We start from the raw sequence: 54,094 nt of genomic DNA on the forward strand, positions 1-54,094 counted from the left end.
CCGCGCTTACGCCACGTCGGCTTGCGGTGGGTCTTGCCGAAGAAGTTCGCCATGGCCTGCGCGAAGTCCTTCAGGGCTTGCTGTTGGACGGTGATCGACCCGGCTCGCAGCCATTCGTTGTCTGCTCGCGCTTCGGTCAACTGGCGGCACTGCTCCGCGAACCCGGGCGCGGACTTCAGGCCTGGACGCCAGTGGGCGTGCTGCTCGACCGCGAGGTTCCAGACAAAACGCGCATGCCCGCAATGCTCCAGCAGCACCCGCTCCTGGACAGGCGAGACGCTGGCCGAGGAGCTGCACTTCGGCCGGGCCGCGGAGCGGATGTACCTGTCCCAGTCGCGGGTGAGCCAGACCATCCGCGCCATGGAGACGCGCGTGGGCGGGCGGCTGTTCGAACGCACCTCCCGTCGCGTGCGGCTGACCCCGCTGGGTGAGCGGCTGCGCGACGGGCTGCGCCCCGGGTTCGACCAGATCCACCTGGCGCTGGCCGAGGCCAGGGAGATCGCCTCGGGGATCACCGGCGAGCTGCGGGTCAGCCTGCTCAACTTCGCCGCCGGCGGCCCGTCGTTCTCGCAGGTCGTCCGGGCCTTCACCACGGCTCACCCGGGGTGCGAGGTCGTGGTGTACGAGGCGTTCCCCGGCGAGGCGCTGCCCCGGCTGCGCCGCGGCGAGCTGGACGCCGTCGCCCACTGGCTGCCGATCCGGCAGCCCGACCTGGTCGTCGGCCCCGTCCTCATGCGCGAGGAGCGCGCGCTGGCGGTGCGGGACGGCCACCCGCTGGCCGAGCGCGGCTACGCCACCCTCGAGGACCTCGGCGGCGAGCACGTGATCGACGCCACCGGCATGCTGCCGCCCGAGACGCTGGAGGTCGTCTACCCGCTCCCGGCCAGGCGCCGCGGCGCGGAGGGGCGGATGATCGAGGTGCTGTCGCTGGTGGCGCGCGGCGAGATCGTCCACCCGACGGTGGCCTCGCTGGCCGACTACTACACTCATCCCGGCGTCCGCGTGATCCCGCTGCGTGGGCTGCCGCCGTTGGAGAGCGCGCTGATCTGGTCCGCCGAGCGCGAAACCGCCGCGGTCCGCGCGTTCGCCTCCATGGTCTGGCCGGACACCGGCTCGCCCAGCTGAAGCACCAGCCAGATCCGCGCGCGATCGCGCAGAACGCCCGGGTCGGCCAGCGGGTCGCCGTCCACCACGACCAGGTCCGCGAGCTTCCCGGGTTCGACGGTGCCGAGCCGGTCGTCCAGCCCGAGCGCGCGTGCCGCGGTCGCCGTCGCCGCGACCAGGGTCTCGGCGGGGCTCATCCCGTGACGGACCATGCGCACGATCTCCGTCGCCGCGTCGGAGAACGGCTGCCAGTCGTGGCCCAGGGCGATCGGGACGCCCGCCGTACGGGCCGCTTCGAGCGTACGGCAGGCCTCGTCGAGATTCCGTCTGGCCAGGTCGGCCAGCCGCGGCGTCCACCCGGGCTCCTCGGCGACGCCGTAGTAGCACGACAGGGTGGGCACCAGGACCTGGCCTGCGGCGGCCATCAGGTCCAGCAGCTCGGGGCGCTGGTGCAGGTACATCCCGTGCTCGATGGTGTCCGCGCCGAGCCTGACGGCCAGCTCCGTGCCCGCGAGCCCCTCCGCGTGCGCGGCCACCCGGTAGCCGAGGCGGTGCGCCTCGTCGACCACCGCGGCCACCTCCGCCTCGGTCAGCTGCGCGGGTAGCGGGTCCTCCAGCTCGACCGAGCGCGCCCCGGTGGTCATCACCTTGACGAAGTCAGCGCCGCGCCGCAGCTGCTCGCGCACCGCCTTGCGCACCTCGTCGGGGCCGTCGGCCTCGCGGTACATCCCGTCGAAGAACCGGCCGCCGGGCGCGGTCGCCGACACGATCCGGCCGCACGTCAGCAGCCGCGGCCCGCGGAAGGCCCCGTACCGCATCGCCTGCCGCGCCGCCACCACCGCGTCGCCGTACGACCCGACGTCGCGCAGCGTGGTGAACCCCATCCGCAGCGTCTCCCGCAGCCGCGCGCCCAGGAAGTGCGCGCTCGTCTCCGGCCACAGCGGCTCCGCCCCCTCCTCCGGCCGCGGCGGCTTCACGAACACGTGCGCGTGCGCGTCGATCATCCCCGGCATGACGGTACGGCCGGCCACGTCGATCACGTCCGCCCCGGGTGGCACCGCATCCGCGGCACGCCCCATCCGGGTGATCACCCCGTCCTCGATCAGGATCCCCGCACCCGCGCGGACCGGCCCGCCGGTGCCATCGAACAGCCGGGCATTCGTCAGCCAAAGGTTCATGCCCCTCATCGTCGGCGGCCGGGCCGGCCGGAACAACGGCGCTCTGCTCACGGCATCGATGCGTGAGGCTCATCGCTGGCATGACGAGAACGTCGTTGCTGCCGCTGTGTGACCCCGATCACGATGGCCCCTGACAGGCAACTTCCTGGACAAAGGAGCTCCAACGATGAGAGTCAACTACTGGGCCGTGGGGGCGGCGGCGGTGACGACGCTCGTGGCCAGCGCCGTGTACTACATCGTCTTCGGCGGGGTGTGGGCCTCGCTCCGCGGTGTTGCCCCCGCGCCGCCGCACGCCTGGGAACTCGTCGCCCAGCTCGGCAGGAACGTCCTGGAGATCGTCATCCTGGCGGTGCTGCTCAACCGGCTCCAGGCCGGCACGCGCAGGCAGGCCTTCGGGTACGCGCTACTGATCTGGCTCGGCTTCCAGGCGATGATGATCGCCGGCTCGGTGCTCCACGAGGGCTACCCGATCGGCCTCTACCTCCTGCACGTCGGCGACGCCCTCATGACCACCCTGCTGGCCACCTTCATCCTCACCCTCCGCTTCCGCCGCGCCGGAGCCGCCCCAGGCCGCGCGGCTGTCATTGACGGTTGACAGCAATTTATCCACGCGAATAAATTTATTCGCATGGATAACAAACTGCGGAACCTGTTCGTCGCGATGCTCGTCGTCTCGGTGGCGGCCCTCGGTGTCGCCGCGGTGCTCGGCGCGGAATGGCCCGTCTGGGTGCGCGGGGGAGCGGTGGCCGCCGCCTCGGCCTGGCTGATCTCGCTGACCGGTCAGGCCAGGCGCGGCAGCAGGTCGGCCTACCTGCGGATCCGGTGGATATCGATGATCGCGCCGCTGGGCATCGTGCTGATCATCGTCGCGCCCGACAGCGGGTTCCCCGTCTGGATGAAGGCCGAGCAGGGCGTGGTGGGCCTGCTGCTGATCGCCGTCGCCGTCCTGGTCAACCGCCCCGCCGTACGGCAGGCCTATGCCAGGCGTGGCAAGCTGGGGTGATGCGCGCGGCGACCAGGGAGGCGGCCACTCAGGCCCGCAAGGCCCAGATCATGGAGGCGACCATCGCCGTCCTGGCCGAGCGCGGCTACGCCGCGACCACGTTCGAGGCGATCTGCGAGCAGGCGGGGCTGAGCAGCAAGCGGCTCATCTCCTACCACTTCTCCAGCAAGGACGAGCTGATGGCGGCCATCTCCGGCCAGGTGGTCGCGGACGCGGCGGCGTTCATGCGGCCCGCGCTCGACGCCGCGGAAGGCGCCCGCGAGCAGCTGGTGGCCTTCATCCGTTCGAACGTGGCCTTCCTGGCCGCCTATCCCGGCCATGTGCGGGCGCTCCAGCAGATCGTCCTCAACGGTGTCCCCGGATGGGACTCCGAGAGCGACGCGGCCGCGGACAGGCTGGCCGCGATGTTCGACCACGGCCAGCGCAGCGGGGCGTTCCGGCGCTTCGACAGCCGGCTGATGGCCATGACCCTGCGGGCCGCCATCGACGCGGCGGCATCCCGGCTGCTCGACGAGCCGGACCCGGAGGCCTGCGCGGACGAGCTGGTCGAGACGTTCGACAGGGCGACCAGGCCCGACTAGCCGATCACCGGCTTGAGGTCGACGATGGGGGTGCCGTCCAGTGCCTCCAGGTCGTTGACCAGGAGGGTCGTGCCCGAGACCGCCAGCACCGTGACCGGGTGGAGGCCGATCGGGTTCGGGCGGTGGGGAGAGCGGGTGCTGAAGACGCCAGTGAGCGGCTTGGCGGCGTCGCCGCGCGGGCGAACGGCGAGCACGCTCCTGTCGGCGCGGTCCAGCCAGGTCAGCACGATCAGGCGGTCGCCGGGGCGGATGTCCTTCAGACCCTCGCGCACGGACTCCTCGAACTCCAGCCTGGCCTCGGGACCGCCTTCCGTGCCCTGCTTGGGGGCCGCGGACGCGTCCGTGAGCGGGGAACGGACCACCCCGATCGGGGTCAGTTCGAAGTCCATGAAAGCGATCTTTCTCCCACAAGAACGGGCTTGGCAAGTTCAGGTAGTGCTGGCACTACCCATGAACCCTCGTCCTGGCGCCAATGTGGCGGGGACGCCGCGACGGTTGGATTTCCCGCATGAACACAACTTCTGTGCCGGGGCGCTGGGTCGAGGGTGTGGGGCTGCTGCTCGGACCGCTCTTCCTGCTGGCCGGCGTGCTGACCCGGGTCGACGTGGGTGGGGACTTCTTCCCCTATCAGCTGGCCGCCTACGCCAGGGAACCTGAGCGGATGGTGGTGTCCTACAGCCTGTTCGCGGTGGGCGTGGTGCTGCTGTGGCCCGCGGCCACCGCGGTGGCCAGGCTGTGCGGGCCGGGATGGGGGAGGTGGGGGCTGACGCTGGTGGTGCTCGGGCTGTTCGGCCGGGCGTTCCACCTCGGGGTGAGCCATCTGGCCTTCCACCTGGTGGACGTGCTCGGGCTCGCCCAGGCCACGAAGGTCGTGGAGTCGACCTACGGCGCCTTCCACGTCTTCAAGGCGGTCAACGTCGCGATCATGGGCGGGTGGCTGGTGCTGGCGATCGGCGCGTTCAGGGCCAAGGCGCTGCCCGTCTGGCGGTGCGCGGCACTGGCGCTGGGGCTCGGGCTGCCGCTCGGCGTGCTGAAGGGCAGCAGCGACCCGATCTCGTTCGTGGCCGTCGCCGGCCTGATCGTGGCCATGGCACCGCTCGGGATCAGGGTGCTGCGGGAAGGGCCCGCACCGCGCTGGTGGGCCGTCGGCCTGGTGGTCGCCTTCATCCCCGCGGCGTTCTGGCTCGGCCTGCAAGGCTGAGCCGCGGCCGGTTCATCCCTGGAGGTGAGATCGGGCCTCCTCGATCTGGCGGGTGATGGCGTCGGCGCCCGAGGTCGAGGCCAGGTCCGTCGCCTCGTCGAGGATCTTGGCGGGGTCTCCACCTTCGGCGGCGGTGATGTAGGCGAGACCGACCAGGTTCGCGGCGACTCCTGGGAGGAAGCCCAGCGAGCGGCGCAGCCGTACCGACTCCTCGAGCAGTTCGCGGGCCTGCGGCAGGTTGCCCGCGTGGTGCTCGGCGATGCCGAGGTGGCGCAGCGCGTAGGAGGCGGTGAGCTCGTCGCCCGCCCGGCGGGCCAGCTCCAGCGACCGTGTCAGCTCCTCCGAGCCGGTCTCCCCGCGGACGACCTGCTGGAAGCAGCCGATCCAGAACCGGGCCTCGCCCTGGCCGCGCACGTGGCCGAGCCGCCGGTAGAGCTCAAGGGCCCGCTCGAACAGCGGCAGTTCGTCCGGGCTCTCGCCCTCCCCGGCGACGAAGCGGGCGTGCGCCACCCGCCCCCGCTTCATGCACAGGTCGGCTTCCATCGCGTCGAGCCGCCGGTCGGCCTCGTCAAGAGCCGCGGCGTCGCCGCCGAAGACGGCCCGCTCGTACAGGTGCTCCATGCCCGACACCCTAGCCAGCCGCGGCGTCGTAGGCCTCGCGGGCGGCCGCGACCTCGGCCAGGTGCTCCTCCGACCAGCCGTGCAGGGTGCGGAAGACGGGCACGAGGGTCCTGCTCAGGTCGCTGATCTCGTACTCCACCCGGGGCGGGATCTCGGCGTGGTAGGTGCGGACGACCAGCCCGTCGCGCTCCAGTTGCCGCAGCCGCTGCGTGAGCACCTTGGGCGTGATCGACGGCAGCAGCCGGTGCAACTCGTTGAAGCGCAACCGCCCGTGGTGCTCAAGCACCCAGATGATCGGCGTGGTCCACCGGCTGAACAGCAGGTCGACCACCGGGCTGATGGGGCAGGCGTCCTCGGTCACGCGAACTCCTAGGCACTATCCTCTAGGTAACTACTATACCTGGGAAAGTACCGTGGAGGCATGGAGCTTCCCGAGCGCACAGGGGACAGGCCCGAGACGGGCCCCGAAGTGCCCCACATCCAGTTCACCCAGACCAGCCCGCCCGAGATCCGCGAGAGCGTCAGGCAGTGGCTGTCCGCGCTGCCCGGCACCGTCACGGGCCGCAGCGAGATCTCCGTGCCGACCAGCTACGCGGTGTTCACGCCCGCGGCGGCCCGGGACGCCGTCCTGATGCCGCCGCGCCAGAGCGCCGAGTTCGTCCACGTGCACGCCGACGGCAGCCTCCACCTCAGCCTGGATCCGGCCGACCACGCGGCGTTCCTGGCCTCGGGGTGGGGCGAGAAGCACCCGCTGTACGACCGGGGCGTCAACGTGGTGATGTTCTACGCCCCGCGCGACGAGGCAGAGGTGGAGGTGGCCAAGACCGTGGTGGCGGCCTCCTACGCGTACGCGACGGGTCACATGTTGATCATGTGACCGGCCAGGCCGTGGATCGCCTCCTTGACCGCTTCGCCGAGGGTCGGGTGGGCGTGCACGTTGCGGGCGACCTCGTGCACCGTCAGGTCCCACTGCTGGGCCAGGGTCAGCTCGGGCAGCAGCTCGGTCACCTCGGGCCCGATCAGGTGGGCGCCGAGCAGCTCGCCGTACTGCTCGTCAGAGATGATCTTGACGAAGCCGTTGGCGTCGCCCAGGCCGTGGGCCTTGCCGTTGGCGGTGAAGGGGAACTTGGCGACCTTGACGTCGTAGCCGAGGTCACGGGCCTGGGCCTCGGTGTAGCCGAAGCTGGCGATCTGCGGCTGGCAGTAGGTGGCCCGCGGGATCATCACGAAGTCCACCTCCATGGTCTCCGCGCCGCCGATCGTCTCCGCAGCGATGATGGCCATCGCCTCGGCGGCGTGGGCCAGCATGAGCTTGGCCGTGACGTCGCCGATGGCGTAGATGTGCGGCACGTTGGTCCTGCCGCGGCCGTCGACGGCGATCGCGCCGCGGTCGGTCAGGGCGACGCCGGTCTTCTCCAGACCGTAACCGTCGACGCGCGGCGCGAAGCCGATCGCCTGCAGCACCTTGTCGGCCTCCAGGACCTGCTGCTGCCCGTCACGCGAGACGGTGACGCGCACGTTCGAGCCGGTGTCCTCGATGCCCTCCACCTTGGTGGAGGTGAGCACCTCGATGCCGAGCCGCTTGTAGCGCTTGGCCAGCTCGGCGGAGACCTCCGCGTCCTCGGTCGGCACGGCCCGGTCGAGGAACTCCACGATCGTCACCTTGACGCCGTAGTTGTGCAGAACGTAGGCGAACTCGACGCCGATCGCGCCCGCGCCGGCGATGATGATCGAGCCGGGCAGCTGGTCGCTGAGGATCTGCTCCTCGTAGGTCACCACGCGATCCGACAGCGAGGTGCCGGGGATCAGCCGGGTCGTGGCGCCGGTGGCGATGATGCAGTTGTCGAACGTGATCGTCTCGCCGTTCACCTGGAGGGTGTTGGCGTCAAGGAAGGTGCCGCGACCGTCGTACTCGGTGATGGCGTTCTTCTTCATCAGGTAGTGGACGCCCTTGACGCGGCCGTCGGCCACCTTGCGGCTGCGGTCGAAGGCGGCGCCGTAGTCGAAGCTCACCTCACCGGAGATGCCGAAGGTCTTGGCCTCCTTGGTGAAGATGTGCGCCAGCTCGGCATTGCGCAGCAGCGCCTTGGAGGGGATACATCCCACGTTGAGGCAGACGCCACCCCAGTACTTCTCCTCGATCACCGCGGCGCGGAGACCCAGCTGGGCGGCGCGGACGGCGGCCGTGTACCCGCCGGGCCCAGCGCCGAGGACGACTACGTCATAGTGAGTGCTCATACCCCGGAGATTACTGGGGTCAGACCTCTACCTTGTACGGCAGGCTCAGCTCCTCCGCGGGCACGCCGCGGATCCCCCAGTTCACCATGGGCATCTCGATGACGGTGATCTCGACGTCGTCGAACACCTCGGAGATCGCCCGCACCAGAGCGCGCTTGGCCTCGTCGCTGCGCCCGGTGAAGCAGACCACCTCGACGATCAGGTAGCGCTCGGAGCGCTGCGGGCAGACGAAGTCGTCGGGATCCATCAGGAAGAAGCGGTGGAAGCGCTTGTCCTCGGGGATGCCCCACGCGCTGACCAGGCACGCCTGCAGCGCGTCCGAGATCTCCCGCTGCCGTCCCGCCCACACCTCACGCCGGCCGTACACCTTCACCTGTGCCATGTCGGCCAATATAGAGGGCGTGATCCGACTGCTGCTGGCTGACGACGAAGCCATGATCCGCGCCGGCGTCCGGGCGATCCTGGCCGCCGACCCCGAGCTGGACGTGGTGGCCGAGGCGGCCGACGGCCGGCAGGCCGTGGATCTCACCCTGAGCCACCACCCGGACGTCGTCCTGCTCGACATCCGCATGCCCAAGCTGGACGGCCTGTCCGCGGCGGCGGAGCTGAAGCGGGTGGCCCCGCGCACCGCCGTGGTGATGTTGACCACGTTCGGCGAGGACGACTACATCGCCAAGGCGCTCGACGTGGGCGCGAGCGGCTTCCTGCTGAAGTCGGGCGACCCGCGCGAGCTGCTGGCCGGCATCCACGCCGTGGCCGACGGCGCCGCCTACCTGTCGCCGAAGGTCGCCCAGCGGGTCATCAGCCAGCTGGCCGGTGGCCGGATGGCCCGCGGCGCCCAGGCCCGCGACCGCATCGAAGGCCTCACCGAGCGGGAACGGGAGGTGCTCGCCCTGCTCGGCGCCGGGATGTCCAACGCCGAGATCGCCCGCGAGCTGCACATCGTGGAGGGCACGGTCAAGGCCTACGTGAGCGCCATCCTCACGCGGCTCGACGTGCGCAACCGGGTGCAAGCCGCGATCGTCGCCCATGAGGCGGGATTGGTAACCTGAACCCCTGATGTACCGCATGCTGTTCGCGCTGGTCCTGCGCCGTTTCGACGCCGAGACCGTGCACCACCTCACCGTACGGGCGTTCGCCGTCCTGTCCACGCTGCCGCTGGTCAAGCGGTGGCTCTACAAGGCGTTGGCGCCCCAGGACCCCGCCCTGCGCGTCAGCGCGTTCGGCGTGCACTTCCCCGGGCCGCTCGGCCTGGCCGCCGGCTTCGACAAGGACGCCGCCTGCGCCGAGGGCGTGGCCGCGGTCGGGTTCGGCCACGTCGAGGTCGGCACGATCACCGCGCACGGCCAGCCGGGCAACCCGCGCCCCCGCCTGTTCCGCGAGGTGTCGCAACGCGCGGTCATCAACCGGATGGGCTTCAACAACTACGGCGCCGCGGCCGCCGCCAGGCGCCTGCGCCGCACCCGCGGCCTGCCCGTGGTGGTCGGCGTCAACATCGGCAAGACCAAGGTGGTGCCCGAGTCCGAGGCCGCCGCCGACTACGTGACCAGCGCCAAGATCCTCGCCCCGCTGGCCGACTACCTGGTCGTCAACGTCAGCTCGCCCAACACGCCGGGCCTGCGCAACCTGCAGGCCGTCGAGCTGCTGCGCCCGCTGCTCAAGTCGGTCAAGGACGTGGCCGACGCCACGCCCCGCCGCACCCCGCTGCTGGTCAAGATCGCCCCCGACCTGGCCGACGAGGACGTGGACGCGGTCGCCGACCTGGCCATCGAGCTCGGCCTCGACGGCATCATCGCGACCAACACCACGATCAGGCACGGCGGCCAGGCGGGCGGCCTGTCGGGCCGCCCGCTGAAGGCCCGCTCGCTCGAGGTGCTGCGCCGGCTGCGCGCCCGCGTCGGCGACCGGCTCACCCTGGTGTCCGTGGGCGGCGTCGAGGACGTCGACGACGTCTGGGAGCGCCTGCTCGCCGGCGCCACCCTGGTCCAGGGCTACACCGGCTGGGTGTACGGCGGGCCGCTGTGGGCCTCCCGCATCCACCGCCAGCTGTCCCGGCGCCTGCGCCGCCACGGCCACAAGTCCGTCACCGAGGTGATCGGCAAGACCGCCTAGCCAGGGGCTACATGCTCGGCCTGGTCGACTCGGCGCTGCGGGTCATCTGCTCCAGATGGTTCATGACGTCGGAGACCCGGACCACGCCAGGGCGGTGCGGGCGCCTGCGCTGCCACGGCTTGGGGCCGTCGAGCGGGCGGTATTCGACGCCGATCGCGTCCAGGCGGCCCAGGTGCTCGGCCAGCCGTACGTCGAAGTCGTCGCCGGCCGCGCCGGACCAGGCGACCTCGGCCAGCGCGCAGGCGCGCGGCCAGGCGCGGTAGTCCAGCACCCGCGGGTCGGTGATGCGCTCGCTCCACAGCTGGGCCTGGGCGCCGACCACGCGCTCGCGCTCCTGCGCGGCCCAGCCGGCGGGAGCGGGGGAGAAGGCGGCCACGTCGGCGACCGTGATCGTGTCGCCGATGGCCATCGGTTCGTCGGGCGTGGCGGACTCGGCGTAGTCGAAGTACAGCGGGAAGACTGACGTGGCGATGACGTCGTGGCCGGCGGCGGCGGCCCTGCGGCCCACGCCCATCCCGCGCCAGGGCATCACCAGCGTGTCGGGCCGCAGCTCGCCGCTGACGAACGCCTCGTCCCACACCACGGCCCTGGTGCCGCGTTCGGCCAGCACATCGGCCAGCCGGCGCAGGAACCACGCCTGCAGCTCGGCCGCCGAGCCCAGGCCGAGCGACTCGCGGTAGGCGGTGATCTCCCGCGAGGCGGCCCAGTCGTCCAGCACCACCTCGTCGCCGCCGATGTGCACGTACGGCGTCTCGCCCAGCGCGCCGAGCAGCTCGTCGAAGATCGTGGTGAGGAACTCCACCGTGGGCGGCAGCGGCGACAGGATGCCGGGGGAGATGCCCCACCGGTCCAGCACCCGGTACTCGCCCGGCCGGGAGGCGAACGACGGGTAGGCCGCCAGGATCGCCGAGGCGTGCCCCGGCACGTCGATCTCGGGCACGATCGTGACCGCCCTGGCCCGCGCGTAGGCGGCGATCTCGGCCAGGTCCGCCAGCGTGTAGTGGCCGCCGTGCGGCACGTCGTCGTAGGTGTCGGGCTCGCGCCAGTGGTTGGTGGCCGTGCGCGGCCGGTGCGAGGCCACCTCGTGCAGCAGCGGGAAGGCCGGGCTCTCCACCCGCCAGCCCTGGTCGTCGACCAGGTGCAGGTGCAGACGGTTCAGCTTGTGCACCGCCATCAGGTCCACCATCCGGAGCACCTCCCGTTTGGGCAGGAAATGCCGGGCCACGTCCAGGTGGAGCCCCCGCCAGGAGAAGCGCGGCGCGTCCTCGATCCGCACGCCGGGAACGTGCCACGGCCCGCCGGGCACGGCACGGAACGACTCGTCGGGCAGCAACTGATGCAGCGACTGGGCCGCGTAGAAGGCGCCCGCGGGACCGCCCGCCGCGATCTCCACGCCGCGGGAGCCGGCCGTCAGCCGGTAGGCCTCGGGCCCCAGCTCCTGGTCGAGCCGCAGATCCACCGCCCCGGCGTCACCCGGGCGCAGGTCCAGGGCGGGCAGCGCCAGCCGTACGGGATCGATCAGGTCGGCGGGGCCGGAGACGATCGCGCCGGTGGACAGCTCGTAGGAACCTGACAGGTCGCTGCGCAGCCGAGGGCGAGGGATCATGCCTTCAGATAGTGCTGCAAACCATTCGCGAGCGCCATTGCGATCTTCTGCCGGAACCGCGGGTCCTGGAACTTGGCCGCGTCACCGGGGTTCTTCATGTTGCCGCACTCCACGAACACCTTCGGCACGGTCGACAGGTTGAGCCCGCCGAGGTCGTCGCGGAAGTTGAGGGCGTTCTTGCCGATGTAGGTGGAGTAAGGGATGCCGGTGCCCTGAATGAAGGCGTCGCGGACGGCCAGGCCCAAGGTGCGGGACTTGCCCACCACGGCGTCGACCGGGCCGTTGATCCTCTTCGGCATGATCACGTGGAAGCCATGGTCCTTCGGGGCGGCGCCGTCGGCGTGCACGGACAGCGCGGCGTCGGCCTTGGCCCTGTTGCCGATCGCGGCACGCTCGGTGATGCACGGGCCCACGCTGTCGTTGTCGGACCTGGTCAGCTTCACCGTCGCGCCCCGGTCCTGGAGGATCTTCTTCATCCTGTTGGAGACGTCCCAGGAGAAGGCGGCCTCGGTGTAGTGGCTGACGGTGTCGGTGCCGGTCGTGTCGCAGGGCTTCTTCTTGGTCAGCACGTCGACCAGCTGGTTGATCTGCTTGGGCGCGCGATAATTGCCCCCGTTGTGCCCGGGGTCGATGACGATGACCTTGCCCTGCAGCGGCTTGGCCGCGAGCTTGGCCACCGGCTTGGCGGCGGGCTTTCCTGCCTGCGCGGCGGGTGCCTGGAGGGGGGCTCTACCCGGCGCGGCGGCGTCACCCTCGGCGACACCACCGCACGCGGCGGCGGTCAGGGCGCAGAGAGTCAGGACGGAGGCTGGGAGTGCACGCATGCACCCCACGTTACGTCATCGTGACCGTTCACCAGACGTGTTCGCCAACCTCCTGGCGCTGGAGCAGTGCCGCCAGCTCCCGTGCGTCCTCGGCGTCGAGCCCGAGTACCACGCGCGGGCGACCCCACGGGTGGTCGAGGGAGTGGGCGACGTAGCTGGCGACGGATTCCGCGCCGACGTCCGTGCCCCTCCCTCGGCCCGCCCGATAGTGCGCCCAGGCCCGCTCGAGCTCGGCGGCGGCTCGCTGGGCGCACGACACCAATTCAGGATCACGCATGACTGTTCCCCCGGATCAGACGTAGTGACCCTGAGTAGTTAACTCCCGGGAGTCCAGGGGGCCGAGGGTGTTGACCAGGCCTTGGCGCGCTATTGGGCGGGTCCCGTGCTGCGTCGCACGATCAGATCAGGAGTCACCTGCCGCAGCCGCGCGACCTTGCCGGGATCTCCGATCCGGTCGCTGAGCAGGGCGGCAGCCGACCGGCCCATGGTGCGGCGGGGCTGGTCGACGGAGGTGAGCGAGACGTGGCGGGATGACGACAGGAGGGTGTTGTCGTAGCCGACCACTGACAAGTCTTCCGGCACTCGCAGGCCCAGTTCGCCGGCGGCCGAGAGCACGCCGAGCGCTACCACGTCATTGGCGGCGAAGATCGCCGTAGGCCTGGGTTCGCGGGTCAGCAGGGCGATGGCCGCCTGCCTGCCGCCTTCTTCGGTCGACTCCGCGTGCTCGACCATGATGTACGGAGCCAGGGCGTGCCTGCGCATCGCCACGAGGTAGCCCTCGCAGCGGGAGGAGCGCACGCCCTCGATGTGCGCGATCCGCTTGTGGCCGAGTTCGACCAGGTGGTCGATGGCCAGGCGGGCGCCGAGCTGGTCGTCGTCGACCACGACGTCGACGCCGTCGAGCTCGATGTCACGTTCCCCGACGACGACCGTCGGGGTGTAGCTGGTGGCCTCGATCAGCGTCTCGCTGGTCGGCGCGATGCCTAAGAGCACCAGCCCGTCGACCCTGAGCTCGAGGAACGCCTCCACGGCCTCGTCCTCGAACGCCGGATCCCACTGGCTGTTGCCGATCAGCATGCGCAGGCCGTCGCCGTGCAGGCTCTCCTGCAGTCCGTCGAGCAGCTCGGCGTAGAACGGGTTGTGCAGGTCGGCCACCAGCGCGCCGACGAGGTGCGTGCGGCCCTCGACGAGGCTGCGCGCCACCGCGTTCGGCCGGTAGCCGAGTTCGCGTGCGGCCTGCAGCACGGCTTGGCGCCGGTGCTCGCTCACGTGCGGCGAGCCCCGGAGCACGAGAGATACCAGCGATTTGGAGACGCCGGCACGCTCGGCGACGTTACGGATGGTGGGTCTGGGCCGAGGCAAACCGTCTACCTCTCGGAGCTCGGCGATAGTTGAAGTGTTGACGGGCGGTCCTGACATGTGTCTCCCCCGCGATGCGAAGTTGGGCACCTGTCTCACCAAACGATCGAGTCCGCCGCAGGGTACGGCCTCGGTTCGGGTAAAGCTGATATTGACCGCGCCCCCACAGGTCAGCTATCGGGTTCGGCGTCGGCTACTGTGCAGATGTGACACCAGGTACCCGGGCTCCCCGGCGGCGGCTGAGTGTTGATCGCCGGCGTGAGGAGCTCATGACGGCCGCCCTGGAGCTCTTCAGCACGCGGGATGCGGAAGACGTCTCGATCGACGACGTGGCCTCGGCGGCCGGAGCGTCCAGAGCCCTGGTCTACCACTACTTCGGTGGCAAGCAGGAGCTCTACGTGGCCGCGTTGAAGAGCGCGGCCGAGCAACTGGAGTCGCGGCTGCGGCCGCAGGAGCACGGCAGGCCGCTCGACGAACTGGCCTCCGGGCTGAGGCGGTACTTCGACTTCGTCGAGGAGCACGCCGCGGGATTCGCCGCGCTGCTGCGCGGCGGGCCCGCCAACAGGGCGGGCGAGGTCGGCGAGATCGTCGACGGGGTACGGCGGCGCCTGTTCCGCATGATCCAGAAGCAGATGCGGGTCGAGGCGCCGAGCCCGGTGCTGCGCACGACCCTGCGCTCGTGGATCGCCTCGGTCGAGACCGCGGGCCTCGACTGGCTCGAACATCGCGACATCGAGCGCCCCACGCTCGAGAAGATGCTCGTCGACCACATGATCGCGCTACTGGGTGTCGCCGCGAACTACGATGAGGACGTCCGCCGGCTGTTCGAACTGCTGGTTCAGGAGCAGCTCGGCTGAGCGGCCACCTGAGGTGAGGAAGGATGGCGCCGGGCGGGCGGCGCCAACTCCCCATTACGACACGACGTCGTTCAACCCCCCTGAGGCAGGGGGGCTCTACTCCGAGCGCTGCTGCGGAATCCCCGCGAGCAGTGCGCGAACCTCGGTCTCCCGGTAGCGCCGGTGACCGCCGAGGGTACGAATCGACGTCAACTTGCCCGCCTTCGCCCACCGCGTAACGGTCTTGGGGTCGACCCTGAACATGGTCGCGACCTCAGCGGGCGTGAGCAGTGGCTCGGCCTCGGGTGTACGAGCTGACATTTGTGCGGCCTCTCCTCCGTGTGGACCGGCTTCGCGATCCTGCGACTGCCTTTGCGCGTGTCACGGATGTCCCCCTATGGCCCGTAGCGTGCGGCTTTTCTGAGCCATATGCGGCATCACCCGAAGTGACCATACCGCCACGCAGAGCGATTGGCGAGTCCTTCTTTGACCCAACTGCCCGCCCACATGGCGATGTCACGCTCGGTGATTCTAGCGACACGTTTCGTGGTATCGCAGTGAAAACGGCAAACTACTCAGTTCGCAGAAGCCAGCAGCCGCGACGCTTGACCTACTCATGCAGGTCAGACGGTCGTAATGGGGCTCAGTTGGCAGATTCCAGAAGTTGCATTGACTTCCAACGCAAGATCACCCGTTGGTACATGGCGAAGGCAAGTTCTTCTTGACCCGTGTCCAACCCCGTCAGAGCCGCCGAAAGCTCCGCCACGGACTGATCCGCCTGCAGCGCGTCGTCGTTCATCAGGTGCACCAGCCCGCCGTAGTCGAGCTCGACCAGCGAGTGCGGGTGGAACTCCTCCAGCCAGCGCGCCACGTCCTCCACGTCGAGCGCGGCCGAGAGCTCCTCGCCCAGATGCCTGCGCAGCACCTGCAGCGCCCTGGCGGCCCGGCGCCTGGCCTGCGCCATGGAGGTGACATAGATCAGGTTGCGCCCGGTGGCCGTCGTCACGTCCTGACCCAGCGTGGCCGAGCCCAGCACCAGCCAGCGCTCGTTGCCGTCGAAGGGCACGAACCAGGACGGGGGCACGTGCCAGGCCGTGGTGCGGATGTGGGTGCGCAAGGAGGACGAGCCGCCGGTGCGCTTGAAGCGGTCGAAGTCGTCGGCCGTCTGTTCCGCGATCGCCTTGGGCACGAGACGGTCCATCAGCTTCACGGGAGTGCTGCCACGCAGCCTTGAGAAGGCCAGCCACGAACGAAGACGGGTCTGCCAAGGACAGACGTACAAGCGATCCTCAACGCGCCGTAGATAGGCGTTGGGGCTCTCCTGTGCGGGTGCGGGGTGCGGGGGCACGCCGAGCAGGCGCATGACGGACTCGCCGTGCTCGGCTTGCAGGGCGTTGGCGCGGCGGGGGCGGTCGCGCGATTCGGCGTAGTCGGCCCACATCTTGCGGTCGGTCTCGGCGAACGCGGTCAGCGGCTCGTATACGCGGAGGTACGCGGCATAGGGCAGCACGGAGGCATCGTGTCATGAAGACACCCTGCTTGCACCGTTGTGACTACGCTGAGAGGCGATCTCCGCCGCAAAGGGGCGGCGGACCGGACAGGGAGTCACAACAGTGACCGACGTCTTTGGATCGTCCCACAAGGACGTACATGAGCAGGTCGTGTTCTGTTCCGACGAGCAGAGCGGCCTACAGGCGATCATCGCCATCCACAACACCGCACTCGGGCCCGCGCTCGGGGGCACCCGGTTCTATCCCTACGACAGCGAGCAGGCGGCCCTGGCCGACGTGCTCAACCTCGCCAAGGGGATGTCCTACAAGAACGCGCTGGCCGGGCTCGACCTCGGCGGCGGCAAGGCGGTCATCATCGGCGACCCCGCCACGATGAAGTCCGAGGCGCTGCTGCGGGCCTACGGCCGCTTCGTCGAGTCGCTCGGCGGCCGCTACATCACCGCGTGCGACGTGGGCACCTACAGCGAGGACATGGACATCGTGGCCCGCGAGTCACGCTTCGTCACCGGGCGCACGCTGGCGCACGGCGGCGCGGGAGACTCCTCCATCCTGACCGCCTTCGGCGTCTTCCAGGGCATGCGCGCCTCCGCCGAGCACGCGTACGGCACGCCGTCCCTGCACGGCAGGCGCGTCGGGGTCGAGGGCGTGGGCAAGGTGGGCCACCGCCTGGTCGACCACCTGATCGAGGACGGCGCCGAGGTGGTGATCTGCGACGTCAGCCCCGAGGCCGTGGCCAGGGTCCGCCAGCGCCACCCCCAGGTGGAGGTGGTCGCCGACGCGCTCGAGCTCACCGCGGCCGACATCGACGTCTTCGCCCCCTGCGCGCTTGGCGGTGCGCTGGACGACGAGACGGTGGCCAGGCTCCGTGCGAAGGTCGTCTGCGGTGCGGCCAACAACCAACTGGCCCACCCGGGCGTGGAGAAGCAGCTCGCCGACCGCGGGATCCTCTACGCGCCCGACTACGTGGTCAACTCCGGCGGCGTCATCCAGGTCGCGGACGAGATCGAGGGCTTCAGCATGGAACGCGCCAGAGCCAAGGCGACCCAGATCTATGACACGACTCTGAAGATCTTCGGAATAGCCGCTGAAGAGGGAGTACCGCCGGCGGTCGCAGCCGATAGGCTGGCAGAGCGCAGAATGTCGGAAGTCGGGCGAATTAGGGCCATTTGGCTGGGCCGCTGACGCCCCGCGCCCATACGACGTACCGAGCTGGGCACAAAACAGGTACGGTAATAGGCGAACGATAGGCTGACGCCCGAAGTCAGGTGGCGTCAGTGTGTGGTGCGTTAGCGACGAGGGGTCGGGGACGACCCCACACGAGGGGGTCGAGCCAATGGGGCGCGGCCGAGCAAAGGCCAAGCAGGTCAAGGTTGCTCGCCAGCTGAAGTACAACAGCGGTGGCACAGATCTTGACCGTCTTCGCGATGAACTCGGGGTCGGAGACTCCAACAGCAACGACGACGCCGACGACCTCAACGACGAGCTGGCGGATCGCTACGCCGATTACGCCGACGACTACGGCGCCGAGGACGACGACGACAACCGTCGGCCCGGCCGCCGATAGCCGCTTTCAGGTTGATGTAGACCCGCACCCGGTGTGACCCGCACACCGGGTGCGAGTCTGCGCGCCCACGTTGAGGTCTCAAGCGATGTTCGCCGTTGCGGCAGGTCTTCCATTGCCGTACGGCAGGCCGCCCAGCCGCCAGTCACCGAACTGCGGCTGGGCCCTGTCCAGGGAGACGCTCCTGCGGCGATGCGGGCTGCCCGCCGTTACGACGCCCCCTACCCGGCGTAGCGGGCCTGGCCCGAGCCGGGCACGATCTCACCGAGAACCCAGGCGGGCACGTCACGCCCGGCGAGGAACCGGATCGCCGCGTCGGCCACGTCGGCGGGGACGATCGCGGCCATGCCGACACCCAGGTTGAACGTGCGGTCCATGGCCTGCTGCGCGATGTCGCCGTGCCCGGCGAGCACCTCGAAGATCGCCGGAGGAGTCCACGAGCCGCGGTCGAGAACCGCGTCCAGGTCCGACGGCAGGGAACGCGACAGGTTGCCCTCCAGGCCGCCGCCCGTGATGTGCGCGTAGGCGTGCACCTCGAGCTCGCGGGCCAGCGCCAGGCAGTCGAGCGAGTAGATCCTGGTGGGCTCGAGCAGTTCCTCGCCCAGCGGGCGGCCCAGCTCGGGCAGCACCACCTCCAGCGACAGGCCCGCCTGCTTCAGCACGTGGCGCACCAGCGAGTAGCCGTTGGAGTGGATCCCGGAGGAGGCCAGGCCGAGCACGGCGTCGCCCTCCCTGACCCGGGACGGGCCGAGCATCGCGTCGGCCTCCACCACTCCGGTGCCGGCGCCGGCCAGGTCGTACTCGTCGGGACCCATGGCCCCCGGGTGCTCGGCCGTCTCGCCGCCCACCAGCGCGGCGCCCGCCAGGCGGCAGCCCTCGGCCACGCCGCCCACGATCTCCGCGATCCGCTCGGGGACCACCTTGCCGCAGGCGACGTAGTCGGTCATGAACAGCGGCTCCGCGCCGCACACCACGAGGTCGTCCAGGACCATGCCGACCAGGTCGATGCCGATCGTGTCGTGCTTGCCGTACTGCTGGGCGAGCATGACCTTGGTGCCGACGCCGTCGGTGGAGGTCGCGAGCAGCGGGCGCCTGTAGCGCAGCAGCGCCGAGGCGTCGAACAGGCCGGCGAAGCCGCTGGCGTCGTCGACCACCTCGGGCCTGCGCGAGCGGGCCACCTTGGACTTCATCAACTCGACGGCCCGCTCACCGGCCTCGATGTCGACGCCGGCTGCTTCGTAGGTACTCACTGACTGTTCTCCAGCACGTACTTGCCCACGTTGTCCTGGTCGACGGGGATCGGGTACGAGCCGTCGAAGCAGGCCCGGCACAGGCGCTCCGCCGGGATCGTGGTCGCCGCGGTCAGGCCCTCGAGGGAGATGTAGCCGAGCGAGTCGGCGCCGAGCGAGGCGCGGATCTCCTCCACCGACAGCGACCCGGCGATGAGCTCGGCCCTGGTGGCGAAGTCGATGCCGTAGAAGCACGGCCAGGCCACCGGCGGCGAGGAGATGCGCACGTGGACCTCGCGGGCGCCGGCCTCGCGCAGCATCTTCACGATCGCGCGCTGGGTGTTGCCGCGCACGATCGAGTCGTCCACGACGACCAGGCGCTTGCCCTCGACGACCTCGCGCAGCGGGTTGAGCTTGAGGCGGATGCCGAGCTGGCGGATGGTCTGCGACGGCTGGATGAAGGTGCGGCCCACGTAGGAGTTCTTGACCAGGCCCTGCCCGTAGGGGATCCCGCTCTCCTCGGCGTAGCCGACGGCGGCGGGGGTGCCCGACTCGGGCGTGGGGATGACCAGGTCGGCCTCGACCGGGTGCTCGCGGGCCAGCACGCGGCCGACCTCGACCCTGGTGACCTGCACGCCGCGGCCCGCGATCGTGGTGTCGGGGCGGGCCAGGTAGACGTACTCGAACAGGCAGCCCTTGGGCTCGGCCAGCGCGAAGCGGCGCGAGCGCACGCCGCGCTCGTCGATGGTGAGCAGCTCGCCCGGCTCGACCTCGCGCACGAACGTGGCGCCGACGATGTCGAGCGCCGCGGTCTCGGAGGCCACCACCCAGCCGCTGGACAGGCGGCCGAGCACCAGCGGGCGGATGCCCTGCGGATCGCGGGCGGCGTAGAGCGTCTTCTCGTTCATGAAGACCAGGCAGTAGGCGCCCTTGACCTGCGGCAGCAGCTCGGCCGCCGCGTCCTCGATGGACCGTGAGCGGTCCTGGGCGAGCAGCGTGGTCAGGACCTCGGTGTCGGTGGTGGCCCTGATGACCCCCGGAGCCAGCCGCTCGGCCAGCTCGGGGGTGTTGATCAGGTTGCCGTTGTGCGCGAGCGCGAGCCCGCCGACCTCGGTGGAGCTCAGCGTGGGTTGCGCGTTCTCCCACACGCTCGAGCCGGTCGTGGAGTAGCGGCAGTGGCCGACGGCCAGGTGGCCGCGCAGGGTGCCGAGCACGGACTCGTCGAAGACCTGGGCCACCAGGCCCATGTCCTTGTAGACGAGAATCCGGCTGCCCTCACTGACCGCGATGCCCGCGGACTCCTGGCCGCGGTGCTGCAACGCGTACAGCCCGTAGTAGGTGAGTTTGGACACTTCCTCGCCTGGCGCCCACACTCCGAAGACGCCACAGGCGTCCTGCGGTGCGCGATCGTGGGGGTCCAGGTCATGGCCGAGTCGGCCGTCGCCCTTCAGCACGTGGTTCAGTCTAGGTCGGCGACCTCACTACTTGCACACCCGGGTCCGGGCTGGTCACACGTGGACGCTGCGGCCCGCGTTGGAGCCGTCCCTGACGATCTCGCCGGTCAGGTTGCGGTTCTGCTCCGAGCCGAGGAACAGCAGCAGCGCTGCCGCGTCCTCGGCCGTCGACAGCCTCCTGCTCGGCGTCTTAGCGGCGATCCCGTCGAGCACCGCCTGGGGGAGGAAGTCGCGCTCCGTGATCGTCAGCCCCGCGGCCAGCACGTTGACCAGGACACCGTCGCCTCCCGCCTGCCAGGCCAGCGTCCGTGCCAGGCCGTGCAGCGCCGCCTTGGCCGAGCCGTACGGCCCGGATCCGGGGGTGCCCTCCTCGGCGATACCCGAGGAGACCAGCACGATCCGGCCGAAACCCTTCTCCCGCATCCCCGGCAGCACGGACTGGACGAGCACGACGTTGCCCACGACGTTGGCGTGCAGCATCTCCGTCCAGTGTTCCGCGGGGACGTCCTCGAAGGCCTCCTGCGAGGGCCCCGTGCCGCCCCACAGCACCGCGTTGGCGATCAACGAGTCGAACGGCCCCGCCTCGGCGACCACCGCCCTGATGCCGTCATGGTCGGCCAGGTCCAGATGTACGGCTCGCGCCTGGCCGCCCGCCTGCTCGATCTCCTTGACCACCCGCTCGGCCCTGTCGGGACCGGTGTTGTAGGTGAGGGTGACACGGTGTCCCGCCCGGCCGAAAGCGCGAGCGGTGGCGGCCCCGATGCCCGAGGAACCGCCGGTAACCAGAACGTGCATGATGCACTCCCTTTGAATTAGCCAACTAATTAGCCAGCTAATCGCAGGGGGTCATCTTCGGCAAGCCGTGTTCGCCCTCAGCGGACGGGCAGGCCCACAGCGCACCGATGAGGCGGGTCATGGTCCGGCGGTCCTCCGGGTCGAGCTGGGCGAGCAACTCCTCGTCGGTCCTGCGCCAGATCTCCTCGACCGGACGCTGCAGCGCCTTGCCCGCCTCGGTGAGGTGCACGTGGCTCAGCCTGGGGCGCTTGGGATCGGGGGTCCTGTGCACGAAGCCGGAGCGCTCCAGCCGCTGCAGGGCCTTGGTCACCGTGGGCGGCTCGACGCCCAGGCGGGAGATCAGCTCGCTCTGCGACAGGCCGTCCTCGCGCCACAACTGGTTGAGCAGCATCTCCTGGCCCACGTGCAGGCCCAGCTCCGACAGCTCGGACGCGATCCGGTACCGGTGCACCTTGGTGATCTTGATGAGGGCGTAGGTGAGGGTCTCGTCGAGCATGCTCCCATCTTGCCTTTCGCCAGCGATTTTGGCGCATGGTGACCCAAGCCTGGACGGGGTCTTACCGTGTCGTCCGGCTTGGTCGGCGGGTCGCGCGAAAAGGTGGGGTATCCGGCTTGTAGACCCGTCCGGGAGAGCGACGTGACCACACCTGGGGACCCGAACCAGCCTCCTCCCTTCAACGGCGAGCCCACGCCGCCGCCGCGGGAGCCCGCTCCCGACGCGGGATCCGCCTCGCCGGGGTGGGCGGCGAGCGGGTGGCCGGTGGACGATCCGTCAGGCAGCGGTCCCGCGGGCTCCGACTGGACGCCCGGCGAGTGGTCGACCGCGGAGCCGCCGTCGTGGAGCGAGCCGTGGCCGTGGGACAAGCCCGCCCAGGCCTCCGCCCAGGACCGGCCCTCGGACACCCCTTCTGAAGAGCCCGAGCAGCCTCCGGCCCAGCAGCCGCCGACCACCCCCGAGTCCCAGCAGCCTCCGGCGCGGGCCCCTGAACCCGAGCAGCCGGGGTGGCAGGAGCCGGCCGGGCCTCCCGGGCAGCCCGACAGCGACGCGGAGCGGACCGCCGCGTTCCCGGCTCCCGGATCGACCCCGTCGTACCCGGGCTGGGACCGGGACGCGACCGAACCCGAGCAGCCGCCCACGACTCCCACCCCGTCGCGCTACGAGCCGCCGACGCCTCCTCCCGCGGAGCCGTACCGCTCGCCGTACGAGGGCGGGCCGAAGGAGTACGGCCCGTCGGACACCTACGGCGAGGGCCGGCCGCCGGAAGGCCAGGGCCAGCCGGGCTGGCCGGGCCAGCAGCCGGGAGGCCAAGGACAGCCCGGAGGCCAAGGACAGCCGGGAGAGCCGCAGCCGGGTGAGCAGCCCGGGGCGCCGCAGCAGCCGCAGCAGCCGCAGCAGCCCGGTCCGTCCGGCGGGACCGAGGAGGGTCGCCCGACGCCGGGAGCGCAGCCGTACGGCGGCCCCGAGCAGGCCGTCCCCGGCACCACCCCGTCGAGCCCGTACGGCGGCCCCCCGGGATACGGTCCGCCCGCCGGGGGAGCCGTCTACCAGCCGCCGCCTGGCGGCGCGGGACAGTATCCGCCGGACTGGCAGCCCGCCAAGGCGGGCAACGGCCTGGCCACGGCCGCGCTGGTGCTGGGCATCGTGAGCATCTTCCTGGTCTTCGTCTGCGGCATCGGCGTGATCACCGCGATCGTCGCGATCATCCTCGGCTGCGTCGCGCTGGCCAGGGGCGTCGGCAAGGGCAAGGCCATCACCGGCATCGTCATCAGCGTGCTCTCGCTCATCGTGGTGACCGTCGGCGCCGTGTGGTTCTTCAACATCGTCCAGGAATGCAGCCGCCTGCCCGGAGAGCTGGCCAACAGGTGCATCGAGGACCGCCTGCCCTGGATGCGCCGCTAAATCCCGCTAACGGGCAGGTGGTCGGACAGGTCGGCCCGGGCGCCGCTCGCCGAGACGGCGCCCGAGGCCACCGCCTCGTCCCAGGTGATCCGCCCGAGGGCCAGCCAGATCCACGTCCGCGCGTCGGTCTCCACCACGTTGGGCGGCGTGCCCCGCGTGTGCCGGGGACCCTCGATCGCCTGCACCGCCGCGTGCGGCGGCACCCGCACCTCCACCGTGCGCCCCGGCGCCGCCCCGGCCAGCCGCTCGAGCAGGTGCCGTACGGCCAGCCGTACAGCCGCCCGCTCGGGCTCGAGCCCGCGGTCGTAGGCCGCGACCACCGCGGCGATCAGGGCGTCGGCCAGCGCGGAAGCCGGCCCGTCGTAGGCCGGGGAGTCGAGCGCGATCAGCTGCGCGTCCAGCGCGGCCCGCAGTTTCTCCGGGTCGATCTTTCGAGGTGCCACCCGAGGATCCTAAACCCCTTGACCTGAAGTTAAGTTGAGCTTCTAGGCTTCCATGCCATGAGCATGGAAGTGACCGCGTGGCATCAGCTGTACTCGTTGAACAACCAGACCGAGCGCCGTTCCCTGTCGAAGCAGACGCTGCGGCGGATCGCGGCCTTCGCCCGGCCGCACAGGAAGCGGATCTCCGCGTTCCTGCTGTTGAGCCTGGTGATGGCGGCCCTGGCGGTGGTGGCGCCGCTGCTGGCGGGCAGGGTGGTCGACGCCATCGTGAAGGGTGAGCCGTTCGGCGTGGTGGGCTGGCTGGCCGCGCTGATCGCGGGGCTGGCGATCGCCGAGGCAGGGCTGGGGCTGCTGACCAGGTGGATGTCGGCGAGCCTCGGTGAGGGATTGATCCTAGACCTGCGCACCGCCGTGTTCGACCACGTGCAGCGGATGCCGGTCGCGTTCTTCATGCGGACCAGGACCGGCGCGCTGGTCAGCCGGTTGAACAACGACGTGATCGGCGCTCAGCGGGCCTTCACCGACACGCTGTCCGGCGTGGCGGGCAACGTGGTGACGCTGGTGCTGACGCTGATCGTGATGATCGGGATCTCGTGGCAGATCACGCTGCTCGCGCTGATCCTGTTGCCGATCTTCGTGCTGCCCGCCCGCCGGATGGGCGTCAGGATCGCCCGGCTGCGCCGCGAGGCCGCCGACCACAACGCGGCGATGGGCAACCAGATGACCGAGCGGTTCTCGGCGCCCGGCGCGACGCTGGTGAAGCTGTTCGGCAGGCCGGCGCGGGAGTCGGCCGAGTTCGAGGCCAGGGCGCGCAGGGTGCGCGACATCGGCGTGCGCACCGCCATGAACCAGTCGGTCTTCGTCACCGCGCTCACGCTGGTCTCGGCCCTCGCGCTGGCCCTGGTGTACGGCTTGGGCGGCTTCTACGCGCTCACCGGGCGGCTGGAGGCCGGCTCGGTGGTGGCTCTCGCGCTGCTGCTGACCCGGCTGTACGCGCCGCTGACCGCGCTGGCCAGCGCCCGGGTCGACGTGATGAGCGCGCTGGTCAGCTTCGAGCGCGTCTTCGAGGTGCTGGACCTGGAGCCGCTCATCAAGCAGCGGCCGGGCGCCCGCGCGGTGCCCGAGGGCCCGGTCTCGGTCGAGTTCGACGACGTGCGCTTCGCCTACCCCTCGGCCGACAAGGTCTCGCTGGCCTCGCTCGAGGAGGTCGCCACGCTCGACTCGCGCGGTGGCGAGGAGGTGCTGCACGGCATCTCCTTCACCGCCGAGCCCGGCCAGATGGTGGCGCTGGTGGGTTCCTCGGGTGCGGGCAAGTCCACGATCGCCCAGCTCCTGCCCCGTCTCTACGACGTCGACTCGGGCGCGGTACGGCTGGCCGGGGTGGACGTGCGTGACCTGACGGCCGACTCGATCCGCGACACCCTCGGCATGGTCACCCAGGACGGGCACCTGTTCCACGACACGATCAGGGCCAACCTGCTGCTGGCCAGGCCCGAGGCGGCCGAGGCCGAGCTGTGGGACGCCCTGCACAGGGCCCGCCTGGCCGGGCTGATCGAGTCGCTGCCCGACGGGCTCGACACCGTGGTGGGCGAGCGCGGCTACCGCCTGTCGGGCGGGGAGCGGCAGCGGCTGACGATCGCCCGGCTGCTGCTGGCCAGGCCGCGCGTGGTGATCCTGGACGAGGCCACCGCCGCGCTCGACTCCACCAACGAGGCGGCGGTCCAGGCGGCGCTGGCCGAGGCCCTCGACGGACGGACCGCGGTGGTCATCGCCCACCGCCTGTCCACGATCCGCGCCGCCGACGCCATCCTCGTGATCGAGGACGGCCGCGTGGTCGAGCGCGGGACGCACGCGGAGCTCCTCGCCGCGGGTGGCCGCTACGAGGAGCTCTACCGCACCCAGTTCGACGACCCCGCGGAAGCCGCTGTCGCCTGACCCCTGCCGGGGGTCAGGCGACGGGGGCGGGGGCGGGCAGCTCTTCCTCGGCGCTTCGCGCGGGCGTACGGCTCGCGCGGAGCGTGACGATGGCCACCGGGATGCCGAGCAGCACGATCACCGCCGCGATCACCAGCGTGAACTGGTAGGCGTCGAGGAAGGCGATGAGCGGCGGCTGGTGGCTCGCGCTCTGCCGCCCGCTCAGGATCGCGCCCAGGACCGTGATCCCGAGGAGCCCGAACACCTCGCGGGAGACGTTGAGCACCCCGGAGGCGATCCCGGAGCGGCCGGCGGGCATGCCGTTCAACGTGACCGCCGTCAGCGAGACCAGCATCCCGCCGCCGACCCCGTAGAGCAGGAACCAGGGCAGCACGTCACCGTAGGTTCCTGAAGCCCCGACACCGGACAGCATGTAGATCGCCACGCCCATCAGCGCCAGCCCGAGCGCCACGGACCGCCCGACGCCGAAGGTCGCCGAGATCCGCTGCGAGAGCATCGCCATCACGGCCATGACCAGCGCCATCGCACGAACGACGCGCCCGCCTCGGTGGGAGAGAACCCGAGCACGTTCTGCAGCCAGAGCGCGCTGAAGAAGTAGATCCCGAACACCCCGAACGACCAGACGCCCATCGTGGCCAGTCCGCCGGAGAACACCCGGGCACGGAAGAGCGACAGGTCGATCATCGGCTCCGCCGCCCGCGACTCGATCAGCAGGAACGAGGCCGCGCCCAGCCCGGCGATCCCGAAGGCGGCGAGGATCTCGGGCGAGGTCCACCCGGCCGACGACCCCTCGATGAGGGCATAGGTCAGGGCGAACAGGGCCACCGCCGAAGCCACCAGCCCGGGCACGTCGAGGCTGTGCCGTACCCGGGCGAAAGTCGGACGGACCGCCCAGAACGCCAGCCCGAAGGTGGCGACGCCGATCGGGACGTTGATCAGGTAGATCCAGCCCCAGTGCAGGTTCTCACTGATGAATCCGCCGGTCACCGGGCCCAGCGCCATCGACAGCGCGCCTGCGGAGCTCCAGATGCCCACGGCCCTGCCGCGTTCTGCGGGATCGGGGAAGATCTGCGCGAGCAGCGACAGCGCGGTCGGGGTCAGCAGTGCGGCGCCGACTCCCTGTGCCGCCCTGGCGGCGATGAGCACCCCGGCGCCCGTGGAAAGCCCGGCGGCCAGCGACGAGATCGTGAAGACGGCGAGGCCTGACAGGAGCAGGCGGCGCGCACCGAACAGGTCCGCCAGCCGGCCGCCGACCAGCATGAGACCGGCGAAAACCAGGATGTAGCTGGAAGTGATCCACTCCAAGCCCGAGATCGTCAGCCCGAGATCCCGCTGGATCGTCGGGAGGGCCACATTGGCCACGTTGTTGTCCAGGTAAGTCATGAACGTGCCGAGGGTCACCGCGGCCAGCGCCCACCATCTCATCAGTCACTCCTATACGTCGTACTTGTACGTCGTATAGTTCAACTTGTACGGCGTATAGTTGTCAACCGTGATGGGAAAACTGACCGCGGAGGCCATCGTCGAGCGGGCACTGGAGATCGGTGACGCCGAGGGGCTCGACGCGGTGACGATCCGGCGCCTGGCCACCGAGCTCGGCGTGACCCCGATGGCTCTCTACTGGCATTTCAAGAACAAGGAACAACTGCTCGTCGGCATGGCCGACCACCTGGTCGACGGCTTCGCCGCCAAGCCCGCCGACGAGCGATCGTGGCAGGAGCAACTGCGCGACCTGGTCGAGGGCCTGATCAGGACGCTGCGCAGCTACCCCTGCGCCAAGAACGTGCTCGAGCAGGTCGACCAGACCGAGGTGCCCAGCTTCCTCAAGGTCTGGGACCAGGCGCTCGGCCTGGCCAGGACGGCCGGGTTCTCGACGGAGGAGAGCTGCCTGATCTCCAAGTACCTGCTGCAGAGCGCGATCGCGATCGCCGACGCGCCGGTGCACCTGCGCCCGGGCCGTACTCCCGACGAGGTCCAGGAGATCGTGCGGGTCAAGCGGCTCGGGCTCCAGTCGCTGCCGGTGGACAGGTACCCACACCTTGTGGAAATGGCGGGGCCTATGGTCGAAGGCATGGATCCTGATTTCTACGACTCGTTCGGAGTCGATCTGGTCCTCAGTGGCATCGAGGCGCTGGCGAGGTCCCGGGCATGAGCTTCGAAGTGGTGTGCGAGATCGAGCCGCCGACCACGCCGGACCTGAAGCACGTCAGGCACCAGATCGGCACGCTGAGCAAGGTCGCCGACGCCTTCCTCATCCCCGACAACCACATCGGGCGCGCCACGGTGTCGAGCGTGGCCGTCGCGCACGAGGTGGAGGCGATGGGCGGGCGCAGCATCGCCTGCCTGAACTCGCGCGACCGCAACCTGCTCGGCTTCCGCCGGGACCTGCTGACGGCCGCCGCCTACGGGGTGGACCAGTTCTTGTTCGTCTACGGCGACAAGCCCTCGGTCGGCAACAGGACCAGCGACCTGACCGTGCGCTCGATGATCGACGAGGCCAAGCCGGACTTCCGCGTGGGCGCCGCCGCCGGGCTGCGGCCGCTGCCGTCGTGGAAGCGGGCGGCCGACTTCCTGTTCGTCCAGGTGAGCTTCTCGCTGGAGGCGCTGCTGCGCTGGCGGGAGGCCAATCAGGTCGAGGTGCCGGTCTACGCCGGGGTGATGGTGCTGGCCAGCGAGGGCCACGCGCGCCGCCTGGCCGCCGCCATCCCCGACATCGCCATTCCCGAGGACCTGGTCGAGCGCGTCGCCGCCGACCGCATGGCCGGCGTCGAGGCGGCCTGCGCCCAGGTGCTGGCGATCCGCGACTCAGGCGCCTTCGACGGCGTCCACCTCATCCCGGTGACGCGCTACCGCGACGTGGAGCCCCGGCTGGCCGCGCTGCTCTGACGATCCCTGGCCAGCGCCGCCAGCACGGCGCCCGCCAGGGCCACCGCGAAGAGCATGCCGTACGTCCGCTGGAAGCCGCCCATCAGCTGGTCCACCGCGACGGGGGAGAGCTTGGCCAGCGTGGCCGCGTACACCTGGTCGCGCAGCTGCGGCCCCACCGACGAGGTCAGCACGCTGAGCGACAGGCCGACGCTGATCACGATGCCCACGTTCATCACCATGAGCCGGAACCCGTTCACCACGCCCAGGCTCCCGCTCGGCAGCGCCCGCATGACCTGCGTGGTGTTCCCGGTCAGGAACGTGCCACCCCCGCACCCGGCCACGAACAGCCCCACCCCGATGATCCAGTACGGCGTGCCGGGGTCGGCCGTCAGCATCAGCGTGCCGAGCCCGGCGGCGCTCATCAGCATGCCCCCGACCGACAGCGCGTACGGCGAGACCCGCTGCCCCAGGGATCCCGCGAGCGGCGAGGCGAGCGCCATGCCGACCGGCACAGGCAGCACGCTCAGCCCGGCGGTGAAGGCGTCCACGCCCCTGGCGGCCTGGAAGTACAGCGCCACCACCAGGATGAGCGCCGAGCGGGCCAGCGCGGCGCAGAAGGAGGCCAGGTTCGCGCACGCCAGCATCCGCCCGCCGAACAGCCGCAGGTCCAGCACAGGATGCGAGGCCCGCCGCTCCACCAGCAGGATCAGCGGCACCAGCACGACGAAGAGCCCGAAGCCGATCAGGACCACCGGGCTCGTCAGGCCGAAGGACCCCGCCTCCGACAGCGCCAGCATGAAGGCCGACAGAGCGGCGAAGATCAGGGCGTTGCCCAGGAAGTCGACCGGCGTCCGCGGGCCCGGCGGCACCTTGCGCAGCGTCAGCCAGCCCCACACCAGCGCGACCAGCCCGGCGGGCACGTTCACCCAGAAGATCCACTGCCAGCCGGCCGCCTCGGCGATCAGCCCGCCCAGCGTCGGCCCGGCCAGCTGCGCCACCGACAGCGTGCCGATGTAGACGCCCATGCCCTGGCTGAGCCGGTCGGGCGGGAAGGCGTCGGTGATGATGACCGTGCCGTTGGCCAGGATCATCGCCGACCCGATCGCCTGCAGCACCCGCATCCCGACCAGGAACCAGACGTTCGGCGACAGCCCGGCCGCCAGCGAGGCCACGGTGAACAGCGCGAACCCGGCCAGGTAGACCTCCCGGCGCCCGAGCAGGTCGGCGACCCGGCCGAAGAACACCAGCGAGGCCGTGTTGACCAGCAGGAACGACAGCAGGATCCAGCCGGACTGGAACGGGGTCGCGTGGAAGTGCCGGACCACGGCGGGCAGCGCGACGTTCAGCGTGCTGCCGGCGATGCCGATGAGGACGAGTCCGAGGCTGGTGACCGAGCAAACGCGCCACGCGTAACGGAGGCGGTCAGCGTAATCGGGGGAGACCGCGACCATATGTCCTACTATGCCCGCCCGCTATCTGGCGCGCTTACGCAGCCCCTCCAGGTCGTGGATCACCACCCGGCGCCGCCCGGTCTCGATCAGCCCGCGGTCACGCAGCGTGCGCAGCGCCTTGCTCACGGCCTCGCGCGAGGCGCCGGTCCATCCGGCCAGCTCGTCCTGCGACAGCGGCAGCGCCACCCGCAGCCCGCCGTTGGTCTTCTCGCCGTACCGCTCTGCCAGCTCGATCAGCCGGGTCGCCACCCGGCCCGTGGTGTCGAAGGCGCCGTACTCGATCCGCTTGCGGTCGGCGTCGCGGATCTTCCCGGTGATCAGCTGCATGAGCAGCACCGCGATCCGCCCGTGAGCCTGCAGGAAGGCGGCGAACTCCGGCACCACGATGCCCGCGATCGGCTCGAGCGCGGTGACCGTGGCCGAGCGCGGGGAGCCGTCGATCGCCGAGAACTCGCCGATCAGCCCGCCGGGCCCGCGCACCGCCAGCACCACCTCGGTGCCGCTCGAGGTGTGCGAGGAGACCTTCACCCGGCCCTCGGTCAGCGCGAGCACCCAGTCGGAGGTGTCACCCTCCGTCATCACGGTCGTCCCGCGATCCCATCGCCGGGGTCGTCCCGCCGCGCGCAGCGCCGCGATCTCGTCTTCCGTCAGCAAGGAGAGGAACTCACCTGGCTCTGGATTCATGAGCCGATTACATCGCGGTCAGCACGTACGCGTCGACCCGCTCTTGTTTTCCCTTCAGACTCAGCTTCCCCAAGGGTGTGACCGTGACACCGCCGTCCAGCTGCTTCAGCGTGTCCGAGCCGATCACCACCGTGCCCGGCTCGGCCATGGCCTGGAGCCTGGCGGCCACGTTCACGCAGTCGCCCATGGCGTTGAAGCCGCGCAGCTCGGGGCTGCCGATGTTGCCGACCAGGGCGAGCCCGGTGTTCACGCCCACGCGGAAGGTCGGCCAGGCCACCGAGTCGGTGCGCTGCCAGGACACCTCCTCGGCCACCTCGGCGGCGGCCCGCTGCATGGCCAGCGCAGCCCGGCAGGCGGCCGCGGCGTGGTCGTCCTGGGAGGCGGGCGCGTTGAACAGCGCGAGCAGCGCGTCGCCGACGAACTGCACGATCGTCCCCTTTTCCTGGAGGATGCACGGCACCGCGGCGGTGTGGTAGCGGTTGAGCATCTCCACGATCTCGCCCGGCGCGACCTTCTCCGAGAACGTGGTGAACCCCTTGAGGTCGGCGAACAGCGCCGTCAGCACCTTCAGCTCGCCGCCGAGCGCGGCCTGCGCGGGGTCGGCGAGCAGCGCGCTGGCCACGTCGGGCGACATGTACTGCCGGAAGAGCGTCTCCAGCTCCTGGTAGAGGCGGGCGTTCTCCAGCGAGATCGACAGCTGCCCGGCCAGCGTCGCGGCCAGCGCCTCGTCCTGGGTGGTGCCGCCGACCGGCACCTCCAGGGCGCCCGCCAGATGTCCCTTGACGGTGAGCGGGAAGGCCACCAGGTTGCCGCGCCGGATCGGGGCGTCGCCGTCGAAGGCGTACTCGCGCGAGCCGATGTGCGTCCTGCCCTCCGACACCAGCCCGATCTTCACGTCTCCGTAGGCCTGCCGTACGCGCTCGAGAGCCGTGGCGAGCAGCTCGTTCTCGGCCAGGCCGACGCGTGTCTGCGCGCTGACGTCCACCAGGGCGGCCAGGCGCTGCGACAGCTCGCGCTCGTTGGCCAGGGCCCTGCCCGCGCTGTCCAGGACCGCGCTCTGGCCCTCGTTGAGCCGGAACTTGCCCGACAGGCGGGTGGCGGCCAGCGGCTCGCCCCGCCGTACGTGCTCGACCAGCTCCTCGAGCGCGCGCTCGTAGTCCTGCCTGATGCGGCGTACGGTCGCCGAGAGCGCGACCGAGTCGAACAGCCCCGCGCTCGAGCCCTCGCGCCTGAACTGCAGGTAGGCGCTGTAGGCCACGAACACGAAGGCCAGCGTCAGCAGCAGGTGCCACTCCCACCACGACAGGTGCCAGTTGAGCTGCGACATCCCCGCGATCATGGCCTCGGCCAGCAGCGCGTAGGCGGTGATCAGGCTGATCAGCATCGCCGAGGGCCGCCGCCGGTGCAGCAGGAACATCATCACGCTGCCCGCCCCGTACAGCGCGAGCCCGGGGATGGACAGCCACGCCAGCCAGTCGACCGGCGTGGCCAGCGGCGGCCGGCTGAGCGGCGTCAGGTCCGGCACCAGCGAGGCGACCCCCCACAGCACCAGGAACCCGAACAGGATCCCGCGCACCAGATGCTGGGAGTCCAGTACGGCTCGCGCTGCCTTCTCACCCAGCGGCAGCGCGGAGGCGAACGCGAACACCGCCGCGATCGTCAGCCCCACCTGCTGGCCGATGTCGAAGCCGAGCGACCCCGTGGGCAGGAGGATCTTCGGCGTGGCCAGACCGTGCAGGAAGAAGAAGCCGGCGCTGGTCAGGAAGACCATCGAGACCAGCCAGAGCCGGGCGTCGTGGCGCCTGCGGGAGGCCTCGCTGATCAGCGTGCCGAGCACGACGTTCAGCCCGGCGACCGTGACGATCATCCAGAAGTGGCTGGGGTTGTGCTGCCAGGGGATGTTCAGCTGGTCGTTGGCCAGCAGCAGCCAGAGCCCGAGCATGGGCAGGATCAGGTGGATCGCCCAGACCACGCCCCGCACCGGCTGCGTGGCTGGGGGCAGGTAGGGAGCGGACACGCCCTCGATTATCCATCGGGCGCCCCTCCAGCCAATGCGTCCTTTTACTCAGTGCGAATCTTCTTGACCCGTCAAGTAACGTCAACCCGGCCTGTCACCCTGTGCATCGTGACAAATGCGTTATGTCACCACTGCCAACCGCTGGAACGTTTGAAACGTGAACCTCTTGCTCAACATGAGCACCAGAGGTTTCGTGGAAGGAAAGCCGTGGCTATCAAGGTTCGTGGTGGGCGCACGCTCACCCTGGCCACTGTCGGGGCGCTGGCCGCCGCGCTGCTCACCGTCGGTGGGGTCGCCACCGCATCGTCGGCCGGCGGTGAGGTGCATGCCTGCGTACACAAGAAGACCCGGTACGCGCGCATCGTCAACCCGACCACCCCGTGCAGGAAGACCGAGGAGCGGGTGCTGATCGGCGGCGGCGGGGGCCAGACCCAGACCGCCGTCACGGCCGGGCCCAGGGGAGACCAGGGCCCCGCGGGTCCGAAGGGCGAGATGGGTCCCGCCGGGCCCCAGGGTCAGCAGGGCAAGCCGGGCGCGCAGGGCCCGAAGGGCGAGACCGGACCTGCCGGACCGGCGGGCCCGCAGGGCAAGCCGGGGGAGCAGGGCGCGCAGGGCAAGCCGGGCGCGGAAGGCCCGAAGGGTGACACCGGTCCCGCCGGCCCGCAGGGGCCCAAGGGCGAGACCGGCCCGGCAGGTCCCGCGGGCAAGACGGGTGGGGACGGGCCGAAGGGCGACACCGGTCCGGCTGGACCTCAGGGGTCCAAGGGCGAGACAGGCAAGACTGGTCCGGAAGGGCCGAAGGGCGACACCGGTCCCGCCGGGCCGCAGGGTCCCAAGGGTGACCCGGGCGGCGCGGCCAGCACGTACGTGAAGTTCGCTTCCCTGAGTGGCGTGGGCTCGGTGACCGCCTCCTGCAAGAGCGGCGACGTCGCCTCCGGCGGTGGCTTCAGCTTCACCACGCTCAAGAACGCCGTCGTCATGGGCAGCGCGCCGAACGGCGCCGGCACCGGGTGGACCGTCACTGTGGCCAAGGACGACAACGGCGGCGGCAACAACCTTTCCAGCAACGGCGCCAGCGTGAGCGGCACCGCCTACGTGGTCTGCCTCGGCAAGGCCTGAGACATGAGAGGGGGCGGGTACCCGCGTACCCGCCCCCGACGAATCAGCCGAAGATGGCCGGCAGCGTGCCCTGGTGGGTGGCGCGGAGCTCGGCCACCGGGACCTCCAGGACGTCCTGGACGACCAGCGCGTCGCCGCCCGTGGTGCCCAGGCCGTAGCAGGGCACCTCGTGGCGGGCGCACAGCGCGGCGAGCTCGTCGAAAGCCTCCGGCTTGACCGTCACCAGCGCCCTGGCCGCCGACTCGCTGAACAGGTCGGTGAACGCGTCGCCGCTGAGCGAGACGCGCGCGCCCACCCCCTGAGCCAGGCACGACTCGGACAGCGCGATCGCCAGGCCGCCGTCGGACAGGTCGTGCGAGCCCTCGAGCAGCCCCAGCCTGGCCGCCTCCACCAGGACCGTGGCCAGCGCGCGCTCGGCCTCCAGGTCGGCCTCGGGCGGCAGGCCGCCGAGGTGGCCGTGGGCCACGTGCGCCCACTCCGAGCCGCCGAACTCGTTCTTCGTCTCGCCCAGCAGGACCACCTTCAGGTCCGGGGCGACAAATCCGGACTTGACCCGCTTCGAGACGTCCTCGATGACCCCGAGCACGCCGACCACCGGGGTCGGGTGGATCGCCGTCGAGCCGGTCTGGTTGTAGAAGGACACGTTGCCGCCGGTCACCGGGACGCCCAGCGTGCGGCAGGCGTCGGCCAGGCCGCGCACGGCCTCGGCGAACTGCCACATCACCTCGGGGTCCTCCGGCGAGCCGAAGTTGAGGCAGTTGGTCACCGCCAGCGGCTCGGCGCCGGTGACGGCCACGTTCCGGTAGGCCTCGGCCAGCGCCAGCTGCGCCCCGGCGTACGGGTCGAGCCTGGCGTAGCGGCCGTTGCCGTCGGTGGCCAGCGCGATGCCCCTGGTCGTGGGCTCGGCCCCGGCCATGACCTCGGAGATCCGCACCATGCCCGCGTCGGCAGGCTGGGCCAGCACGGTGTTGGAGCGGACATAACGGTCGTACTGCGAGGTCACCCACTCCTTGGAAGCAAGGTTGGGCGAGCCGAGCAGTTCGAGCAGCGTGCCGCGCAGGTCGACGGGACGGTCGAGCTTGTCCGGAGTGTCGGCGTTCAGCGCGGCCTGGCCGACCGGCTCGTGGTACGGGCGCTCGTAGACGGGGCCCTCGTCGGCGGCGGTGCCCGGCGGGATGTCGACGATCGTCTCGCCGTTCCACGTCATCACCAGCCGGCCGGTGTCGGTCACCTCGCCGATCACGGTCGCCGGGACATCCCACTTCCTGCAGATGTCCATGAAGGCGGAGATGTCGGACGGCCGGACGACCGCCATCATGCGCTCCTGCGACTCGCTCATGAGGATCTCCTCAGGCGTGAGCGAGGGGTCGCGCAGCGGGACCAGGTTGAGGTCGACGCTCATGCCGCCGGTGCCCTTGGCGGCCAGCTCCGTGGTCGCGCACGACACCCCGGCCGCGCCCAGGTCCTGGATGCCCACGACCACGTCGGCCGCGTACAGCTCCAGGCAGCACTCGATGAGCAGCTTCTCCATGAACGGGTCGCCCACCTGTACGGCGGGCCGCTTGGCGTGCGACTCGTCCTCGAAGGTGGCCGAGGCCAGCACCGACGCCCCGCCGATGCCGTCAGGGCCGGTGGAGGCGCCGAAGAGCACCACCTTGTTGCCGGGCCCAGGAGCGGTGGCCAGCTTGATCTGGTCCTTGCGCAGCAGGCCCACGCAGAGCGCATTGACCAGCGGGTTGCCGATGTAGCAGGGGTCGAAGACGACCTCGCCGCCGATGTTGGGCAGCCCCAGGCAGTTGCCGTAGGACGAGATGCCCTCGACCACGCCGGGCAGCACCCGCTTGGTGTCGTCCTGGCGGGCCCCGCCGAAGCGCAGCGCGTCCATGACGGCGATCGGGCGGGCGCCCATCGACATGATGTCGCGCACGATGCCGCCCACGCCGGTGGCCGCGCCCTGGTGCGGCTCGACGTACGACGGGTGGTTGTGCGACTCGATCTTGAACGTGGCGGCCCAGCCGTCGCCGATGTCCACCACGCCGGCGTTCTCGCCCATGCCCACGAGCAGGGCCTCGGACTTCGGCGCCTTGGTGCCGAACTGGCGCAGATGGACCTTGGAAGACTTGTAGGAGCAGTGCTCGGACCACATGACGCTGTAGATGGCCAGCTCCGAGCCGGTCGGACGGCGCCCGAGGATCTCCTTGACCCGGTCGTACTCGTCCTGCTTCATCCCGAGCTCGGCGAACGGCATCTTCTCGTTTGGCGACTCCGTCGCCAGCTTGACGTTGTCGGTGCTGTGTTTGATGGTTCGCTCGCTGCGCTCGCTCACGTGTTCACCAGCTTCCTGAGAATGGAGGTGAAGAAACCGCGGCCATCGGTCGAAGGCGCACCGACGAGGTCCTCGACGGCATGCTCCGGGTGCGGCATGAGGCCGACGATGTTGCCCGCCTCGTTCGAGATGCCCGCGATGTCGTTCAGCGAGCCGTTCGGGTTGCCGTCCAGATAGCGGAAGACCACCTGCCCGTTGGACTCCAGCGCGGCGAGCGTGTCGTCGTCGGCCACGTAGCGGCCCTCGCCGTGCTTGATCGGCAGCACGATCTCCTGGCCGACCGCGAAGTCGCTCGTCCACGGCGTGTCCGTCGAATCCACCCGGATCCGCTGGTCACGGCAGACGTAGTGCAGCGAGCCGTTGCGCGTCAGCGCGCCGGGCAGCAGGTGCGCCTCGCACAGGATCTGGAAACCGTTGCACGTCCCCAGCACGGGCAGCCCCGCCCGCGCCGCCGGGACCAGCTCCTCCATCAGCGGCGCGAACCGCGAGATCGCCCCGCACCGCAGGTAGTCGCCATAGGAGAAGCCACCTGGCAGGAAGACCGCGTCGACCCCCTTCAGATCGTGATCGGCGTGCCACAAGGGCACCGCCTCGGCCCCCACGAGCCGTACGGCCCTGGCCGCATCCTGGTCGTCGAGTGTCCCTGGAAACGTGACCACGCCCACCCGGGCAGCGCTCATGACCCTTTCCCCTCCGAGGAATCCCGCCCGGATCGCATCCCATCGCCCGGCGGTGCCCCCAACGATATCTGCTGGTCCCCGCTGCTCACCCACGGGCCACTTCTTGCTCCTGATCCAGCGGTCTTGCTCCTGGTACGGCAGGCCCCCGCCACTGGCCGCCCGCCGTCGCGGGTTGACGGCCCGCGCCCGGCGCTTCCGGCGAGTCGGTGACGGTTGCTCGCCGCCACGGCGCTTCGATCTCCGGGCACCACGGTTCCCCTTGCCCGCCGTACAGCGCGCCGGACCACCGCCGTACGCCTCCTCGCCGACCCCGGCGCAGTGAACCCCCGGCGCAGGCGAGAAGACCCAGGCGGGTTCCGGCGCCCACCCGCGTTCCGGGGCCCACCCGTGTTCCGGCCCCCGAGGGTTCTCAGGCGCCGGGTCGGCGGGGTGTGGGTCGGCGGAGGGCGGCGCCGTGTGCGGTGGGGGACCAAGGGCCGTGGGATGCGGGTTCCGGAGCGGCGTAACGGCGTGCAACCCCGTGTCGCCGGAGGAGCGTCTCCCTGGACAGGGCCGAGCCGAAGTGCGGCGACTGGCGGAAGGGCGGCCTTGCCGTACAGGAATGAGACAGCCTTGCCGTACGGGAATCAGACAGCGCGGAACAGGAATCAGACTGCTGCCAGCTCTCGATGCGGAGCGTCGTCCCAGGCGAGGTTCTTGCGCAGGTGGACCGTGGTGCCACGGGGGCCGGCGGCGAAGGTCAGCTCGTCGACCACGGAGCGCATGATGAGCAGGCCCCGGCCGTTCTCGGTCTCCGGGGGCGGGAAGTGCTGCGGCATGGCGGGCACGCCGCCGCCGTTGTCGGTGATGCGGACGTCGCAGTGACCGTAGCCGATCGACGCCGCGACCTCGTAGCGGTTGGCAGGACCCCCGTGCCGCACCGCGTTGGAGCACGCCTCGGAGACCGCGAGCAGCAGGTCGGAGATGCAGGTCTCGCTCACGTGGAGCGAGCGCATCGCATCTCCGAGCACTCGCCTGACCATCGGAATGCCGATCGCATCCCGAGGCAGTGCCAACGAGAACTCAATATCCACCGGACTCCTCCGGGCGCCGGAATGTCACCTGGAGTAGGTTTCCCCGTGAAATCAGGGCTAACCGCAAAATCACGTTGTTGTTATTTACTGTTGGCACAGCCGTTGCATTGTGGCACGTGAGAGCTCCCCTTTAACCACCCGCGGGGATTTCCAGTCAGGAAAATGTGACCTAGCTCTCAACACGCACGGTGAAGTCCTCGATCACGGTGTTGGCCAGCAGCGTCTCGGCCATCTTCCGAACCTCGGCCAGGGCCGCCTCGTCGGCGGGCCCGTCCAGTTCGACCTCGAACCGCTTGCCCTGACGGACCGCGGACACGCCGGAGAAACCGAGCCGGGGAAGCGCGCGGGCGATGGCCTGCCCCTGCGGGTCGAGAATCTCGGGCTTCAGCATGACGTCGACGATGACGCGCGTCACTGGGTCCTCCTGGTCTAGCGGCCTAATACCGTCACTCAGCCTAGTGCCAGCCGACATGGTGGCAGTGCCCAGGCGGTCTTTACCCTCGGGGTGCCGGTGCCGGTAGGTGTCGGCGGTATCACACAGGGAACGGGGAGGACATGGGGCTTGCGCGGAGGACTGTGAGGTCTGCCACGATGTTCCAAACGCGTGCTCCCAAACCACCACCACTTGGGATGTACGCACGTAAGGCTGGCCTAAGGTGGCAACCCCACCAGCACCGGCCCCTACCGCACAGGAGTGGCAAGTGACAGTCGACGCCTCTCTAGGTGCTGCAGACGCACCTCCGGAGCTCGTCCAGCTGCTTACCCCGGAAGGGGAGCGAGTCGAGCACCCCGACTACGACATCGACCTGACATCGGAAGAGGTCAGGTCGCTCTATCGCGACATGACGCTGGTCCGTCGCATCGACTTCGAGGCCGTGGCGCTCCAGCGGCACGGCGAGCTCGGCATCTGGGCCTCGCTGCAGGGCCAGGAGGCCGCGCAGATCGGTTCCGGCCGTGCGCTGACCGACGCGGACATGGCCTTCCCCACCTACCGCGAGCACGGTGTCGCCTGGTGTCGCGGCGTCGACCCGGTGAAGCTGCTCGGCCTGTTCCGTGGCGTCAACCACGGCGGCTGGGACCCGAAGGAGCACAACTTCCACCTGTACACGATCGTGATCGGCAGCCAGACGCTGCACGCGGTCGGCTACGCGATGGGCGTGCAGCGCGACCTGGCCAGCGAGGCCACGATCGCCTACTTCGGCGACGGCGCCAGCTCCCAGGGCGACGTGAACGAGTCGTTCGTGTGGGCGAGTGTGTTCAACGCCCCGATCGTGTTCTTCTGCCAGAACAACCAGTGGGCCATCTCCGAGCCGCTGGAGAAGCAGTCGCGCATCCCGCTCTACCGGCGTGCCTCCGGGTTCGGCTTCCCTGGCATCCGGGTGGACGGCAACGACGTCTTCGCCTGCCTCGCCGTCACCCGGCAGGCGCTGAAGAACGCGCGCGAGGGCCAGGGCCCGATGCTGATCGAGGCCTTCACCTACCGCATGGGCGCCCACACCACCACCGACGACCCCACCCGCTACCGCGTGGCCAGCGAGCTGGAGGCGTGGAAGCTGAAGGACCCGATCGAGCGCGTCAAGGCGTACCTGTTCAAGACCGAGCAGGCCGACCAGGCCTTCTTCGACGACGTCGAGGCCGAGGCCGACCAGCTCGGCGCCGACCTGCGCCGCCGCTGCCTGGAGATGCCCGACCCGGGCCCGCTCGACATGTTCGAGCACGTCTACCGCGAGCCGCACGCGCTCGTCGCCGAGGAACGCGCCCAGTATGCCGCCTATCTGGAGGGCTTTGAGTCATGACGGTTCTGAGCCTTTCCAAAGCGCTCAACGAGGGCATGCGCAAGGCCATGGAGGACGACTCCAAGGTCCTGATCATGGGCGAGGACGTCGGCAAGCTGGGCGGCGTCTTCCGCGTCACCGACGGCCTGCAGAAGGACTTCGGCGAGGACCGCGTCATCGACACCCCGCTGGCCGAGTCCGGCATCATCGGCACCGCGATCGGCCTGGCCCTGCGCGGCTACCGGCCCGTGTGCGAGATCCAGTTCGACGGGTTCGTCTTCCCGGCCGCCGACCAGATCATCACGCAGCTTGCCAAGATGCCGATGCGCTCGCTCGGCGCGATCAAGCTGCCCGTCGTGGTCCGCATCCCGTGCGGTGGCGGCATCGGCGCGGTCGAGCACCACAGCGAGTCGCCCGAGTCGTACTTCACCCACACCGCGGGCCTGCGCGTGGTGGCCTGCTCCAACCCCGCCGACGCCTACACGATGATCCAGCAGGCGATCCGCAGCGACGACCCGGTCATCTTCTTCGAGCCCAAGCGCCGCTACTGGGAGAAGGCCGACATCGACACGACCTCCACCGACTGGTGGACGCCCTTCGACAAGGCCAAGGTCGTACGGCAGGGCACCGACGCCACCCTGATCGCCTACGGGCCCATGGTCAAGACCTGCCTGGAGGCGGCCACCGCCGCCCAGGAGGACGGGCGCTCGCTCGAGATCGTCGACCTGCGCTCGCTCAACCCGCTCGACGCCCCGCTGGTCATGGACTCGGTCCGGCGTACGGGCCGCGCCGTGATCGTGCACGAGGCGCCCGTCTACAGCGGCTTCGGCGCCGAGCTGGCGGCCAGGATCACCGAGCAGTGCTTCTACCACCTGGAGTCTCCCGTGCTGCGGGTCGGCGGTCCCTCGACGCCGTACCCGCCGTCGAGGCTCGAGGACTACTACCTGCCCGACCTGGACAGGGTCCTCGAGGCGGTCGACCGGGCGTTCGGGTTCTGAGGGAGAGACATGCGACGTGAATTCAAACTCCCCGACGTGGGCGAGGGCCTGACGGAGGCGGAGATCGTCCGCTGGCACGTCAAGCCCGGCGACCAGGTCAAGGTCAACCAGATCGTCGTGGAGATCGAAACCGCCAAGTCGATCGTCGAGCTGCCGATCCCGTGGGACGGCGTGGTGGCCGGGCTCATGGCGGACGAGGGCCAGACCATCGACGTCGGCGTCCCCATCATCGCCATCGACGAGCCCTCCGACGGTACGGCTCCCGCCCCCGAGAACCACCTCGAGGCGCTCGCCGACGACATGGTCCCCAGCCCGCCGGCGGAGGGCGCCGTCGAGCCCGGCGCCCACGGCAGCCCCGCCCCCAAGGAGGAACGCCAGGCCGTCCTCGTCGGCTACGGCGTCAAACAAGGCCCCTCCAAACGCCGCCCCCGCAAATCCACCACCCCCACCGGCCCCAGCAGGGCGCCGAGCGCGGGAGTGGCGGAAGCGCCCGCCGAAGGCGGCGCGACGCCCTCCCGAGGCGCCCCCTCAGGCGCCGGGTCGGCGGCACGTGGTACGGCGGAGCCCGGCGCCCCGCGTACGGCGGCCGGCCCTGCGGCACCCGTCGGCGTGTCGGGTGCTGCGGTACTGGCCAAGCCCCCGGTGCGGAAGCTCGCCAAGGATCTCGGCGTGGACCTCAGGACCCTGACGGGTACGGGCCCTCAGGGGTCGATCACGCGGGATGACGTGCACGCCGCCGCGGAGGGCGCCCCGGTGGCGGCCCCGCCGGCCGTACGGGAGAGAGAAGAGCGGATCCCCATCAAGGGCGTCCGCAAGCTGACCGCCCAGAACATGGTCGCCAGCGCCTTCACCGCCCCGCACGTCAGCGAGTTCCTCCAGATCGACGTGACCGAGACGATGGAGGCCGTCAAGCGACTGAAGGCGGTGCAGGACTTCGCGGAGCTCAGGGTCTCCCCGCTGCTCCTGGTCGCCAAGGCCGTGCTGGTCGCCGCCAGGCGCTACCCGATGATCAACTCGAGCTGGGACGAGGCCGCCCAGGAGATCGTGGTCAAGCACTACGTGAACCTGGGCATCGCCGCCGCGACCCCGCGCGGGCTGGTCGTGCCGAACATCAAGGACGCGCACGAGCTGTCCCTGCCCGAGCTGGCGAGGAAGCTGGGCGAGCTGACCGACACCGCCAGAGCGGGACGGACGCAGCCCGCCGACATGGCGCACGGCACGATCACGATCACCAACGTGGGCGTGTTCGGTGTCGACACCGGCACCCCGATACTGAACCCCGGCGAGTCGGCGATCCTGGCCTTCGGCCAGGTCAGGGACATGCCGTGGGTGGTCGACGGTCAGCTGGCGGTCAGGAAGGTGACCACGCTGTCGCTGTCGTTCGACCACCGGATCGTGGACGGCGAACTGGGCTCGCTGTTCCTGCGGGACGTGGGGGCGATGCTGGAGGATCCGCTCAGGATGCTCGCCTGGAGTTAGCAGCCGAGAGGGCCCGCGAATCGCGGGCCCTCTTTACGTGATGCGCCTTGGCTGTTAAGAAGGTTTACTAACGAACCCCCCAGCGGCCTTGCGAGGAACCATGGCGCGTTCCCGGCTCATCCTGCTTCTGTTATCCCTGCTGCTTCCCTTGCTGATCTCGACGAACGCCGCGAAGGCTGCCACGCAGCCCATCGTGATCCCCGGCTACAAGATCCAGTCATCGGCCAAGGTGTCGGACACCGGCGCCACGATCTCCACCCCCGGCTACGCCGCGAGCGGCTGGTACCCGGTCGGGCCGCGCTCGACCGTGCTGGCCGGGCTGCTGCAGAACGGCGTCTACCAGGACCCGTTCTACTCCACCAACATGAGCTCGATCCCCACCGCGGACTTCGACGTGGCCTGGTGGTACCGGGCGGACTTCACGCTCGACAGCCAGACAGGCCTGCGCACGTTCCTCGACTACAGCGGCGTCATCTCCGGCGCCGACGTCTGGGTGAACGGCACCAAGGTGGACACCGTCACCGGCGCCTACGCCCACCACGAGCTGGACGTCACCGCCCAGGTCCACCCGGGCGTGAACTCGGTCGCCTTCAAGGTCAACCCCAACGACCCCAAGGCCAACCTCACGATCGGCTGGATCGACTGGGTCCAGCTGCCCCGCGACGACAACATGGGCATCTTCCGCGACGTGGTGGTCCGCCGCAGCGCCGATGTCTCGCTCCGCGACGCGCACGTGATCACCAACCTCAACGTCCCCGCCCTGGACAGCGCCGCCCTCACGATCAAGGCCGACGTCCGCAACGGCACCTCGAGCGCGGTCACCGCCACGGTCAAGGGCACGATCGGCTCGCTGGCCTTCCAGCAGGACGTCTCGCTGGCCGCCAACGAGACCAAGCGCGTCACCTTCACCCAGACCATCGCCAACCCGCAGGTCTGGTGGCCGTACACGATGGGCGCCCAGCCGCTCTACGACCTGGGCCTGTCCGCCACGGTCGGCGGCGTGGAGACCGACTCGCTGACGCAGAAGTTCGGCATCCGCAAGGTCGAGTCGGGCAAGAACGCCAGCGGCAAGCGGTTCTACAAGATCAACGGCAGGAACCTGCTGATCCGAGGCGGCGGCTGGTCGCCCGACATCTTCCTGCGCAAGGACCTGACCTACCTCGAGAACAAGATCCGCTACGTCCGTGACCTCGGGCTCAACACGATCCGCATCGAGGGACACCTGGACACCGACGAGCTCTACGACCTGGCCGACAGATACGGCATCCTGACGATGCCCGGCTGGGAGTGCTGCAACAAGTGGGAGGGCTCCTTCGGCAGCGCCGACTACCCGATCGCCAAGGCCTCCATGCAGGCCGAAGCCGTACGGCTGCGCAACCACCCGAGCGTGATCTCCTTCCTGATCGGCTCGGACAACCCGCCCACCGGCCAGAAGGACACCACCTACCGCGACGCGCTCAGCGCCGCCGAGTGGGACCTGCCGATCATCACCGCCGCCTCCGACGACGGCAACTCCGGCATGAAGATGACCGGGCCCTACGACTGGGTGCCGCCGAACTACTGGTACAACAAGCGCGAGGGCGGCGCGTTCGGCTTCAACTCCGAGACCTCCGCGGGTCCCGACGTGCCGACGCTCGACTCGCTCAAGCGGATGATGACGCAGGCGCAGATCGACTCGCTCTGGCAGAGCCCGAGCGCCACCCAGTACCACCGCTCCCCGGCCGCCGAGTTCAACAACCTGAAGATCTACCACAACGCCCTCAGGGGCAGGTACGGCGTGCCATCGGGGCTGGCCGACTACGTGAAGAAGGCGCAGCTGGCCCAGTACGAGGCGGTCCGCGCCCAGTTCGAGGCCTACGGCCGCAACTTCACCGACTCCTCCAACCCCTCCACCGGCGTCGTCTACTGGATGCTCAACAGCGGCTGGTCGTCGCTGCACTGGCAGCTGTTCGACTACTACCTCGACCAGGGTGGCTCCTACTGGGGCGCGCGCGAGGCCAACAAGCCGCTGCACGTGCAGTACTCCTACGACAACAAGTCCGTCGTCGTGGTCAACTCCGGCACCCAGGCGGCCTCCGGCCTGACCGTCAAGACCGACGTGTTCAACACGGACGGCACGTCCAAGTACACCAACACGGCCACGGTCACCGCCCCCGCCGACGGCGGCAAGGCCACCGCGGTCACCATCCCGGCCATCTCCGGGCTCTCCACCACCTACCTGGTACGGCTGTCGCTGCTCAGGAACGGCGAGGAGATCGACCGCAACGTCTACGCCCTGTCCACCTCCGACGACGTGATCGACTGGGCCAACAACACCTGGTACTACGTGCCGACCACCTCCTACGCCAACCTGACCGGGCTCAACGGCCTGGCCCAGGCCCCGATCACGGCCACCGCGACCTCGCCCTCCCCGGGCACGGTCTCGGTCACGATCAAGAACACGGGCACCGGCAAGATCCCCGCGTTCATGCTCGACGCCCACGTCGTCGACGCCGCCGGCAAGCCGATGCTGCCGGCGCTCTGGTCCGACAACGCGATCTCCCTGTGGCCAGGCGAGTCGAAGACGCTCACCGCGACCTACCAGGGCAGCGGGACGCCCAGCGTGCGCGTGTCCGGGTGGAACACCGCCACGGTCACCGTGCCGACGGGGCCGCCGGACACCGAGAAGCCGTCCGTGCCCGCGAACCCGCACGCCACCGGGCAGACGTCCTCCAGCGTGTCGCTGGCGTGGGACGCCTCCACCGACAACGTCGGCGTGACCGGGTACGACGTGTACAACGGCGCCGACCTGGCCACCACGGTCACCGGGACCGCCGCCACCGTCACCGGGCTCGCGCCGGCCACGCCGTACACCTTCACGGTCAAGGCGCACGACGCGGCGGGCAACTCCTCGGACGCCTCCGCGCCTGTCACGGCGACCACCGACGCCGGGTCAGGGCTCTACGAGGCGGAGGACGCCACGATCTCGCAGGGCGTGGTCGAGTCCAACCACACGGGCTTCACGGGCACGGGATTCGTGAACTACGACAACGTGACCGGCAGCTACGTCGAGTGGACCGTCAACGCGGCCACCGCAGGGCCCGCCAATCTGGTGCTCCGCTACGCCAACGGGACGACCACCAACCGTCCGATGGCGATCACTGTGAACGGCGGAAGCGCGATAAATCGTGACTTCAACGGCACGGGCAACTGGGACACCTGGCAGACCGCCACGATCCCCGTCCAGCTCCAGGCGGGCACCAACAAGATCAGGGCCACCGCCACCACCGCCAACGGCGGGCCCAACGCTGACAGCCTCGCGGTGAACCCGCAGGCCCCGACCACGGACTACCAGGCCGAGGACGCGACGATCTCGCAGGGCGTGGTCGAGTCCAACCACACGGGCTTCACGGGCACGGGGTTCGTGAACTACGACAACGTGACCGGCAGCTACGTGGAGTGGACGGTCAACGCGGCGACCGCGGGACCCGCCTCGATCACGCTGCGCTACTCCAACGGCACCACGACCAACCGTCCCATGGCGATCACGGCGAACGGCGGCACCGCGGTCAACCAGGACTTCCCGGGCACCACGAACTGGGACACCTGGCAGACCGCCACCATCACCGTGCAACTCCAGGCCGGAGTCAACAAGATCAGAGCCACGGCCACGTCCGTGAACGGAGGACCGAACGTCGATAAGCTGACCCTATGATCCGCCACGTCGTGCTGTTCACCTGGACCGAGGCCGCCACCGCAGAGCAGAAGGCCACGGTCGCCGCGGAGCTGCGCAAGCTCCCCGGGCTCATCCCCGAGATGCGCGCCTACACGGTGGGGCACGACGTGGGCATCAACCAGGGCAACTACGAGTTCGCGGTGGTCGCCGACTTCGACTCGGTCGACGACTACCTGGTGTACCGCGATCACCCCCTGCACCGGGCGGTGATCGCGGAACACATCAGCCCCATCGTGGCCACCCGCGCCGCCGTTCAGTACGAGCTGTAAGGGTAGAAATCAGGGTCCATCCCCGATGCGGCCAGGGGGTCGGAAGAGGCACGCTGAGGCCATGAACGAAATCACCCGACGCGACGAAGTCTCCCTTTCCGCCGCCGCCCTGCGCGGCGCCCCGTGGAAGGCGGCCGCCATCGGCGGTGGTGCCGTGGCCGCCGTCAGCTACGGCCTTGGCGTGCTGCTGCCCGGTCCCGCCGACCTGGTGTGGGCCCTGGGGCTGGGCATCAGCCTGTTCGCCCTGATCGCCGCGATCGGCGCGGTGGCCAAGCCCAATGAGGGCGACCGGGTGACTCGCCAGGCCCGGCTGTGGTCGCTGCAGCACCCGGCCAAGTTCGCGCTGCTGCCCGCCGGCATCACCGCGGTGCTGGACTACCCGGTGCAGCTGGTGCTGGACGGCGAGGGCGTGTTCGGCTCGGCCTTCCAGGCGCTGTGGCACGGCGCGCTGGTCTACGTGATCGCTGCCATCCTGACCATCACGATGCGGGGACGAGCACAATCTTCCCGGTGACCCGCCTGTTGATGAGATCGTCCATGGCCTGCCCGGCCTCCGCCAGCGGCCTGGTCTCCGGCGCCAGCGGATCGATGCCCGGCATCGCGAGGAGCTCTTCGAGCATCGCCCGGTTCTCCATCGCGTGCGACATCGACCACGCGCCCCAGTCCAGGCCCACGACCGACCGGCTGCGCAGCAGCACCTGGTTGGCCGGCAACCTGGGGATCTCCCCTGAGGCGAACCCGACCACCAGCAGCCGCCCGCGCTCGCGCAGTGCCCGCAACGCCTGCTCCGACAGCTCGCCGCCCACCGGATCCACCGCCACGTCGACGCCCCACGCCCTGGCCGCGTCCTTCAGCCCCGCGTAGCCGACTGCCTCGTTCGCACCCGCCCGCAGGGCGCGCTCCCGCTTGTCCCGCGTCGAAGCGGCCGCCAGCACGTCCGCGCCCAGCGCTCTGGCCACCTGCACCGCCGCGAGCCCGACCCCGCCGCCCGCGCCGAGCACCAGGACCCGCTCGCCCGGCCGCAGCCCGGCCCGCTCCCTGAGCGCGAACAGCGCCGTGCAGTAGCTCTGCGCGAACGCCGCCGCCCTGGCCGAGTCCAGCCTGTCGGGAATCGGTACGGCCTGCGCCCGGTGCACCACGACCTTCGAGGCGAACCCGCCCAGCCCGGTGATCGCCAGCACCCTGGTCCCGTCCGGCAGCCGCCCGGCCACCTCGTAGCCCGGCGTGAACGGCAGCGGCGGCTTGATCTGGTAGCCGCCCCTGGCCATCAGCCCGTCGACGTAGTTGACGCCCGCCGCCTCGACGTCGATGACCACCTGGCCCTCCCCGGCGACGGGATCGGGCCGCTCCACGACTTCGACCGGCTTGCCGTACTCGGTGCAGACGACGGCCTTCATCGGGCCTCGACCAGGCGCTTGAGCCCTTCGAGGGTCTTGTGCATGTTGGCGGCGTTGTGAGTGTCGCGGTCGGGCACGTTGGTCGTCCAGGCGCCCACGACGCGCATGAACGCGCCGCGGGTGTCCCAGGTCTTCTGCTCGACGCGGCAGCCGCCGGCGGTCGGCGTCAGGTCGAAGCGCCAGATGGCCACGTCGAGCACGCCGGCCGCGCGCACGTGGTAGGCGAAGATCCGCCCCGGCTCGGCCTCGGTGACCGTGCACCGGGTGGACCAGCGGCGCCCGCCGTTGCGGTTGCTGCCCACGAAGCGGGCGCCCCGCCTGGCCTCCTTGACGGGGCCGATCCAGTGCGCGCTCAGGCACTCGGCGTTCCAGCTCGCGAGGTTGGCCAGGTCGGTGACCACGTCGTAAACGCGCTCGGCAGGGGCGGCGATCTCGATGCTCGCGGTGGCGTTCGGCTCGCTCATGCCGCCAGCTTGCCGGACCGAATATTATTCGGGCAACCCCTTCTCCGCCTGGCTGCGGCAGACGCAGAACTCGTTGCCCTCGGGGTCGAGCATGGTCACCCAGCCGGTGCCGTCGGGGTTGCGGAGGTCGTCGTGAATGGTCGCCCCCATCTTGAGCAGCCGCTCGACCTCCTCGTCGCGGGTGCGGCCATCGGCGCTGTTGACATCGAAGTGCACCCGGTTCTTCACCGCCTTGCCCTCGGGCACGCGGATGAACAGCAGGAACGGGTCGGCCTCGGTGCGCAGCATCACCTCGTCGTCGCCCGGCTCGTCCCCCTCGCCCAGCGGCAGCCCCATCGCCTCGCTCCACCAGGTCGCGATGGCATACGGGTCGACGGCGTCAATCGTCACAGCGTGAATCTCAATCATCCGGCCACCCAACCACAGACGGCCTCTGTCGTACGGCAGGCCGCCCCACCGGCCGCCCGCCGTACGCCGGCTGAGGGCCCCTGACCGGCGCTTGCGGCGAGTCGGGGACGGTGGCCCGCCGTAACGGCGCGCTCCAGCCGTGGCATGCGCGACCAGGCGCCGCGTCAATGCGACTTATGTGGACTTTATGCGGAAAGTAATGCACCTTCACGGAACGGTGTGTTTATCGGCATCCGAGTAATGAATCGCCTCTCATATCGGAGCTGGTTGAACCGTGCACTTCTTAACCTCGTTGAACTGGATAAATGCCGATAGATCGACCTTCGCACCAAAGCCTCACCAAAGCTCCCTATATCCAGGGATGTAGAGAGATTTGAGTGTTAATGTCGCATTTGTCGGCATGTAGGTGCTCCCGCGACGGGAGCTAGCTCATGAGGAGGGGAATCATGGCACGTGTCGGCTTCCCCGGCTGGCAGAGCTGGGGTAACTGGGGCTGGGGCCACCGGCGCTGGCGTCGCTGGGGCTGGTGGGGCCACCGGCGCCACTGCGGCTGGGGAGGATGGTGGTGGTAGACACCTCATCCGAGAGCCGGCGGCCTGTCCGCCGGCTCTCCTTCGCCGCCAGGGCAGGAAGGATGTCGGCGACGCCGGGCGTCGTGGAGCTCGCGCCGACGGTCATGCTCCGCAAGGCCTTCAGGGAGTTCTGGCCCGTCACCCGCGGACTCCGCCTGCTCTTCGTCGTCGGCGGTGTGCTGGCGATCGTGGCCGCGCTGTGCGAGGTCGCCGCGATCGCCCTGTTCGCCGTCATCACCGACCAGGTGCTCAGCCTGGGCGACCTGAACGCGTTCTGGGCGCCCGCGCTGGCCTGGCTCGGCCTTGCCATCCTGGCCGGAGTGGTCACCTTCGGCGGCTCCTATCTCACCGCGCTCGCCGCCGAGCGGTTCCTGCTCAAGCTGCGTGACCGGGTCTTCGCGCACCTGCAGACCCTCACGCCCGACTTCTTCAACAACCGGCGCCTGGGCGACCTGATGGCCAGGCTGACCGACGACATCGAGGCCATCGAGGAACTGGTCGGCTCCGGGCTGGTCAGGGCGTTCACCACGGTGATCTCCGTGATCGTCTTCGCCGGCGCCGCCTTCTTCGTCCGCTGGGACCTGGCACTGATCACCTTCGCGCTCGTCCCCGCGTTCCTGGTGGTATCCAAGATGTTCGCGTCCAGGTTCAGGGTCGCGGCCGGCCGAGAGCGGCTCAGCAACGGCCTGATGAACAGCGTCATCGAGGAGAGCCTGTCCAACCAGAGCCTGGTGCAGGCCTACAACCGCCAGGAGACCGAGGCCGGCCACCTGCACACCCAGGGCATGAGCTGGCTGCGGGCCAACATGTCCCAGGCCGTGCTCTCAGGGCTGTACAGCCCTGTCGTCCAGGTGCTGCAGACCATCTGCATGATCGTCATCCTCGGCTTCGGCGCCTGGGAGATAGCCGCGGGCCGCCTCACCATCGGCGGGCTGCTCGCCTTCGCCGCATACCTGGCCTACCTCTATCCGGCGATCCAGGGCCTGGGCCAGCTCGCGCTCAACATCTCAGAAGCGCTGGCCGGCTCCGACCGCGTCATGGAGGTGCTCAACGCCAAGCCGAGCGTCACCGACGGGCCCACCGCCGAGCCTCTGACGACCCGCGCCGAGGGCAGGATCGAGTTCGAGGATGTCGGCTTCACCTACCTGAACAGGAGCAGGCCGGCACTGGCCGACCTGTCCTTCACCGCCGAGCCCGGCGAGCTCATCGTCATCACCGGACCCAGCGGCGCGGGCAAGTCGACCCTGGCAAAGCTGCTGCTGCGCTTCTACGAGCCCACCAGCGGCCGGATCCTGCTCGACGGCACCGACATTCGCGACATCACCCGCGACTCCCTGCGCGACAACATCACGCTCCTGCAGCAGGAGAGCATGCTGTTCTCGGGGACCGCGCGCGAGAACATTGCGTATGGCAAGCCAGGCGCCGGCCTCGACGAGATCGTCGAGGCCGCCAAGCTCGCCGACGCGCACGACTTCATCATCCGGCTGCCGGGCAAGTACGACACGCTGCTCGGACAACGCGGACGGCTGCTGTCGGGCGGACAGCTCCAGCGCATCGCCATCGCGCGCGCCCTGCTGCGCAACGCGCCCGTGCTCGTCCTGGACGAGCCGATGACCGGGCTGGACACCGTCACCGCCGCGCGCGTCATGGAGCCGCTCAAGCGACTCATGGCCGGCCGCACGACGATCCTCATCACCCACGACCTGCGGCACGTGCCGGAGACGGCCCGCACGATCGTGCTGGAGCCGGTACCGCGCACGCACCGCATCCGCATCAAGCACATGACGGCGTTGCTGCGCTGAGAAGTGGAGCCGCAGCGGGGGCTCGAACCCCGTCCTGCTGGTTGGAAGCCAGCTGCCTCACCCGTTCGGCCTCTGCGGCGGGTCTCGTGTTCCGTAGCGATGGCAGGAGTCGAACCTGCGACCTTCCCGTTATGAGCGGGATGCTCCGCCGCTGAGCTACATCGCCTCGTCCAGGTGGCAGGATTCGAACCTGCGGTACTCGTGCTCCCAAGGCACGCGGGCTGGCCAAGCTGCCCCACACCCGGTGGATCGTTGTGCGAGCCGAAAAGAAAAAGCCGCCGGGGAAATCCCTGGCGGCTTCTCGGGGTCGTGACGGTTACCCGGAAGCCTGCCGTGACATGGGTCCCTGGCCAGGCTGCGTGCCTCGCTTCGGCATGGTGTTCACGGCTGTCCTCCTTTCGACTCGCGTTCAAGGTAGCCCGCTCGTACGGCGGGCGGCCAATGGTTTTCCTGCCGCCCGCCGTACGGGAAATTCAGTGGGAGCCGGCGAGATTGAGGCCGACGACGCCGATGAGGATGAGGGCGATCGAGCCGATGCGCGCGAAGGAGACCTCGTCCCCCATCGCGAGCATGCCGAGCGCGGCCGTCCCGACGGCGCCGATGCCCGTCCACACGGCGTAGGCCGTGCCGACCTCCAGGCTCTTGAGCGCGTAGGCGAGCAGGCCGAAGCTGAGTGCGGCGGTGGCGAGGAAGGACAGGGTCCACCACAGGTGCGAAAGGCCGTCGCTCATCTTGAGCGAGTAGGCCATGGCGACCTCGAACAGACCGGCGACGATGATGATGATCCAGGCCATTGCTGGGAACTCCTCGGGACGAGCCGACAGGGTCGTGCGTCGTCTTGGCGTTCCGGGTACGGCGCGTCTCGTCCGGGAGCTGTCGCTCACCACCTACAACATCACGAAATTTCGGGTCATTCCCGGACGTCCCACCAGATCGTGACCCAGCGCTCGCGAGGCAGCGGCCACATCCCGAGTTCGAGCGCCGTCGCGCCGACCTCCTCGGCGCGCGAGGGCGGCAGGCAGATGCGGTGGCAGGCGCTCTGGGCGAGCTGCTCCAGGCTGCTGAATCGTTCCAGCGGGGCTTCCCGTTCCTCCACGTGCACCCCGAAGCCGAGCGCCGCGACCAGGGAGACGGCGTCCTCGGCGATGGGCCTGACGGGCCGGTCGATGTCGTGGAAGTGCTTCCAGAGCGGCGCCATCCAGCTCATCGGATGGCGGTGCGACAGCTCGAGCACCACGCGCCGGCCGGCGTGGGCGTTCAGGGCACGGAGGAAGCCGGCCAGATCGGGCACGTTGTAGGCGACGTGGGCGGAGATCGCCACGTCCACCTTGGGGACGCGGACCGACACGTCGGGCCAGCGCCCTTCGACGGTCGTCACCTTGACGCCGAGCTTGTCGGCCCTGACCGCGAGCTCGGCCAGCATGGCCGCGGAGGTGTCGACCGCGTACAGCTCGGTGATGCGCTCGCGCAGCGGGAGCGAGGAGGCTCCGGCCCCGCTGCCGACGTCGAGCACGGTGCCCGGCTCGGGCAGCGCCTCGGCCAGCCGGGCCATGGTCGGGCCGTCGTCCGGGTCGGCCAGCGCCCTGTCGGTTCGTACGGCGAAGCGGGCCGGCGAATGGCCGAACGGGTCGCCCGTGGCCCCGGCGAGGATCTCGTCGGGGATGGCCCAGGATTCCAGGCGGTCGCGCCAGCGGGCGGCGAGCTCTTCGGCATCCATGCAGACGAGCATGCCATGCATATCCATGGTTACCCGCGGGTAGCATTCCTAGTAAGGTTACTCACCAGTACACCTATCCCTCGGTTCAAGGAGATCGGCAGCCATGGGCCACTACAAGAGCAACGTGCGTGACCTGGAGTTCAACCTCTTCGAGGTGTTCGGCCGGGGCGAGATCCTCGGTGCGGCGCCCTACGCGGACGTGGACGAGGACGTGGCCCGCAGCCTCCTTGACGAGGTCAACCGGCTGGCCACCGGCGTGCTCGCCGAGTCCTTCGAGGAGGGCGACCGCACTCCTCCGGTGTTCGACCCGGCCACCAGCTCGGTGACCGTTTCCGACGGCGTGAAGAAGTCGTTCAAGGCCCTGATGGACGGCGGCTGGGCGCACCTGGACCTCCCGGCCGACCTGGGCGGCCCCGGCATCCCGCGCAGCCTGGCCTGGGCGACCGCGGAGATGGTGCTGGGCGCCAACCCCGCGCTCTACATGTACGCCGGCGGCCCCAACTTCGCCTACACGCTGTGGAAGCTGGGCACGGACGCGCAGAAGCGCTTCGCCGAGCTGGCCATCGAGCGCAACTGGGGCGCCACGATGGTGCTGACCGAGCCTGACGCGGGCTCGGACGTGGGCGCAGGCCGCGCCAAGGCGGTACAGCAGCCCGACGGCACCTGGCACATCACCGGCGTCAAGCGCTTCATCACCAGCGCCGAGCACGACATGGCCGAGAACATCTTCCACCTGGTGCTGGCCCGCCCCGAGGGCCACGGAGCCGGCACCAAAGGCCTGTCGATGTTCCTGGTGCCCAAGTACCACGTGGACCTGGAGTCCGGCGAGCTGGGCGAGCGCAACGGCGCCTACGTCACCAACGTCGAGAAGAAGATGGGGCTCAAGGTCTCCACGACCTGCGAGCTCACCTTCGGCGACAAGCACCCGGCGATCGGCACCCTGGTCGGCGACGTGCACGAGGGCATCAAGCAGATGTTCATGGTGATCGAGCACGCCCGCATGATGGTCGGCACCAAGGCCATCTCCACGCTGTCCACCGGCTACCTGAACGCGCTTGAGTACGCCAAGTCCCGCTTCCAGGGCGCCGACCTGACCAGGATGGCCGACAAGTCCGCCCCCCGCGTGACCATCGCGCACCACCCCGACGTGCGCCGCGAGCTCATGCTGCAGAAGTCGTACGCCGAGGGCATGCGGGCCCTGGTGCTCTACACGGCCACCTGGCAGGACACCATCCAGATGAACCCGGGCGACGAGCACGCCCACGCGATGAACGACCTGCTGCTGCCCGTGGTCAAGGGCGTCGGCTCCGAGCGCTCCTACGAGCTGCTCGCCCGCTCCCTGCAGACGCTCGGCGGCTCGGGCTACCTGCAGGACTACCCGATCGAGCAGTACATCCGCGACTCCAAGATCGACTCCCTGTACGAGGGCACGACCGCGATCCAGGGCCTGGACCTGTTCTTCCGCAAGATCCTGCGCAACCAGGGCGCCGCGATCGGCTCGCTGATGGCCGAGATCAACGCCTTCGCCGGCTCCGAGGCGGGCAACGGCAGGCTGAAGGAGGAGCGCAAGCTGCTGGCCGAGGCGGCGGCCGAGGTCAAGGCCATGGGCGACACGATGGCCGGCTGGGCGCTCGGCTCGCTGGAGTCGCCCACCGAGATCTACAAGGCCGGGCTGAACACCACCCGCCTGCTGCTCGCCCTGGGCGACCTGATCATCGGCTGGCTGCTGCTGCGGCAGGCCGAGGTGGCCCTGGCCAAGCTCGCCGAGGGTGAGGACCCCTTCTACCAG

Annotated in this window: 56 protein-coding genes, 3 tRNA genes, 1 pseudogene and 1 riboswitch (1 of these 61 cut by a window edge); of the genes and pseudogenes, 25 read left to right on the forward strand and 35 right to left on the reverse strand. The window is 70.0% G+C overall.

The genetic code is table 11. From position 1 onward, the window contains the following. On the reverse strand, positions 1–362 hold a 362-nt coding region (locus KIK09_RS58850; RefSeq protein ID WP_250575422.1), incomplete at its 3' end, for a helix-turn-helix domain-containing protein. On the opposite strand from KIK09_RS58850, the gene KIK09_RS55905 reads away from it, so the two are divergent. Next, on the forward strand, positions 319–1,125 hold the full coding sequence (locus tag KIK09_RS55905) for a LysR family transcriptional regulator (RefSeq protein WP_250575423.1): 807 nt from the start codon (positions 319–321) through the stop codon (positions 1,123–1,125). The two genes, KIK09_RS58850 and KIK09_RS55905, sit on opposite strands and share 44 nt — an antisense overlap. A 41-nt stretch (positions 1,126–1,166) precedes the next feature. Here KIK09_RS55905 and KIK09_RS58855 read toward each other — a convergent pair. Next, positions 1,167–2,291 (reverse strand): annotated as a pseudogene (locus KIK09_RS58855) (amidohydrolase family protein); the annotation flags it as partial. A 157-nt stretch (positions 2,292–2,448) separates the two neighbouring features. Here KIK09_RS58855 and KIK09_RS55910 point away from each other — a divergent pair. From KIK09_RS55910 to KIK09_RS55920, 3 genes are read left to right on the forward strand one after another with little or no spacing between them, the layout of a single operon-like run. After that, the gene (locus tag KIK09_RS55910) at positions 2,449–2,877 is read left to right on the forward strand and encodes a DUF1761 domain-containing protein (protein ID WP_214327728.1); all 429 of its coding nucleotides are present in this window, start codon (positions 2,449–2,451) and stop codon (positions 2,875–2,877) included. Positions 2,878–2,910: 33 nt separating this feature from the next. Then, entirely contained in the window at positions 2,911–3,285 is a 375-nt protein-coding gene (locus KIK09_RS55915) for a hypothetical protein (RefSeq protein ID WP_214327729.1), read from the forward strand. Beyond that, entirely contained in the window at positions 3,285–3,866 is a 582-nt protein-coding gene (locus KIK09_RS55920; RefSeq protein ID WP_214327730.1) for a TetR/AcrR family transcriptional regulator, read from the forward strand. Before KIK09_RS55915 ends, KIK09_RS55920 begins: the two co-directional genes overlap by 1 nt. Here KIK09_RS55920 and tsaA read toward each other — a convergent pair. Continuing rightward, positions 3,863–4,255, reverse strand: a complete 393-nt coding sequence (gene tsaA / locus KIK09_RS55925) for a tRNA (N6-threonylcarbamoyladenosine(37)-N6)-methyltransferase TrmO (RefSeq protein WP_214327731.1) — start codon at positions 4,253–4,255, stop codon at positions 3,863–3,865. The two genes, KIK09_RS55920 and tsaA, sit on opposite strands and share 4 nt — an antisense overlap. A 119-nt stretch (positions 4,256–4,374) precedes the next feature. Here tsaA and KIK09_RS55930 point away from each other — a divergent pair, with 119 nt between their 5' ends. Continuing rightward, positions 4,375–5,067: a hypothetical protein gene (locus KIK09_RS55930; protein ID WP_250575424.1), complete on the forward strand. Its 693-nt coding sequence runs from the start codon at positions 4,375–4,377 to the stop codon at positions 5,065–5,067. A gap of 12 nt (positions 5,068–5,079) precedes the next feature. Here the strand turns inward: KIK09_RS55930 and KIK09_RS55935 are convergent, their stop codons facing one another. Next, on the reverse strand, positions 5,080–5,688 hold the full coding sequence (locus KIK09_RS55935; RefSeq protein WP_214327733.1) for a tetratricopeptide repeat protein: 609 nt from the start codon (positions 5,686–5,688) through the stop codon (positions 5,080–5,082). A gap of 10 nt (positions 5,689–5,698) precedes the next feature. Beyond that, a complete protein-coding gene (locus KIK09_RS55940; RefSeq protein WP_214327734.1) occupies positions 5,699–6,049 on the reverse strand; it encodes a winged helix-turn-helix transcriptional regulator in 351 nt (116 codons plus the stop codon). A gap of 60 nt (positions 6,050–6,109) precedes the next feature. Here KIK09_RS55940 and KIK09_RS55945 point away from each other — a divergent pair, with 60 nt between their 5' ends. Then, complete coding sequence (locus tag KIK09_RS55945) at positions 6,110–6,565, forward strand: luciferase domain-containing protein (RefSeq protein ID WP_214327735.1); 456 nt, start codon at positions 6,110–6,112, stop codon at positions 6,563–6,565. Here KIK09_RS55945 and lpdA read toward each other — a convergent pair. Both lpdA and KIK09_RS55955 read right to left on the reverse strand, forming a co-directional pair. Further along, on the reverse strand, positions 6,547–7,926 hold the full coding sequence (gene lpdA / locus KIK09_RS55950) for a dihydrolipoyl dehydrogenase (RefSeq protein WP_214327736.1): 1,380 nt from the start codon (positions 7,924–7,926) through the stop codon (positions 6,547–6,549). The genes KIK09_RS55945 and lpdA overlap by 19 nt on opposite strands. A gap of 19 nt (positions 7,927–7,945) precedes the next feature. Next, positions 7,946–8,308 (reverse strand): tautomerase family protein, encoded by a 363-nt coding sequence (locus tag KIK09_RS55955; protein WP_214327737.1) that lies wholly within the window; start codon positions 8,306–8,308, stop codon positions 7,946–7,948. Between the two features lie 19 nt (positions 8,309–8,327). Between KIK09_RS55955 and KIK09_RS55960 the strand changes: the two genes are divergently transcribed. Further along, positions 8,328–8,978: a response regulator gene (locus KIK09_RS55960; RefSeq protein ID WP_214327738.1), complete on the forward strand. Its 651-nt coding sequence runs from the start codon at positions 8,328–8,330 to the stop codon at positions 8,976–8,978. A gap of 7 nt (positions 8,979–8,985) precedes the next feature. Beyond that, a complete protein-coding gene (locus tag KIK09_RS55965; protein ID WP_214327739.1) occupies positions 8,986–10,038 on the forward strand; it encodes a quinone-dependent dihydroorotate dehydrogenase in 1,053 nt (350 codons plus the stop codon). Between the two features lie 7 nt (positions 10,039–10,045). Here the strand turns inward: KIK09_RS55965 and KIK09_RS55970 are convergent, their stop codons facing one another. The 4 genes from KIK09_RS55970 to KIK09_RS55985 all read right to left on the reverse strand — a co-directional run bounded on the left by KIK09_RS55970 (position 10,046) and on the right by KIK09_RS55985 (position 13,887). Beyond that, positions 10,046–11,644: a beta-N-acetylhexosaminidase gene (locus KIK09_RS55970; protein WP_214327740.1), complete on the reverse strand. Its 1,599-nt coding sequence runs from the start codon at positions 11,642–11,644 to the stop codon at positions 10,046–10,048. Next, positions 11,641–12,468: an N-acetylmuramoyl-L-alanine amidase gene (locus KIK09_RS55975; protein WP_214327741.1), complete on the reverse strand. Its 828-nt coding sequence runs from the start codon at positions 12,466–12,468 to the stop codon at positions 11,641–11,643. Before KIK09_RS55975 ends, KIK09_RS55970 begins: the two co-directional genes overlap by 4 nt. Before the next feature lie 28 nt (positions 12,469–12,496). Further along, a complete protein-coding gene (locus tag KIK09_RS55980; protein WP_214327742.1) occupies positions 12,497–12,745 on the reverse strand; it encodes a hypothetical protein in 249 nt (82 codons plus the stop codon). An 89-nt stretch (positions 12,746–12,834) separates the two neighbouring features. Then, positions 12,835–13,887 (reverse strand): LacI family DNA-binding transcriptional regulator, encoded by a 1,053-nt coding sequence (locus tag KIK09_RS55985; protein ID WP_250575425.1) that lies wholly within the window; start codon positions 13,885–13,887, stop codon positions 12,835–12,837. Between the two features lie 209 nt (positions 13,888–14,096). Here KIK09_RS55985 and KIK09_RS55990 point away from each other — a divergent pair, with 209 nt between their 5' ends. Next, positions 14,097–14,684: a TetR/AcrR family transcriptional regulator gene (locus KIK09_RS55990; protein WP_214327744.1), complete on the forward strand. Its 588-nt coding sequence runs from the start codon at positions 14,097–14,099 to the stop codon at positions 14,682–14,684. 96 nt (positions 14,685–14,780) lie between these two features. Here the strand turns inward: KIK09_RS55990 and bldC are convergent, their stop codons facing one another. Both bldC and KIK09_RS56000 read right to left on the reverse strand, forming a co-directional pair. After that, complete coding sequence (bldC, locus tag KIK09_RS55995) at positions 14,781–14,984, reverse strand: developmental transcriptional regulator BldC (protein ID WP_013133571.1); 204 nt, start codon at positions 14,982–14,984, stop codon at positions 14,781–14,783. A 322-nt stretch (positions 14,985–15,306) separates the two neighbouring features. After that, positions 15,307–16,173 (reverse strand): DUF8083 family protein, encoded by an 867-nt coding sequence (locus KIK09_RS56000; protein ID WP_214327745.1) that lies wholly within the window; start codon positions 16,171–16,173, stop codon positions 15,307–15,309. A 103-nt stretch (positions 16,174–16,276) separates the two neighbouring features. On the opposite strand from KIK09_RS56000, the gene KIK09_RS56005 reads away from it, so the two are divergent. Together KIK09_RS56005 and KIK09_RS56010 are read left to right on the forward strand one after the other, a co-directional pair. Continuing rightward, positions 16,277–17,356, forward strand: coding sequence for a Leu/Phe/Val dehydrogenase (locus KIK09_RS56005; RefSeq protein WP_214327746.1), 1,080 nt, complete (start codon positions 16,277–16,279; stop codon positions 17,354–17,356). Positions 17,357–17,507: 151 nt separating this feature from the next. Continuing rightward, positions 17,508–17,738 (forward strand): DUF3073 domain-containing protein, encoded by a 231-nt coding sequence (locus tag KIK09_RS56010; RefSeq protein WP_214327747.1) that lies wholly within the window; start codon positions 17,508–17,510, stop codon positions 17,736–17,738. A 218-nt stretch (positions 17,739–17,956) separates the two neighbouring features. Here the strand turns inward: KIK09_RS56010 and purM are convergent, their stop codons facing one another. From purM to KIK09_RS56030, 4 genes are read right to left on the reverse strand one after another with little or no spacing between them, the layout of a single operon-like run. Further along, positions 17,957–18,985, reverse strand: a complete 1,029-nt coding sequence (purM, locus tag KIK09_RS56015; protein WP_214327748.1) for a phosphoribosylformylglycinamidine cyclo-ligase — start codon at positions 18,983–18,985, stop codon at positions 17,957–17,959. Continuing rightward, positions 18,982–20,418: an amidophosphoribosyltransferase gene (gene purF / locus KIK09_RS56020; protein WP_214327749.1), complete on the reverse strand. Its 1,437-nt coding sequence runs from the start codon at positions 20,416–20,418 to the stop codon at positions 18,982–18,984. The genes purM and purF overlap by 4 nt, the downstream gene beginning before the upstream one ends. 54 nt (positions 20,419–20,472) lie before the next feature. Next, positions 20,473–21,213 carry an SDR family NAD(P)-dependent oxidoreductase gene (locus tag KIK09_RS56025; protein ID WP_214327750.1) on the reverse strand — a complete coding sequence of 247 codons (741 nt, stop codon included), beginning with the start codon at positions 21,211–21,213 and terminating at the stop codon, positions 20,473–20,475. A 37-nt stretch (positions 21,214–21,250) separates the two neighbouring features. Then, a complete protein-coding gene (locus KIK09_RS56030) occupies positions 21,251–21,709 on the reverse strand; it encodes a MarR family winged helix-turn-helix transcriptional regulator (protein WP_214327751.1) in 459 nt (152 codons plus the stop codon). A gap of 141 nt (positions 21,710–21,850) precedes the next feature. Between KIK09_RS56030 and KIK09_RS56035 the strand changes: the two genes are divergently transcribed. Continuing rightward, the gene (locus KIK09_RS56035; RefSeq protein WP_214327752.1) at positions 21,851–23,113 is read left to right on the forward strand and encodes a DUF4190 domain-containing protein; all 1,263 of its coding nucleotides are present in this window, start codon (positions 21,851–21,853) and stop codon (positions 23,111–23,113) included. Here KIK09_RS56035 and KIK09_RS56040 read toward each other — a convergent pair. Beyond that, entirely contained in the window at positions 23,110–23,556 is a 447-nt protein-coding gene (locus KIK09_RS56040) for a sterol carrier family protein (RefSeq protein WP_214327753.1), read from the reverse strand. The genes KIK09_RS56035 and KIK09_RS56040 overlap by 4 nt on opposite strands. Positions 23,557–23,613: 57 nt before the next feature. Here KIK09_RS56040 and KIK09_RS56045 point away from each other — a divergent pair, with 57 nt between their 5' ends. Beyond that, positions 23,614–25,491: an ABC transporter ATP-binding protein gene (locus KIK09_RS56045; RefSeq protein ID WP_214327754.1), complete on the forward strand. Its 1,878-nt coding sequence runs from the start codon at positions 23,614–23,616 to the stop codon at positions 25,489–25,491. A gap of 13 nt (positions 25,492–25,504) precedes the next feature. Here the strand turns inward: KIK09_RS56045 and KIK09_RS58860 are convergent, their stop codons facing one another. Further along, entirely contained in the window at positions 25,505–26,014 is a 510-nt protein-coding gene (locus KIK09_RS58860) for an MFS transporter (protein ID WP_250575426.1), read from the reverse strand. Continuing rightward, positions 25,993–26,916 carry an MFS transporter gene (locus tag KIK09_RS56050; RefSeq protein ID WP_250575427.1) on the reverse strand — a complete coding sequence of 308 codons (924 nt, stop codon included), beginning with the start codon at positions 26,914–26,916 and terminating at the stop codon, positions 25,993–25,995. Before KIK09_RS56050 ends, KIK09_RS58860 begins: the two co-directional genes overlap by 22 nt. 70 nt (positions 26,917–26,986) lie before the next feature. Here KIK09_RS56050 and KIK09_RS56055 point away from each other — a divergent pair, with 70 nt between their 5' ends. Both KIK09_RS56055 and KIK09_RS56060 read left to right on the forward strand, forming a co-directional pair. Continuing rightward, complete coding sequence (locus tag KIK09_RS56055; protein WP_250575437.1) at positions 26,987–27,643, forward strand: TetR/AcrR family transcriptional regulator; 657 nt, start codon at positions 26,987–26,989, stop codon at positions 27,641–27,643. Then, entirely contained in the window at positions 27,640–28,377 is a 738-nt protein-coding gene (locus KIK09_RS56060) for a methylenetetrahydrofolate reductase (RefSeq protein WP_214327756.1), read from the forward strand. Before KIK09_RS56055 ends, KIK09_RS56060 begins: the two co-directional genes overlap by 4 nt. On the opposite strand, the gene KIK09_RS56065 is transcribed toward KIK09_RS56060, so the two are convergent. The 3 genes from KIK09_RS56065 to KIK09_RS56075 are packed head-to-tail and all read right to left on the reverse strand — an operon-like array spanning position 28,338 to position 32,511. Further along, the gene (locus KIK09_RS56065) at positions 28,338–29,810 is read right to left on the reverse strand and encodes an MFS transporter (RefSeq protein WP_214327757.1); all 1,473 of its coding nucleotides are present in this window, start codon (positions 29,808–29,810) and stop codon (positions 28,338–28,340) included. The two genes, KIK09_RS56060 and KIK09_RS56065, sit on opposite strands and share 40 nt — an antisense overlap. Positions 29,811–29,831: 21 nt before the next feature. Continuing rightward, positions 29,832–30,494: a Crp/Fnr family transcriptional regulator gene (locus tag KIK09_RS56070; protein ID WP_214327758.1), complete on the reverse strand. Its 663-nt coding sequence runs from the start codon at positions 30,492–30,494 to the stop codon at positions 29,832–29,834. 7 nt (positions 30,495–30,501) lie between these two features. After that, positions 30,502–32,511, reverse strand: a complete 2,010-nt coding sequence (locus KIK09_RS56075) for an adenylate/guanylate cyclase domain-containing protein (RefSeq protein ID WP_308164873.1) — start codon at positions 32,509–32,511, stop codon at positions 30,502–30,504. Between the two features lie 207 nt (positions 32,512–32,718). Between KIK09_RS56075 and KIK09_RS56080 the strand changes: the two genes are divergently transcribed. After that, positions 32,719–33,630 carry a collagen-like domain-containing protein gene (locus KIK09_RS56080; RefSeq protein WP_214327759.1) on the forward strand — a complete coding sequence of 304 codons (912 nt, stop codon included), beginning with the start codon at positions 32,719–32,721 and terminating at the stop codon, positions 33,628–33,630. Between the two features lie 43 nt (positions 33,631–33,673). Here KIK09_RS56080 and purL read toward each other — a convergent pair whose 3' ends face one another. The 4 genes from purL to purS form a co-directional block, all read right to left on the reverse strand. Continuing rightward, the gene (purL, locus tag KIK09_RS56085; protein WP_214327785.1) at positions 33,674–35,878 is read right to left on the reverse strand and encodes a phosphoribosylformylglycinamidine synthase subunit PurL; all 2,205 of its coding nucleotides are present in this window, start codon (positions 35,876–35,878) and stop codon (positions 33,674–33,676) included. A 74-nt stretch (positions 35,879–35,952) separates the two neighbouring features. After that, positions 35,953–36,636: a phosphoribosylformylglycinamidine synthase subunit PurQ gene (gene purQ, locus KIK09_RS56090; RefSeq protein ID WP_214327760.1), complete on the reverse strand. Its 684-nt coding sequence runs from the start codon at positions 36,634–36,636 to the stop codon at positions 35,953–35,955. 647 nt (positions 36,637–37,283) lie between these two features. After that, on the reverse strand, positions 37,284–37,658 hold the full coding sequence (locus KIK09_RS56095; protein WP_214327786.1) for an ATP-binding protein: 375 nt from the start codon (positions 37,656–37,658) through the stop codon (positions 37,284–37,286). A gap of 220 nt (positions 37,659–37,878) precedes the next feature. After that, a complete protein-coding gene (gene purS / locus KIK09_RS56100) occupies positions 37,879–38,124 on the reverse strand; it encodes a phosphoribosylformylglycinamidine synthase subunit PurS (protein WP_214327761.1) in 246 nt (81 codons plus the stop codon). A gap of 286 nt (positions 38,125–38,410) precedes the next feature. Here purS and pdhA point away from each other — a divergent pair, with 286 nt between their 5' ends. From pdhA to KIK09_RS56130, 6 genes are all read left to right on the forward strand, one after another. Next, entirely contained in the window at positions 38,411–39,505 is a 1,095-nt protein-coding gene (gene pdhA, locus KIK09_RS56105) for a pyruvate dehydrogenase (acetyl-transferring) E1 component subunit alpha (RefSeq protein WP_214327762.1), read from the forward strand. Further along, entirely contained in the window at positions 39,502–40,482 is a 981-nt protein-coding gene (locus KIK09_RS56110) for an alpha-ketoacid dehydrogenase subunit beta (protein ID WP_214327763.1), read from the forward strand. Before pdhA ends, KIK09_RS56110 begins: the two co-directional genes overlap by 4 nt. Before the next feature lie 9 nt (positions 40,483–40,491). Next, positions 40,492–41,961 carry a dihydrolipoamide acetyltransferase family protein gene (locus KIK09_RS56115; protein ID WP_214327764.1) on the forward strand — a complete coding sequence of 490 codons (1,470 nt, stop codon included), beginning with the start codon at positions 40,492–40,494 and terminating at the stop codon, positions 41,959–41,961. A 100-nt stretch (positions 41,962–42,061) separates the two neighbouring features. Continuing rightward, a complete protein-coding gene (locus tag KIK09_RS56120) occupies positions 42,062–45,655 on the forward strand; it encodes a glycosyl hydrolase 2 galactose-binding domain-containing protein (protein WP_214327765.1) in 3,594 nt (1,197 codons plus the stop codon). Beyond that, a complete protein-coding gene (locus KIK09_RS56125) occupies positions 45,652–45,945 on the forward strand; it encodes a Dabb family protein (protein WP_214327766.1) in 294 nt (97 codons plus the stop codon). Before KIK09_RS56120 ends, KIK09_RS56125 begins: the two co-directional genes overlap by 4 nt. Positions 45,946–46,006: 61 nt before the next feature. Beyond that, on the forward strand, positions 46,007–46,459 hold the full coding sequence (locus KIK09_RS56130) for a hypothetical protein (protein WP_214327767.1): 453 nt from the start codon (positions 46,007–46,009) through the stop codon (positions 46,457–46,459). On the opposite strand, the gene KIK09_RS56135 is transcribed toward KIK09_RS56130, so the two are convergent. The 3 genes from KIK09_RS56135 to KIK09_RS56145 are packed head-to-tail and all read right to left on the reverse strand — an operon-like array spanning position 46,425 to position 48,196. Further along, positions 46,425–47,342, reverse strand: a complete 918-nt coding sequence (locus KIK09_RS56135; protein WP_214327768.1) for an NADPH:quinone oxidoreductase family protein — start codon at positions 47,340–47,342, stop codon at positions 46,425–46,427. The genes KIK09_RS56130 and KIK09_RS56135 overlap by 35 nt on opposite strands. Next, positions 47,339–47,806, reverse strand: a complete 468-nt coding sequence (locus KIK09_RS56140) for an SRPBCC family protein (RefSeq protein WP_214327769.1) — start codon at positions 47,804–47,806, stop codon at positions 47,339–47,341. Before KIK09_RS56140 ends, KIK09_RS56135 begins: the two co-directional genes overlap by 4 nt. A 24-nt stretch (positions 47,807–47,830) precedes the next feature. After that, complete coding sequence (locus KIK09_RS56145) at positions 47,831–48,196, reverse strand: VOC family protein (RefSeq protein WP_308164874.1); 366 nt, start codon at positions 48,194–48,196, stop codon at positions 47,831–47,833. 464 nt (positions 48,197–48,660) lie between these two features. On the opposite strand from KIK09_RS56145, the gene KIK09_RS59825 reads away from it, so the two are divergent. Both KIK09_RS59825 and KIK09_RS56150 read left to right on the forward strand, forming a co-directional pair. After that, on the forward strand, positions 48,661–48,786 hold the full coding sequence (locus KIK09_RS59825) for a hypothetical protein (protein ID WP_275956615.1): 126 nt from the start codon (positions 48,661–48,663) through the stop codon (positions 48,784–48,786). Between the two features lie 62 nt (positions 48,787–48,848). Further along, on the forward strand, positions 48,849–50,588 hold the full coding sequence (locus tag KIK09_RS56150; protein WP_250575429.1) for an ABC transporter ATP-binding protein: 1,740 nt from the start codon (positions 48,849–48,851) through the stop codon (positions 50,586–50,588). A gap of 4 nt (positions 50,589–50,592) precedes the next feature. Here the strand turns inward: KIK09_RS56150 and KIK09_RS56155 are convergent. From KIK09_RS56155 to KIK09_RS56175, 5 genes are all read right to left on the reverse strand, one after another. Beyond that, a tRNA-Gly gene (locus tag KIK09_RS56155) sits at positions 50,593–50,667 on the reverse strand. 15 nt (positions 50,668–50,682) lie between these two features. Continuing rightward, positions 50,683–50,754: transfer RNA gene (locus KIK09_RS56160), tRNA-Met, on the reverse strand. Between the two features lie 3 nt (positions 50,755–50,757). Next, a tRNA-Pro gene (locus tag KIK09_RS56165) sits at positions 50,758–50,833 on the reverse strand. 228 nt (positions 50,834–51,061) lie between these two features. Next, a complete protein-coding gene (locus KIK09_RS56170) occupies positions 51,062–51,382 on the reverse strand; it encodes a DMT family transporter (protein ID WP_214327772.1) in 321 nt (106 codons plus the stop codon). 33 nt (positions 51,383–51,415) lie between these two features. Next, positions 51,416–51,480: riboswitch (guanidine-III (ykkC-III) riboswitch) on the reverse strand. Between the two features lie 18 nt (positions 51,481–51,498). Then, the gene (locus tag KIK09_RS56175; RefSeq protein ID WP_250575430.1) at positions 51,499–52,305 is read right to left on the reverse strand and encodes a class I SAM-dependent methyltransferase; all 807 of its coding nucleotides are present in this window, start codon (positions 52,303–52,305) and stop codon (positions 51,499–51,501) included. 103 nt (positions 52,306–52,408) lie between these two features. On the opposite strand from KIK09_RS56175, the gene KIK09_RS56180 reads away from it, so the two are divergent. After that, on the forward strand, positions 52,409–54,094 hold the 5' portion of the coding sequence (locus tag KIK09_RS56180; RefSeq protein ID WP_214327774.1) for an acyl-CoA dehydrogenase. Its footprint extends 120 nt past the window's final position; the window shows 1,686 of its 1,806 coding nt (coding positions 1–1,686); it begins with the start codon at positions 52,409–52,411; its stop codon lies off the right edge, out of view.

Origin of the sequence: Nonomuraea sediminis, assembly GCF_018531495.1 — a bacterium.
In the GTDB taxonomy this organism is placed as follows: Bacteria; Actinomycetota; Actinomycetes; order Streptosporangiales; family Streptosporangiaceae; genus Nonomuraea; species Nonomuraea sediminis.

Coding starts and splice junctions, on each gene's coding strand:
- KIK09_RS55905 (WP_250575423.1), top strand. CDS start 319: ATGTACCTGTCCCAGTCGCGGGTGAGCCAGACCATCCGCGCCATGGAG.
- KIK09_RS55910 (WP_214327728.1), top strand. CDS start 2,449: ATGAGAGTCAACTACTGGGCCGTGGGGGCGGCGGCGGTGACGACGCTC.
- KIK09_RS55915 (WP_214327729.1), top strand. CDS start 2,911: ATGGATAACAAACTGCGGAACCTGTTCGTCGCGATGCTCGTCGTCTCG.
- KIK09_RS55920 (WP_214327730.1), top strand. CDS start 3,285: ATGCGCGCGGCGACCAGGGAGGCGGCCACTCAGGCCCGCAAGGCCCAG.
- tsaA (WP_214327731.1), bottom strand. CDS start 4,255: ATGGACTTCGAACTGACCCCGATCGGGGTGGTCCGTTCCCCGCTCACG.
- KIK09_RS55930 (WP_250575424.1), top strand. CDS start 4,375: ATGAACACAACTTCTGTGCCGGGGCGCTGGGTCGAGGGTGTGGGGCTG.
- KIK09_RS55935 (WP_214327733.1), bottom strand. CDS start 5,688: ATGGAGCACCTGTACGAGCGGGCCGTCTTCGGCGGCGACGCCGCGGCT.
- KIK09_RS55945 (WP_214327735.1), top strand. CDS start 6,110: ATGGAGCTTCCCGAGCGCACAGGGGACAGGCCCGAGACGGGCCCCGAA.
- lpdA (WP_214327736.1), bottom strand. CDS start 7,926: ATGAGCACTCACTATGACGTAGTCGTCCTCGGCGCTGGGCCCGGCGGG.
- KIK09_RS55955 (WP_214327737.1), bottom strand. CDS start 8,308: ATGGCACAGGTGAAGGTGTACGGCCGGCGTGAGGTGTGGGCGGGACGG.
- KIK09_RS55965 (WP_214327739.1), top strand. CDS start 8,986: ATGTACCGCATGCTGTTCGCGCTGGTCCTGCGCCGTTTCGACGCCGAG.
- KIK09_RS55970 (WP_214327740.1), bottom strand. CDS start 11,644: ATGATCCCTCGCCCTCGGCTGCGCAGCGACCTGTCAGGTTCCTACGAG.
- KIK09_RS55975 (WP_214327741.1), bottom strand. CDS start 12,468: ATGCGTGCACTCCCAGCCTCCGTCCTGACTCTCTGCGCCCTGACCGCC.
- KIK09_RS55980 (WP_214327742.1), bottom strand. CDS start 12,745: ATGCGTGATCCTGAATTGGTGTCGTGCGCCCAGCGAGCCGCCGCCGAG.
- KIK09_RS55985 (WP_250575425.1), bottom strand. CDS start 13,887: ATGTCAGGACCGCCCGTCAACACTTCAACTATCGCCGAGCTCCGAGAG.
- KIK09_RS55990 (WP_214327744.1), top strand. CDS start 14,097: ATGACGGCCGCCCTGGAGCTCTTCAGCACGCGGGATGCGGAAGACGTC.
- bldC (WP_013133571.1), bottom strand. CDS start 14,984: ATGTCAGCTCGTACACCCGAGGCCGAGCCACTGCTCACGCCCGCTGAG.
- KIK09_RS56010 (WP_214327747.1), top strand. CDS start 17,508: ATGGGGCGCGGCCGAGCAAAGGCCAAGCAGGTCAAGGTTGCTCGCCAG.
- KIK09_RS56025 (WP_214327750.1), bottom strand. CDS start 21,213: ATGCACGTTCTGGTTACCGGCGGTTCCTCGGGCATCGGGGCCGCCACC.
- KIK09_RS56030 (WP_214327751.1), bottom strand. CDS start 21,709: ATGCTCGACGAGACCCTCACCTACGCCCTCATCAAGATCACCAAGGTG.
- KIK09_RS56045 (WP_214327754.1), top strand. CDS start 23,614: ATGAGCATGGAAGTGACCGCGTGGCATCAGCTGTACTCGTTGAACAAC.
- KIK09_RS58860 (WP_250575426.1), bottom strand. CDS start 26,014: ATGGCGCTGGTCATGGCCGTGATGGCGATGCTCTCGCAGCGGATCTCG.
- KIK09_RS56050 (WP_250575427.1), bottom strand. CDS start 26,916: ATGAGATGGTGGGCGCTGGCCGCGGTGACCCTCGGCACGTTCATGACT.
- KIK09_RS56055 (WP_250575437.1), top strand. CDS start 26,987: ATGGGAAAACTGACCGCGGAGGCCATCGTCGAGCGGGCACTGGAGATC.
- KIK09_RS56060 (WP_214327756.1), top strand. CDS start 27,640: ATGAGCTTCGAAGTGGTGTGCGAGATCGAGCCGCCGACCACGCCGGAC.
- KIK09_RS56065 (WP_214327757.1), bottom strand. CDS start 29,810: ATGGTCGCGGTCTCCCCCGATTACGCTGACCGCCTCCGTTACGCGTGG.
- KIK09_RS56070 (WP_214327758.1), bottom strand. CDS start 30,494: ATGAATCCAGAGCCAGGTGAGTTCCTCTCCTTGCTGACGGAAGACGAG.
- purL (WP_214327785.1), bottom strand. CDS start 35,878: ATGCCGTTCGCCGAGCTCGGGATGAAGCAGGACGAGTACGACCGGGTC.
- purQ (WP_214327760.1), bottom strand. CDS start 36,636: ATGAGCGCTGCCCGGGTGGGCGTGGTCACGTTTCCAGGGACACTCGAC.
- KIK09_RS56095 (WP_214327786.1), bottom strand. CDS start 37,658: ATGGTCAGGCGAGTGCTCGGAGATGCGATGCGCTCGCTCCACGTGAGC.
- KIK09_RS56110 (WP_214327763.1), top strand. CDS start 39,502: ATGACGGTTCTGAGCCTTTCCAAAGCGCTCAACGAGGGCATGCGCAAG.
- KIK09_RS56115 (WP_214327764.1), top strand. CDS start 40,492: ATGCGACGTGAATTCAAACTCCCCGACGTGGGCGAGGGCCTGACGGAG.
- KIK09_RS56120 (WP_214327765.1), top strand. CDS start 42,062: ATGGCGCGTTCCCGGCTCATCCTGCTTCTGTTATCCCTGCTGCTTCCC.
- KIK09_RS56125 (WP_214327766.1), top strand. CDS start 45,652: ATGATCCGCCACGTCGTGCTGTTCACCTGGACCGAGGCCGCCACCGCA.
- KIK09_RS56130 (WP_214327767.1), top strand. CDS start 46,007: ATGAACGAAATCACCCGACGCGACGAAGTCTCCCTTTCCGCCGCCGCC.
- KIK09_RS56135 (WP_214327768.1), bottom strand. CDS start 47,342: ATGAAGGCCGTCGTCTGCACCGAGTACGGCAAGCCGGTCGAAGTCGTG.
- KIK09_RS56140 (WP_214327769.1), bottom strand. CDS start 47,806: ATGAGCGAGCCGAACGCCACCGCGAGCATCGAGATCGCCGCCCCTGCC.
- KIK09_RS59825 (WP_275956615.1), top strand. CDS start 48,661: ATGGCACGTGTCGGCTTCCCCGGCTGGCAGAGCTGGGGTAACTGGGGC.
- KIK09_RS56150 (WP_250575429.1), top strand. CDS start 48,849: ATGTCGGCGACGCCGGGCGTCGTGGAGCTCGCGCCGACGGTCATGCTC.
- KIK09_RS56170 (WP_214327772.1), bottom strand. CDS start 51,382: ATGGCCTGGATCATCATCATCGTCGCCGGTCTGTTCGAGGTCGCCATG.
- KIK09_RS56175 (WP_250575430.1), bottom strand. CDS start 52,305: ATGGATGCCGAAGAGCTCGCCGCCCGCTGGCGCGACCGCCTGGAATCC.